This is a genomic window from Trinickia sp., assembly GCF_051954495.1.
In the GTDB taxonomy this organism is placed as follows: Bacteria; Pseudomonadota; Gammaproteobacteria; order Burkholderiales; family Burkholderiaceae; genus Trinickia.
In genome coordinates this window covers 1-57671 of the sequence record NZ_JBQCHR010000060.1, presented here as the reverse complement: position 1 = coordinate 57671, position 57671 = coordinate 1, and the positions used below count along the sequence as shown (strand labels likewise).

At 62.7% G+C, this 57671-nt stretch carries 36 protein-coding genes and 2 pseudogenes; 15 read left to right on the top strand and 23 right to left on the bottom strand.

The window, feature by feature from the left end; all coding sequences use genetic code 11:
- Window positions 1–228 precede the first annotated feature (228 nt).
- The 5 genes from ACTHNR_RS09340 to ACTHNR_RS09320 all read right to left on the bottom strand — a co-directional run bounded on the left by ACTHNR_RS09340 (window position 229) and on the right by ACTHNR_RS09320 (window position 6320).
- Entirely contained in the window at window positions 229–810 is a 582-nt protein-coding gene (locus ACTHNR_RS09340) for a DUF3501 family protein (RefSeq protein ID WP_440547297.1), read from the bottom strand.
- A gap of 36 nt (window positions 811–846) precedes the next feature.
- Entirely contained in the window at window positions 847–2184 is a 1338-nt protein-coding gene (locus ACTHNR_RS09335) for a heterodisulfide reductase-related iron-sulfur binding cluster (protein WP_440547296.1), read from the bottom strand.
- Between the two features lie 193 nt (window positions 2185–2377).
- Window positions 2378–2800 (bottom strand): rubrerythrin family protein, encoded by a 423-nt coding sequence (locus ACTHNR_RS09330; RefSeq protein WP_440547295.1) that lies wholly within the window; start codon window positions 2798–2800, stop codon window positions 2378–2380.
- 174 nt (window positions 2801–2974) lie between these two features.
- Window positions 2975–3880 (bottom strand): hypothetical protein, encoded by a 906-nt coding sequence (locus ACTHNR_RS09325; protein ID WP_440547294.1) that lies wholly within the window; start codon window positions 3878–3880, stop codon window positions 2975–2977.
- 247 nt (window positions 3881–4127) lie between these two features.
- Window positions 4128–6320 carry a beta-glucosidase family protein gene (locus ACTHNR_RS09320; protein WP_440547293.1) on the bottom strand — a complete coding sequence of 731 codons (2193 nt, stop codon included), beginning with the start codon at window positions 6318–6320 and terminating at the stop codon, window positions 4128–4130.
- A gap of 1002 nt (window positions 6321–7322) precedes the next feature.
- Here ACTHNR_RS09320 and ACTHNR_RS09315 point away from each other — a divergent pair.
- The 3 genes and pseudogenes from ACTHNR_RS09315 to ACTHNR_RS09305 all read left to right on the top strand — a co-directional run bounded on the left by ACTHNR_RS09315 (window position 7323) and on the right by ACTHNR_RS09305 (window position 12051).
- On the top strand, window positions 7323–8543 hold the full coding sequence (locus tag ACTHNR_RS09315; protein WP_440547292.1) for a branched-chain amino acid ABC transporter substrate-binding protein: 1221 nt from the start codon (window positions 7323–7325) through the stop codon (window positions 8541–8543).
- 287 nt (window positions 8544–8830) lie between these two features.
- Window positions 8831–10747: pseudogene (gene acs, locus ACTHNR_RS09310) on the top strand (acetate--CoA ligase); the annotation flags it as partial.
- 230 nt (window positions 10748–10977) lie between these two features.
- Window positions 10978–12051 carry a porin gene (locus tag ACTHNR_RS09305; RefSeq protein WP_440547291.1) on the top strand — a complete coding sequence of 358 codons (1074 nt, stop codon included), beginning with the start codon at window positions 10978–10980 and terminating at the stop codon, window positions 12049–12051.
- A gap of 62 nt (window positions 12052–12113) precedes the next feature.
- Here ACTHNR_RS09305 and exaC read toward each other — a convergent pair whose 3' ends face one another.
- The 4 genes from exaC to ACTHNR_RS09285 all read right to left on the bottom strand — a co-directional run bounded on the left by exaC (window position 12114) and on the right by ACTHNR_RS09285 (window position 18426).
- Entirely contained in the window at window positions 12114–13640 is a 1527-nt protein-coding gene (gene exaC, locus ACTHNR_RS09300; RefSeq protein WP_440547290.1) for an acetaldehyde dehydrogenase ExaC, read from the bottom strand.
- 269 nt (window positions 13641–13909) lie between these two features.
- The gene (locus tag ACTHNR_RS09295; RefSeq protein WP_440547289.1) at window positions 13910–15301 is read right to left on the bottom strand and encodes an RNA polymerase sigma factor RpoD/SigA; all 1392 of its coding nucleotides are present in this window, start codon (window positions 15299–15301) and stop codon (window positions 13910–13912) included.
- A gap of 11 nt (window positions 15302–15312) precedes the next feature.
- On the bottom strand, window positions 15313–16602 hold the full coding sequence (locus tag ACTHNR_RS09290; RefSeq protein ID WP_440547288.1) for a c-type cytochrome: 1290 nt from the start codon (window positions 16600–16602) through the stop codon (window positions 15313–15315).
- Between the two features lie 96 nt (window positions 16603–16698).
- Window positions 16699–18426 (bottom strand): methanol/ethanol family PQQ-dependent dehydrogenase, encoded by a 1728-nt coding sequence (locus ACTHNR_RS09285; protein ID WP_440547287.1) that lies wholly within the window; start codon window positions 18424–18426, stop codon window positions 16699–16701.
- Window positions 18427–18936: 510 nt separating this feature from the next.
- Here ACTHNR_RS09285 and ACTHNR_RS09280 point away from each other — a divergent pair.
- The 7 genes from ACTHNR_RS09280 (at window position 18937) to pqqE (ending at window position 27103) form a co-directional block, all read left to right on the top strand.
- Entirely contained in the window at window positions 18937–21282 is a 2346-nt protein-coding gene (locus ACTHNR_RS09280; protein ID WP_440547286.1) for a TonB-dependent receptor, read from the top strand.
- A gap of 223 nt (window positions 21283–21505) precedes the next feature.
- A complete protein-coding gene (locus ACTHNR_RS09275; protein ID WP_440547285.1) occupies window positions 21506–23509 on the top strand; it encodes a sigma-54-dependent Fis family transcriptional regulator in 2004 nt (667 codons plus the stop codon).
- 347 nt (window positions 23510–23856) lie between these two features.
- Window positions 23857–23931 carry a pyrroloquinoline quinone precursor peptide PqqA gene (gene pqqA / locus ACTHNR_RS09270; RefSeq protein ID WP_006410019.1) on the top strand — a complete coding sequence of 25 codons (75 nt, stop codon included), beginning with the start codon at window positions 23857–23859 and terminating at the stop codon, window positions 23929–23931.
- A gap of 68 nt (window positions 23932–23999) precedes the next feature.
- On the top strand, window positions 24000–24929 hold the full coding sequence (pqqB, locus tag ACTHNR_RS09265; protein WP_440547284.1) for a pyrroloquinoline quinone biosynthesis protein PqqB: 930 nt from the start codon (window positions 24000–24002) through the stop codon (window positions 24927–24929).
- Window positions 24930–24961: 32 nt separating this feature from the next.
- Window positions 24962–25675 carry a pyrroloquinoline-quinone synthase PqqC gene (gene pqqC, locus ACTHNR_RS09260; protein ID WP_440547315.1) on the top strand — a complete coding sequence of 238 codons (714 nt, stop codon included), beginning with the start codon at window positions 24962–24964 and terminating at the stop codon, window positions 25673–25675.
- Window positions 25672–25953 (top strand): pyrroloquinoline quinone biosynthesis peptide chaperone PqqD, encoded by a 282-nt coding sequence (gene pqqD, locus ACTHNR_RS09255; protein WP_440547283.1) that lies wholly within the window; start codon window positions 25672–25674, stop codon window positions 25951–25953. The genes pqqC and pqqD overlap by 4 nt, the downstream gene beginning before the upstream one ends.
- Window positions 25925–27103 (top strand): pyrroloquinoline quinone biosynthesis protein PqqE, encoded by a 1179-nt coding sequence (gene pqqE / locus ACTHNR_RS09250; protein WP_440547282.1) that lies wholly within the window; start codon window positions 25925–25927, stop codon window positions 27101–27103. Before pqqD ends, pqqE begins: the two co-directional genes overlap by 29 nt.
- 23 nt (window positions 27104–27126) lie before the next feature.
- Here pqqE and ACTHNR_RS09245 read toward each other — a convergent pair.
- The 3 genes and pseudogenes from ACTHNR_RS09245 to ACTHNR_RS09235 all read right to left on the bottom strand — a co-directional run.
- Window positions 27127–27261 (bottom strand): annotated as a pseudogene (locus tag ACTHNR_RS09245) (type II toxin-antitoxin system RelE/ParE family toxin); the annotation flags it as partial.
- Between the two features lie 237 nt (window positions 27262–27498).
- Window positions 27499–28749 carry a hypothetical protein gene (locus tag ACTHNR_RS09240; protein WP_440547281.1) on the bottom strand — a complete coding sequence of 417 codons (1251 nt, stop codon included), beginning with the start codon at window positions 28747–28749 and terminating at the stop codon, window positions 27499–27501.
- 381 nt (window positions 28750–29130) lie between these two features.
- On the bottom strand, window positions 29131–30129 hold the full coding sequence (locus tag ACTHNR_RS09235) for an RDD family protein (RefSeq protein WP_440547280.1): 999 nt from the start codon (window positions 30127–30129) through the stop codon (window positions 29131–29133).
- 147 nt (window positions 30130–30276) lie between these two features.
- Between ACTHNR_RS09235 and ACTHNR_RS09230 the strand changes: the two genes are divergently transcribed.
- Complete coding sequence (locus ACTHNR_RS09230; protein ID WP_440547279.1) at window positions 30277–30513, top strand: SymE family type I addiction module toxin; 237 nt, start codon at window positions 30277–30279, stop codon at window positions 30511–30513.
- Between the two features lie 466 nt (window positions 30514–30979).
- On the opposite strand, the gene ACTHNR_RS09225 is transcribed toward ACTHNR_RS09230, so the two are convergent.
- The 5 genes from ACTHNR_RS09225 to ACTHNR_RS09205 form a co-directional block, all read right to left on the bottom strand.
- Entirely contained in the window at window positions 30980–31999 is a 1020-nt protein-coding gene (locus ACTHNR_RS09225; RefSeq protein WP_440547278.1) for a hypothetical protein, read from the bottom strand.
- Between the two features lie 170 nt (window positions 32000–32169).
- Window positions 32170–32787, bottom strand: coding sequence for a T6SS immunity protein Tdi1 domain-containing protein (locus tag ACTHNR_RS09220; RefSeq protein ID WP_440547277.1), 618 nt, complete (start codon window positions 32785–32787; stop codon window positions 32170–32172).
- 2 nt (window positions 32788–32789) lie between these two features.
- Window positions 32790–45206, bottom strand: coding sequence for a hemagglutinin repeat-containing protein (locus ACTHNR_RS09215; protein ID WP_440547276.1), 12417 nt, complete (start codon window positions 45204–45206; stop codon window positions 32790–32792).
- 1 nt (window position 45207) lies between these two features.
- Window positions 45208–47088 carry a ShlB/FhaC/HecB family hemolysin secretion/activation protein gene (locus tag ACTHNR_RS09210; protein WP_440547275.1) on the bottom strand — a complete coding sequence of 627 codons (1881 nt, stop codon included), beginning with the start codon at window positions 47086–47088 and terminating at the stop codon, window positions 45208–45210.
- A gap of 921 nt (window positions 47089–48009) precedes the next feature.
- Window positions 48010–48480, bottom strand: coding sequence for a helix-turn-helix domain-containing protein (locus ACTHNR_RS09205; protein WP_440547274.1), 471 nt, complete (start codon window positions 48478–48480; stop codon window positions 48010–48012).
- A 181-nt stretch (window positions 48481–48661) separates the two neighbouring features.
- Between ACTHNR_RS09205 and ACTHNR_RS09200 the strand changes: the two genes are divergently transcribed.
- Entirely contained in the window at window positions 48662–49567 is a 906-nt protein-coding gene (locus ACTHNR_RS09200) for a LysR family transcriptional regulator (protein ID WP_440547273.1), read from the top strand.
- A gap of 57 nt (window positions 49568–49624) precedes the next feature.
- On the opposite strand, the gene ACTHNR_RS09195 is transcribed toward ACTHNR_RS09200, so the two are convergent.
- Entirely contained in the window at window positions 49625–50098 is a 474-nt protein-coding gene (locus tag ACTHNR_RS09195) for a VOC family protein (RefSeq protein ID WP_440547272.1), read from the bottom strand.
- A gap of 499 nt (window positions 50099–50597) precedes the next feature.
- Here ACTHNR_RS09195 and ACTHNR_RS09190 point away from each other — a divergent pair, with 499 nt between their 5' ends.
- Together ACTHNR_RS09190 and ACTHNR_RS09185 are read left to right on the top strand one after the other, a co-directional pair.
- Window positions 50598–51923: an MFS transporter gene (locus ACTHNR_RS09190; RefSeq protein WP_440547314.1), complete on the top strand. Its 1326-nt coding sequence runs from the start codon at window positions 50598–50600 to the stop codon at window positions 51921–51923.
- A gap of 101 nt (window positions 51924–52024) precedes the next feature.
- Window positions 52025–52273, top strand: a complete 249-nt coding sequence (locus tag ACTHNR_RS09185) for a hypothetical protein (RefSeq protein ID WP_440547271.1) — start codon at window positions 52025–52027, stop codon at window positions 52271–52273.
- A gap of 84 nt (window positions 52274–52357) precedes the next feature.
- On the opposite strand, the gene pcaD is transcribed toward ACTHNR_RS09185, so the two are convergent.
- Complete coding sequence (gene pcaD, locus ACTHNR_RS09180; RefSeq protein WP_440547270.1) at window positions 52358–53143, bottom strand: 3-oxoadipate enol-lactonase; 786 nt, start codon at window positions 53141–53143, stop codon at window positions 52358–52360.
- A gap of 178 nt (window positions 53144–53321) precedes the next feature.
- Here pcaD and folE point away from each other — a divergent pair, with 178 nt between their 5' ends.
- Window positions 53322–53996 carry a GTP cyclohydrolase I FolE gene (folE, locus tag ACTHNR_RS09175; protein ID WP_440547269.1) on the top strand — a complete coding sequence of 225 codons (675 nt, stop codon included), beginning with the start codon at window positions 53322–53324 and terminating at the stop codon, window positions 53994–53996.
- On the opposite strand, the gene ACTHNR_RS09170 is transcribed toward folE, so the two are convergent.
- The 4 genes from ACTHNR_RS09170 to ACTHNR_RS09155 all read right to left on the bottom strand — a co-directional run bounded on the left by ACTHNR_RS09170 (window position 53977) and on the right by ACTHNR_RS09155 (window position 57208).
- Window positions 53977–54912, bottom strand: coding sequence for a DMT family transporter (locus ACTHNR_RS09170; protein ID WP_440547268.1), 936 nt, complete (start codon window positions 54910–54912; stop codon window positions 53977–53979). The genes folE and ACTHNR_RS09170 overlap by 20 nt on opposite strands.
- Before the next feature lie 146 nt (window positions 54913–55058).
- Complete coding sequence (locus ACTHNR_RS09165; protein ID WP_440547267.1) at window positions 55059–55895, bottom strand: AraC family transcriptional regulator; 837 nt, start codon at window positions 55893–55895, stop codon at window positions 55059–55061.
- Complete coding sequence (epsC, locus tag ACTHNR_RS09160; protein ID WP_440547265.1) at window positions 55892–56839, bottom strand: serine O-acetyltransferase EpsC; 948 nt, start codon at window positions 56837–56839, stop codon at window positions 55892–55894. Before epsC ends, ACTHNR_RS09165 begins: the two co-directional genes overlap by 4 nt.
- 132 nt (window positions 56840–56971) lie before the next feature.
- A complete protein-coding gene (locus tag ACTHNR_RS09155) occupies window positions 56972–57208 on the bottom strand; it encodes a hypothetical protein (RefSeq protein WP_440547264.1) in 237 nt (78 codons plus the stop codon).
- Window positions 57209–57671 lie beyond the last annotated feature (463 nt).

Here is a 57671-nt window from a genome sequence, read left to right as displayed (position 1 = left end):
ACGCTTAAATGCCGCGCATAACTATCGCTCGAGCGCGGTCACGGGCATGCGTTCCGTTGTGATTTCGTGAGAGGTGTCCATATTAGAATATTTTTCACGGACCGCAATGTCAGCATATGTAACGAAGTGATTCCAAATCGATTTCGGCGCACATAAAGGCTCATCGCCCTCTCATTTCGCGCAAGAAATCGCCCGCGCAATCGTTTGCGCTATGCAAACATTTCAGATTCACTGGAGGTCCTCCAGCAGCGACCGGACTACCCCGCTACCCAAGCGGCATGGGGCTACCGGGTAACCGGGATGGTCACAGCCAAGCACCAAACGGGCGCCGGCGCGAAGATTTTTTTTCATGGAATCGGTCAAATCGAAACGCAAAAAATGCACAGCGGAAGTTTTTTCACTATTTTCCCGCGCTAAGTCTTCATCCGCGATTGCGTACACAGGCGCCTCGTCCCCTACGCGGATGAATATGCGGTCCTCGATACCAATTAGTCGCCCCAGCGCGGCGCGCCGTTCGGTCTCGTTCTCATACTCGATCTGCATCGTCGCCTTGAAATTGCCGCCGTCCGGCACGAGCGGTAAATACGCCTCTAACTCGGCAGCTATTCCCGCCTCGTCGAAAATTTTTTCTATGTGAAGCATTTCCTGTATCTGATACCGGATCGTGGTTTCATCTTCGAACAAAATCGTCAGATGATTGCCGAGTTGCGCGCACCGATTTCTCTTGTGTTCGATAACGCGGGCGCGGGTTTCGTTACGCACTTTCGCGTAGGCCTCGAGCGTCAACAGAGACTCGCGTGAGATGGTCATTTACGTTTCCTCGCAAATGCATAATGCCGAAATGCGTCAAATCCCGTAGGCCTTGCGCAAAAGCGACAGGGGATGGACAAGCGGGGCCGCGGCAAGACCCGCCTCTTCGATGCCTTGCGCAATGTGATGTCCGGCCAGTTGGCAGTCCGAAGCGATATAGGCGGGAGACGGCTCGGCCATCGCTTTGAACACGGGCTTGCCGATGCGCATCGCCGTCTGATGGAACGCTTTCTTCACACCGAAGGTGCCCGCGTGTCCCGAGCAGCGCTCGACGACCTTCAACTCGGTACCGGGTATCAGCGACAGCGTGTCGTAAGTCTTGCGCCCGAGGTTCTGCACGCGCCCGTGACACGGTACGTGGTACGACACGGTCCCGAGCGCATGCTTGAAGTCCGTCTTCAGCAAGCCGTCTCGATGGCGCGACACGAAGTATTCGAACGGGTCCCAAAACGCGTCGGCGACAGCGCGAACGTCGCCGTCGTCGGGGAACATCAGGGGCAACTCCTGTTTGTACATCAGCACGCAGCTCGGGATCGCGGCGAGCAGCGCATAGCCCTCGCGCGCATACCGAAGGAGTGCGGGAACGTTGATCTCCTTCTTCGCGGCCACGCCCGCCAGGTTTCCCTGTTCGAGCAACGGCATGCCGCAGCAGGCTTCCTTCTCGACGAGCACGTAAGGTATTTCGTTGTGTTCGAGGACCGCGAGCAGATCGTGGCCGATGCCCGGCTCGTTGAAATTGACGTAGCAGGTGGCATACACGGCGACTTTGCCCGGCGTGCGCTCGCCGTCGCGCACGGGCGCACCGGACGACGCTTTCGCGTGCGGACGAAACTTGCGCGGTGCGAATGGCGGCAGCCAGGCGTGTCGATCGACACCCAGCGCGCGCTCCATCGCGGCGCGCGCGCCCTTCGTTTCATTCACGGCATTGACCGCCTGCGTGACGATCGGAATACCGGCGAAGTGACCGAGCGCATCGGTGTTCGACAACAGCTTGTCGCGCAGCGCGACCTCGCCGCGTTGATAGCGGGCGGCCTTGGCGCGCAGCATGAGGTGCGGAAAGTCGACGTTCCATGGATGCGGTGGAACGTACGGACACTTCGTCATATAACAGAGGTCGCACAAGTAGCACTGATCGACCACCTTCGAATACGCGCCGCGATCGACGTCGTGCGCTTCGCCGCTATCGGTCTCGTCGACCAGATCGAACAACGTGGGAAACGCGCCGCACAGCGATACGCAACGCCGGCATCCCGCGCAGATGTCGAACACGCGCGAGAGCTCCGTATCGATCTCCGCCTGGTCATAAAAGGTGGGCGTTTGCCAATCGAGCGGGTGACGCGTGGGCGCCTCGAGACTGCCTTCTTTGTGGGGCATGGCATGACGCTCCGTGACAGGCGCGCGTCATGCGTTGCACGGCGCGCTTTGCGCGAATGCGCGTGCAGTGGCACGCGCGCGACGCATGGCCTATGCGCCGAGTGGGCGGCACGCGCCGCCGGCCGAGCGGGCGGCGCGCAATCGCGCGGACGAAACGAGCAATACGAAACGAGCAATACGATCGATCGACCGCTCAATCGGACAGCGATTCCAACGCCTTCGTATATCGGTTGGCGTGGCTGCGTTCGGCCTTGGCGAGGGTCTCGAACCAGTTTGCGATTTCGTCGAAGCCTTCTTCGCGGGCCGTCTTCGCCATGCCGGGGTACATGTCCGTGTATTCGTGCGTCTCGCCGGCGATGGCCGCTTGCAGATTCTGCCGCGACGACCCGAACGGCAAACCGGTGGCGGGGTCGCCCACCGCCTCGAGATATTCGAGGTGTCCGTGCGCGTGCCCGGTTTCGCCTTCCGCCGTCGAGCGGAACAACGCGGCTACATCGTTTTGGCCTTCGACATCGGCTTTGGCGGCGAAGTACAGATACCGGCGGTTGGCTTGCGACTCGCCGGCGAACGCGGCTTTGAGGTTGTCTTCCGTCTTGGAGCCTTTCAACTGAGTCATTGTGAGCCTCCTTCGTGGGCCCGCGCGGTCTATCGCGCGGCCGATATGTCCTGCGATGTGGGGAGTTCGAACGCCGCGCGCCGGCGTATGCGTGCGTACGGTGCGCCGCATTTTTCAATCTAGGACGTCTGGGAACCGTTCCCCAATTGGCAATTTCTATGCACCCGATAGCGGCTACTTGGCCGCATGCGGCGTGGCGCCCCACTTGGTCGCGATCGTTTGGCTTCGCACGTTGGTCACCTCGACCGTCAGCGTTCGCCCGAGGCGGCCCTCCTTCATCAGCTGACGATTAGCCAACACGGTCAGCGTCTCGCCGATCTTCGAGAGACGAAACTCGCGGTCGAGCGGCGCCATCGCATTGGCCCACCGCGTGGCGAGCTTAGCCGTCGCCAGCGCTGCCACGGGGTTCGAGCTTCGCGACCAATCTTCGTCCGTGGACAGCCGGGGACTCGAAGCTCGCGTATCGGCCGAAGTGCGCGCGCCGCCCGCTCGCGACACGCAAAACAAACCGCCGTCGCCCTCGTGATTTCGATTTCTTTCCACCGGATGCGGGTTCTCGCAATCTTCGAGGGGCAGTCCTACCAAGTCCTTGGCGATCATATTGCCGCGCGTACGGTCGTTCCCCATGGTCGGCTGCGTCAGCGGATGCGCAATGACAATCGCGTTCCCACCCCCGCCCCGCTCGCCGTCGAAGATCGCTACGCCGTAGATCACGGAATAACTGCCTGGTACACGGCGTTTGTGCGCTTTGTCCTTCGAATGGACCATGACGAAGACTCGCAGCGCATCATGCGGGCTGCGCACCATCGACTCGTAATCGTCGGCCATTTTCCAAAGATCGATGAGATTCATGCGATTGATCTTGCTCCACTGCGCAGCCTCGGGCAGTGCAAGCATTCGCCGCACGATTTCCGGGTAGCCGAGCAGCGCGTCGGCGACATCGCCGTGATCGATGGCATACGTTTTGGACGGGACCGACACCGCCCGAAAGCCGCCCGCGTGCACGAACTTTCTCCGCCGATCGTCGAAGCGCTTGACGCCGATATCCTTGCGAAAACGAAGGTAGAGTTCCGGCACCATCGGTATTCTCGCGACGACCGGGTAGTACCATGGAACGTGGATATCGAGTTGCGCTCGGAGCCCGGCGCTCTGCTCTGCCCCCGGTGCGCCCGCTTGCGCCCGGGCGCCGCCCCGCGTTACCGACGCACTCGCAAAACGGAAATACCGGCCGACCGAGGGACGCTCGGTTGGCCGGTATTTGCCGCGGCAGCAGCGGGGCGATGATCAGGACTGCTCGCCTATTCGGCTGAGACCGCGGCCTCGGCGGTCATTGCTCCAGCCGGATGTCGCGCGACGACGCGCCGACATAGAACCGGCCACCCTTCGCCACCTTCCAGTCGTTTCGGCTCGTATCCCAAACGCGACGCATTTGCGCCGGAATCGTCAGGCTGACGCGGCGCGCTTGGCCCGGATTCAAGCTGACCTTCTCCCATCCGACGAGACGCTTCGGCGGCTCCACCGGATCGTTCAGATCGCCGAGGTACACCTGCGGCACTTCGGCGCCGGCCACTTGCCCGTCGTTTCGCAGCACGAAGGAGACCGTCGTCGATCCGTCGAAGCATGGGCGCACGCGCAGATCCGAATACGCGAAGTGCGTATACGACAGACCATGGCCGAACGGGAACATCGGCTGGATGTTTTTAGCGTCGTACCAGCGATAGCCGATCTTCAGGCCTTCCGAGTAGACCGGGTTTTGCGCCGGGGTGCCGTTGTTCCAAGTGGGCGTATCCGCATCGCGCAGCGGGAACGTGACCGGCAGCTTGCCTGACGGATTGACCTTGCCGAACAGCACGTTGGCGATTGCATTGCCGCCGCCTTCGCCCGGATACCAAGCCTCGACGATAGCCGACACCTGATCCTTCCACGGCATCAGCACCGGGTTGCCGTTTTCGAGCACCACGACGACATGCGGATTGACCTGCGCGACGGCCTGGACGAGCGCATCCTGATTCGACGGGTTCGACAAGCCAAGACTATAGAGCTCGCCGAAATCCTCGCCGGAAGGTTGCGTCACGACGACGACCGCTACGTCCGATTGCTTGGCGAGGTTGACCGCCGCATCGATCTCCTGCTGTGTGTAGGCCCTGAACGGGTTTTGCATGTCTTCGCTGCCGGCGAACGAAACGGTTGCGTTCGGCGCGAGGTTCTTGATGGCCGCGACGATTGGCGTCGGCACCTTGATCCACGGATTGGGCCACCAGCTGCAACCCGTCGACGTCGGGAACGTCAACCCGCCGCAGCCGGGGAATGCGCCCGTCACCGGATCGCGCGTATCGCCCGAGCCGCCCCCCGTGATCACGCCGACATCCGCATGCCCGCCGATCACGGCGATACGCTTCACGCTGGACGCATCGAGCGGCAACTGACGATCCTGGTTCTTCAGCAGTACGATCGATTGCTCCTCGGCGTGCTGCGCGAAGCGGCGCGCGGCGTCGAAGTCGATCGTCTGCCCGCCCTTCGCGGGATCGTCCATGACGCCCGTGCGAATCATGACGTAGAGCTTGCGCCGAACCATGTCGTCCAGACGCGCCGGCGTGATCTGCTTCGCGTTGAGCGCCTCTTTGACGAGGTCGGGCGTGAGGAACACGGTGGGGCCCACGTCTTCTTCCTCGTCCAAGCCCGCGTTGATCGCCTTCGCCGTGCTGTGGGCGGCGCCCCAGTCGGATTGCACTTGGCCGGGGAAGCGCCAGTCGCCCTTCAACACATCGTTGAGCACGTGTGCGTTTTCGCACGCGTAGTCGCCGTTGATCTTGTTATAGCTGCACATGACGTTGCCCGGCCTACCTTGCTTGACCGCAATCTCGAACGGCAACAAGTACATTTCGCGCAGCGTACGTTCGTCGATCGTATCGTTGCCACCGAATCGATTCGTTTCCTGCTCGTTGCCCACGTAGTGTTTCACGGTCGCGATGACGCGGTGGTCTTGCGTCGCGCGCGTGCGCGCGGCCAGCATTTCGCCGGCCAGAACAGGGTCTTCGCCGAGGTACTCGAACAGCCGGCCGCCGCGCGGGTCGCGCGCGAGATTCGTCCCGCCGCCTAGCCCCATCGAAAAGCCTTGCTGACGCAGCTGATCGGCGATGGTGGCCCCGAAGCGGTACGCGAGGAACCGATCCCAGCTCGCGGCAAGCGCGATCGTCGCCGGGAACGTCGTACTCGGCTGCACGGTGCTGCCCGAGCCCGTGGCCGAATCGACCATGTTGATGTCGGGGATGCCCAAGCGCGGCACGCCTTGAATGTAGCCGGCGCCGCCGCCGGGCACGTCGCTCATTTGGTACTTCGAGTGAATCAGCTGCAGCTTCTCGTCGAGGGTCAGCTGCTTCACGAGCATGTCGGCCCGACGATGCGCCATGTCGTCCATGAACGGGTTGTCCGCGATGGGTCCGGCGGCATGCGACGCCGATTGCGCAAAGACACACAGCGCAGCGGATGCGAGTGCGAGGGATAAACGTTTTGCCTGCATGGGCTTGTCTCCGTGATTGGTGGCTCGGTATTGCACCGCTTAGCAAAGGGGCGCGATACGCCGCGCGAGGGCGAGCGAAAGCGCGGGACCGCGGTCCCGAAAAAAAGCGTCTTACGGATGAAACTCAGTCATGCGGCGCGTGCCACCGCGAAAACTCGACGAACGAAATCGGGTAACTGGGCTGCACGCGGGATGTAGCGAAACTCCGGAGCTAGTAATAGCGCATAAGTAGCCTGACTACAAGTTCCGCGTCGAATTATTTTATGGGATAGCTCAAATCAAACGGGCAATAGGCATTCTTTACTGAAAAGCGCCAACTATGTGGGACGGATGAAATTCGATCGGAAAAATTTATATTCGATGGGAGGAATATCGCGGACGAACCGGCGGAATGTCGCTGTCATGCGTATTTCAGCGCGATGTGATGGCGCCGACTGCGTGTGTTCGTAGGGGGCTAACCTTCGACGCCAGCCCCGGCGGTGCGGCTGGCGAATGATGTAGTTGCTTGATATGGTCGGACTTTATGTTGTTACTGAAAAATACGAGCTCGGGAAATCGACTACATTTTCTTTTCGCCTATTCGTACGTTTAGACGATTTTCAGTCGCTTTCGGCGTTGCGGTGGAATACACCTGAATTCTTATAGTTAAATATTTGTCAATTGATTTAATTGCAATTCAAACCACAGGGTTTCCGGATGGATGACCGCACCGGAATATGGGCTCATGGGCTCCATCCAGTCATCATGGCGGCCAAGCAAGAGAGCACCATCGGACCGATGCGTCGAACCTACGAAAACCTTCGTCCGCGCATCCTTTCGATCGCATCGCCAAGTTTCTTTCCGATGGCTGTCGCCCCTTCGATGCTTGCACGTACCTGGGCCGCGCGATTAGGATTGCGCGATTCGCATGCCTACAATGCAAGCGTCAAACGACACGAACGTTCAAGCGATGAGGCTCGGCGGTGGCGCGCGCGCCGGCGTCGATCGACGAGGAGGCGCGAAATGAGTGACAAGATCGAGTGCGAGCGCGGATGGTTCGCCCTCGCCAAAAATTCGACGCGCGCGGAACGACGTCGTGAACGCTTCGCGGTGAAAATGCCGATCGCATTGCTGTTCGCTGCCGCGGCTTGCCTGGCGCACGCGCAAGACACCATCAAAATCGGCGTCCCCGCACCGTTGTCCGGAAGCTATAAGAGCGCGGGCGCCGATATCGTCGACGGCGCTAAGCTTGCCGCGGCGCACGTCAATGCGGCCGGTGGCGTACTTGGAAAGAAACTCGAGATCGTGCCGCAGGACGACGCTTGCAATCCCGACGAGGCGGCGAATGCGGCAAAACAACTCGTCGCCGCAGGCATCGCGGTAGCCGCCGGCGGCTACTGCTCGAGCGCCGCGTTACCCGAGATCCGCGTCTTGCACGATGAGCGCATCCCTTTCGTGCTCGACGCATCGACCATTCCCCAACTGACCGAGCACGGCTGGCCCGACGTATTCCGTACCATCGGGCGTACGGATGCGCAGGGAAGCCTCGCCGCCGCCCTCATGCAGAGCGTGCTTCATGCGAAGCGCGCGGCAGTCGTCAACGATGGCAGCAGCTATTCGCAAGTGCTCGCACAAAGCACGGTGGCCGCACTCAAGCTGATCGGCCTCGACGTCGTCTATGACAACGCCCTTTCGCCGGGACAGAAAGATTACGGCGACATCGTCAAGGCGGTGGCCGCTTTGAAGCCCGACGTCCTTTACTTCACGGGGTATTACACCGATGCCGCCGTGCTCGCCAGGAACCTGCGGGCGCTCCAATCGCCGATCAAGTATTTCATGGGGAACGGCACGGCCGACCCTTCGCTGATCGAGAAAGGCGGGCCGGCCGTGGAGGGGATGATCGTGACGACATCGCCGCTGCCGCAGTTTCTCGACAGCCCGCGCGCCCGACGATTCGTCAAAGCGTACCGCGATGCGTACGGACGGGAGCCTGGCCCATACTCGGTTTACGAGTACGACGCGATCGGCGTGACGGCGCAGGCGATCAAGAACGCGAAGTCGACAAAGCCCGAGGACATCGCGGCGGCGCTGCACGCGTTGACGAGCTACGACGGCGTAACCGGGCGAATTGCCTTCGACCGGAAGGGAGACCGCGTGAATGCCGCCTTCATGGCGGTGGCGGTTCGCGAGGGAAAATTCGTGCCCTTTGCGCGGGTGGACGCGAGGGGGCGGTGGGGACGGTGATCGTGCCTTGCGCCGTCTCGCCACCGGCTTCGCTGCCGCGGGCAATTGTCGCGGCCTGAAACACGTTATCGTCGCAATCTGAAGCAGTGGTCCGGGCGTTTTCAGCGCTCGCATATCGTGGACTGCGCGCGGACGCGCGCCTAGCGGTCATCGTGGTCATTGGCATGCATGTTGCGTTCGTGGCGCCGCATCGAATCAGCACGTCATGAGCGGAGACACCTGTGACCACCTCGTTGGACATACCCAGCCAGAAGCAGCGATTCACCCCGTCAGCCGAAATTCAATCCGCAGCGAATGTCGCCGGCATGAATGCTTATCGCTCCTTGGCGGCCGACGCCGAGCGCGATTACGAAGGATTCTGGGGGCGCCTCGCGCGCGAAGCGATCCACTGGCGCAAGCCCTTCTCCAAGATACTCGATGAGTCCAACGCGCCCTTCCATGCGTGGTTCGCGGACGGCGAGCTGAACGCCTCGTACAACTGCCTCGATCGCCATGTCGCCTCCGGTAAGGGAGAGCGCGTCGCAATCATTTTCGAAGCCGACGACGGCGCTGTCACGCGCGTGACCTACGCGCAGATGCTGTCGCGCGTCGCGCGCTTCGCCAATGCGCTCAAGCGGCGAGGCATCAAACGTGGCGACCGCGTCGTCATCTACATGCCCATGTCGATCGAGGGCATCGTCGCCATGCAAGCCTGCGCGCGAATCGGCGCGACGCACTCGGTCGTCTTCGGCGGTTTTTCGGCGAAATCGCTGCATGAGCGCATCGTCGACGTGGGCGCGGTGGCGCTCATTACCGCCGATGAACAGATGCGTGGCGGCAAGACCCTCCCGCTGAAGCAAATTGCCGACGATGCGCTCGCCATGGGAGATTGCGACGCCGTGGCAACGGTCATCGTCTATCGCCGTACAGGCGGCGAGATCGCCTGGAACGCCGGCCGCGACGCGTGGATGCACGAGATCGTGCAGGATGAGCCAGATGCCTGCGAGCCCGAGTGGGTAAGCGCGGAGCACCCGCTGTTCATCCTCTACACGTCCGGCTCGACCGGCAAACCCAAAGGCGTGCAGCACAGCACGGGCGGCTATCTGCTTTGGGCCGCGCAAACCATGAAGTGGACATTCGACTGGAAAGCCGAGGACATCTTCTGGTGCACCGCCGATATCGGCTGGATCACGGGACACACGTATATCGCTTATGGGCCGCTCGCACTGGGGGCGACCCAGGTGGTGTTCGAGGGCGTCCCCACGTATCCGAACGCCGGCCGCTTTTGGAAGATGATCGCCGATCACCGGGTTTCACTTTTCTATACCGCCCCCACAGCCATCCGCTCGCTGATCAAGGCGGCCGACGCCGACGAGCGCGTCCATCCCGCGCGCTTCGACCTCGCGAGCCTGCGCATCATCGGCACCGTGGGCGAACCCATCAACCCGGAGGCATGGCTCTGGTATCGCAAGCATGTCGGCGGGGGGCGCTGCCCTGTCGTCGATACCTGGTGGCAAACCGAGACCGGCGGACACATGATCGCGCCGTTACCCGGCGCCACGCCGACAGTCCCCGGCTCGTGCACACTGCCTCTGCCCGGCATCATGGCCGCGGTCGTCGACGAAACGGGCCAGGACGTGCCCGACGGACAAGGCGGGATACTCGTCGTCAAGCGCCCCTGGCCCTCGATGGTCCGGACGATATGGGGCGACCCCGAGCGCTTCAAAGCGAGCTACTACCCGCAAGAACTCGGCGGGACGCTCTACCTTGCCGGCGACGGCGCGGTGCGCGATCCGGAAACGGGCTACTTCACGATCACGGGACGGATCGACGACGTGCTCAATGTGTCGGGCCATCGGCTAGGGACGATGGAAATCGAATCGGCGCTCGTCGCCCACGAACTCGTCGCGGAAGCCGCCGTGGTCGGCCGGCCCGATGCGACGACGGGCGAGGCAGTCGTGGCCTTCGTCACGCTCAAGCGCGCACTGCCCGAAGGCGCCGAAGCGGAACAGCTCGCCAGGGCGCTGCGCGAGTGGGTCGGCAAGGAAATCGGACCGATTGCGAAACCCAAAGAAATCCGCTTCGGCGAAAACCTCCCGAAAACGCGCTCCGGCAAGATCATGCGCCGCCTGCTGCGCTCGCTCGCGAAGGGCGATGCCATCGTTCAGGACATCTCGACGCTCGAAAACCCCGACATCCTCGATCAACTGGGCCGGGCCGTCTAAACCGCCCGCGCCCTGTACCGACGCCCGCCACCCACGGGCGCCGGTTCCGAGCCGCCCCTCGTCCCGAGTGGTCGAGTTCATTTCCGAACGCATCGCTCACGAAGCGTTGCCCTGCCGTACGAAAGCCTGACCTGAACGTACCCGGTCCCGTTAGGTTTTCCGCTTCTTTCAGGCCTCATCGATTCACTTAGTACTCCTATTTATTCCATACAAACCCATGGAGACAAACAATGTGCAGTAAACATATCCTGTGTTCCGCGGCTTTGCTGAGCGCCGTCGCCAGCGTACCTAGCTTTGCGCAGAGCAGCGTTACGCTCTACGGCGACCTGGACGCGGGCCTGATCTATACGAACCGCACGCCGGGCGCCACCGCCGGGCAGAACGCGGGCCATCAGTTTTCGTTCATGGATACGGGACTCACGCCATCGGCCTTCGGGCTCATGGGCAGCGAGGATCTAGGCGGCGGCCTGAAGGCGAAATTCCAGCTCGAGAGCGGAATCAGCGTAGCCAACGGTGCGCTGAGCCATTCGAACGGCAACTACTTCGGCCGGCAGGCCTGGGTCGCGCTCGACGGCGCATTCGGCGAAGCGAAGGCGGGCGTGCAGTTCTCGCCCTTCCTGCTGGCGATCGACAACGCCGATCCGCGCAACTTCGCGCACTTCGGCAGCGGGCTCATCACCTATGTCGACAACGTGCTCGCCACGGGCCTTTTCAATTCGAACGCGATCTCTTACACGAGCCCGACCATCGCCGGCCTGACCGGCAGCGCCATGCTCGCGCTGGGCGGGCAAGCGGGCAATTTTCAGGCGGGGCGGCAGTACTCGGGCAGCCTCGGCTATCAGAACGGCGGCTTGATGCTCGATGTGGCGTTCTACGACGGCAACAGCGGCGGTACCGCCATCACGCCGCTGTCGAGCACGGTTGCGTTCGTCGGCCGCACGCTAGGCGCCGCGTACCAGTTCGGCGCAGTGACGGCGAAAGCCTCGTTCACGAGCTACAAAGTGGCGGGATCGTTCAGCAACAACGTGTATAGCGGCGGATTGGACTACCAAGCCAGCCCGGCGCTAGACCTCAACGGCGGCGTGTGGTTCACGAGCGACCGCAACGATACGAAGAACCATTCGATCCTTGCCGCGCTCGGCGCCGTCTATAGCTTGTCCAAAGAGACGCAACTGTACGCGCAAGCGGGCGTGGTCAACAACCACGGTGCGATGAATACCGGGTTCGGTCTGAGCGACAACACGTTGTATGGGTTGTCGGGTACGACGGTAGGCGTCGATCTCGGCGTGCGCCACACGTTCTAAACGCAGGTTTCGTTCGAGCGCCGCACTGCAGCCGCGGCGCTCGAACGAATACGGCTAGCCGATCAGAAGAACCCGAGCGCTTCTGCCTGGTAGCTGACCAGCAAGCACTTCGTCTGCTGGTAGTTCTCAAGCGCCTTCTTATGGGTTTCGCGGCCGATGCCCGACTGCTTGTAGCCGCCGAACGCAGCATGCGCGGGGTACAAGTGATAGCAGTTGGTCCAGACGCGCCCCGCTTCGATTTCGCGGCCCATGCGATACGCGCGCGTCCCGTTGCGCGTCCACACGCCCGCGCCCAAGCCGTAGAACGTATCGTTGGCCAGTTCGATCGCCTCTTGCTCGTCCTTGAACGTCATCACCGAGGCAACCGGCCCGAAGATCTCTTCTTGGAAGACGCGCATCTTGTTGTTGCCGAGCAGCATCGTCGGTTGCACGTAGAAGCCGTCGCCCAGTTCGGCCAGCGGCGCCGTACGCGCACCGCCCGTGAGGCACTGTGCGCCCTCCCCGCGGCCAATGTCGATATACGACAGGATCTTGTCGAGCTGTTGCTGCGAGGCCTGCGCCCCGATCATCGTCTGCATGTCGAGCGGGTGACCGGCCTTGATCTTGCCGACGCGCGCGATCGCCTTCTCGATGAAGCGCTCGTAGATCGACTCTTGCACCAGAACCCGCGACGGGCAGGTGCAGACTTCCCCCTGGTTCAGCGCGAACATCGCGAGGCCTTCGAGCGCCTTGTCGAGGAACGCGTCGTCCTGATCGAGCACGTCGGCGAAGAAGATATTCGGGCTCTTGCCCCCGAGTTCGACCGTGGAGGGGATCAGGTTTTCGGCCGCCGAGCGCAAGATGTGCTTGCCGACCGGCGTCGAGCCCGTGAACGCGATCTTCGCGATGCGCTTGCTCGTGGCCAGCGCTTCCCCGGCTTCCTTGCCGAAGCCGTTGACGATGTTGATCACGCCGGCGGGGAACAAATCGCCGATGAGTTCCATCAACACCAGCACGGACGCCGGCGTCTGCTCGGCCGGTTTCATCACGACGCAGCACCCGGCCGCAAGCGCGGGAGCCAGCTTCCAGGCCGCCATCAGCAGCGGGAAATTCCACGGAATGATTTGGCCGACGACGCCCATCGGCTCGTGGAAATGATAGGCCACCGTGTTGTCGTCGATTTCGGAGATCCCGCCCTCTTGCGCGCGAATGCAGCCCGCGAAATAGCGGAAATGATCCACGGCCAGCGGCAGATCGGCGGCCATCGTCTCGCGCAGCGGCTTGCCGTTGTCGATCGTCTCTGCCACGGCGAGCAGCTTCAGGTTCTTCTCCATCCGGTCCGCCACCGCGAGCAGAAGGTTGCCGCGTTCGGTCGTGGAGGTTTTCGCCCATTTGCGGCGGGCCGCGTGAGCGGCATCGATCGCGAGTTCGATATCCTCCGCGCTCGAGCGCGGAATCCGACAGAACGGCTTGCCGTTGATGGGCGATACGTTTTCGAAATAGTCTCCGCCGACAGGGGCTACCCACTTGCCGCCGATGTAGTTGTCGTACTGCTTGCGGAACGGGTATTCGACGTCCAGGCCGAGTTGCTTGAGGTCAAACAGGTCCATCGCATGTCTCCTTTCGAATGCGCTTCTCTGAAGTAGGAAATCACAGCGCCAGTCGGCTGTCGGCAGGATTAGGCAACAAGCATGCCAAACGCGAAGCATTGAAAACCGGCAACCCGCGATCCGCCGGCCGCGTACCGGTGTCTCAATTCGACACAACTACGATAGTCGCGCGTGAGACGTGTTTCAAATTTGGACAGCGCCGGATCGACATAAGCGTGGGCGCAACAGCGGACGCGCACTCGCGCTTTATGCTTCGCGCCTAGGCTCGTTCAATGCCCGCACGCGCTCACGTATGCCTTCAGATGCGCGAAGCCGGGCTCGGCTCTTAGCCGCTCGAAAGCCTTCACTTCGATTTGGCGTACGCGCTCGGCGGACAGGTTCAACTGCCGCCCGACTTCGCGCAGCGAATGCTCATCCGCGACGCCAATGCCGAACCTCAGCCTCAATACGTCCGCCTCGCGCGCCGGCAGTCGATCGATCGCGGCCGTCACCGCGCGCCGCATGCGGTAGGCCGTCACCACTTCCTCGGGGGATGGCGTCGCCTCGTCCGCGATGAAATCGCCGATCGTCGCATCGCTCCCCGGCGCGGCGAGCGACTCCGTCGAAACGGGATCGCGCACGATGTTCGTGAGCTCTCGCACCTTGTCGAGCGGTATCTTCATCTTCTTCGCCAATGCCGCGTGCGAGGGCACGCCGCCCACACGGTGCACATGGTCGAGCGTCACGCGGCTCAGCTTGCTTAGCGAATCGGCGGTATGGACCGGAACGCGAATCATCCGGGCTTGATCGCCGAGCGCGTGCAGCACCCCTTGGCGTATCCACCAGGTCGCATACGTCGAAAATTTGAAGCCGCGTGCGGGATCGTATCGTTCGATCGCTTTCATGAGGCCGATGTTGCCCTCCTGCACGAGGTCAGCGAGCGCTAGTCCGCGTTCCGTATAGCGCCGAGCAATCGATACGACTAGACGCAAATTGCCCTTGAGCAAGCGTACGCGTGCATGCTGCGCGCCTCGATCGATCGCCGCCAGTCGATCGCCGAGGCGATGGGCCGACTTGGAGAGGATAGCCGCGGTACCGGCTTGCGCCGGCGCCGATTCGCCGTCCCGCGCGCGCGCTCCAGGCCCACCGCCGTAACGATGCGAGAACGCCCGAGCCATGCGCTCGATGGCCCGGCCCGTGAAGCGCAGGGCCGTAAGCTGCGTTCGCAGTTCACGGCGTGCGCGCCGGTAAAGCGCCGAACCGTATCCGGCGCTCGACATCGCCTCTCTTAAGACGTCGGCGCATTGCTCGATGCGCACGAGCTGGGCGACGAGCGCCGACTGCCGCTCGGGCGAGTCTTCCGCTTCGAAGACGGCGCCGCTCGCCGTGCCGTCGCTCATCGCCGTATCCGGATCCTCGCGACAGAAGCCGAACACATAGCTGCCCAACGGCGTTCTGCCGTCCACGACTTCTCGCCTGATCGACGCTAGTTCGTCGAGCGCCGCAGGATGGCCGGCGAACTGCATCATGCTCGCCACCCGCGCCGAGGCGATGCACCGCGCGAAGGCAAGCTCTTCGTCGCGCGTGAGCAGCGGCGTCGCCGCCATCTCGCGCAGGTAGAGTGCGACGGTGTCGTTCGGCGTCGAGCGCCCCGCTTCCGGCTCCTTACCTCGGATACCCATCGATCACGCGCTCACTTCGCCGCTGCCGTGGACGTGCCCGCCGCCGCGTGACCCACGCCGAGCGGCCCCGCGTTGAGCAGTGTGGTGGAAGCGCGCGCGGTATCGGCCGTCATCTTGGCGCCGCCCGGGGCATAGCCGTTCGCGCTCAGCAAGTACGCCATGATGTCGGCGTAGTCGGCATCCTTGAGCTTGCCGGGGCGGTCCGCCGGCATGTTCGTCGACATATAGGTATAAATGCCGCCGATCGTCAGATGCGAACCCGTCGCCGGTGCGAACGCCGCGCCGCTCAGCGCCGGAGCCGTGATGCCCTGCATGTTCGCGCCGTGGCACTTCGCACACGCGCTGCCGTAAAGGCTCTTGCCATGCGCGACCTGCGCGCGATCGAACGACGGCGCGCTCGACGCCGATGCGGCGGTCTCGTCCGCCGATATCTTGATGTAACGTCCGGCATTTTGTGCGGCGTAACCCGCGTTGCGAAGCATGCCGGCACGTCCCGCGGCGACTGGCCCGTCGCGGTACGCGAACGTCGCCTCCCTCGCCTGCGCGGCCTCGCTCGACTCCGGCAGCATCCACGCTTGCGTGAGCGAGCTTAGGCGCCCGTCGGCCGCCATCGCATCGAGCGCACCGTCCAGCTTGCGCTGCAATGCCGCGGCATGGGGGCCCAAGGCAAAGACCAGTTGCCAGTCGGAATAGGGCGAATGCGTCTTGCGAACATCGAACTGTTGCGCGCCATGCGCTTGCTGATACGCGACGACCGCCGGGTACCAGACGATGGCCCGCATCGCGCGGCCGCTCGCGACGGCGTCGACGGTCGATTCAGGCGTGTTCTCGAGATCGAAGTGTACGTGCTGCTCTTGCACGGCAATCAACTGCGAGGGGCTGCCGTAGGTTGCCGCAACCACCTGATCGGCCTTGTCCTGCGTTCGCTTGCTCGCTTCGACACTGACGTAGTTTGCCCGCAAGTAGCCGCGGGAGAACCGCATCTCACTGCCCGAGCCGTCGGCCACGGACGAACGCGGGAAGCCCGCGATGACGTCGCAGTCGTGACCGAGCGTGCGGCGCAGTTCCTTCAAGGAGACGCCGTCGTCATCGCCGCCGCCGATGCCGTTATCGACCAGCGTGGCGGCGATGCCCGCCGCTTTGAACGCATCTTTCGCGACGGTTCTATCGAGCGCGGCCGAGGGACTACCCGGAAACGTGCAGATGCGAATCGGCGTGGCGGCGAGCGCCGACGACGAACCGATCGCGAGGCCGGCGACGGCGATCGCCGCCGCCGCAAATTGATGAAGGTGCGTATTCATGATCGTACTTCCGATGAGTGCCGAGTCGCGGCCGCCGAGCGGGCGGCCGCGACATCCGGCGCTTTGGATGAGGCTAGCTAACCGAGACCCGACGAATCAGCCGTGGTGCAATGCGAAGACATACAGCGTGCCGCCGCGCGGCACCTTCTCGGCGGTCTTCGCCATCGGGCCGCCCCAGATCGGGTTCGCGCCACCGTAGCCGGCGAGCACCGCAACGTACTCTTGCCCGTCCACTTCGAACACCGACGGCTGCGCGATGATGCCGCTCGCGAGCTTCGGGCTCTGCCACAACACCTTGCCCGTCGTTTCGTCGAAGGCATAGAGACGCCCGTCGAGCGAACCGCTGAATGCGAGCCCGCCGGCCGTGCTGGCCACGCCGCCGTTCCACGGCATCTTGCTCCAATGGCTCCACACCTTCTTGCCGGTATTCACGTCGATAGCTTGCAGTTCGCCGTAACCTTTGCTGCCTGGTTCGGGCTTGATCTCGAAGCCTTCGCCGAGATACGGCAGACCTTCCATGTAGCTCACCGATTTACCCGACAGACTCATGCAGGCGTGCAGCGAAGGCACGAACGCCAAGTGCTTCTCCGGATCGTAAGAGACCGACCACCAGTTCTTGCCGCCCAGAAAACTCGGACACGTATCGATCGTCGTGCCGACATTGGGGAACTTCGAGCGATCCTCGATCGGCTCGCCATCGGCCGTATAGCCGGTGACCGAGGTCGCTTTCACGAACGCGCTGGCGTAGATCAGCTTGCCCGTGGAGCGATCGATCGCATGGAAGAAGCCGTTACGGTCGGCGTGGATGATCGCGTCGTAGTCCTTGCCGTCGTGCTGGATCTTCGCGAGGATCGGCGTGTTGACGCCGTCGTAGTCCCACGTATCGTTACGCGTGTATTGGTAATGCCACTTGATGTCGCCGGTTTTCGGATCGAGGGCGAGCAGCGAATCGCTGTACAAGTTGCTGCCAGGACGCAGGGTCGCGAGCCACGGCCCCGGGTTGCCGACGCCCCAGAACAACGTCTTCGTCGCAGGATCGAACGTGCCCGTCAGCCAGGAAGCGCCGCCGCCATGCGCCTGCATGCCGTCCGGCCAGGTGTCCCCGCCTTTTTCCTTGGCGTCGGGAATCGTCGTGCGCTTCCACAGCAAGTTGCCGTTCTCGGGGTCGAGCGCGGCGATAAAGCCGCGCGCGCCGTATTCGCCGCCCGAATTGCCGACGACGATCGCGCCGTCGATTGCAAGCGGCGCGAGCGAGAAGGCGTAGCCCGTGCCCGGGTCGAACATCCGCTTCTTCCATGCGACGGCGCCCGACTGCGCATCGAGCGCGACGATCTCGCCGTTGAGCATTGCGATATACGCGTTCTTGCCATACAGCGCCACGCCTCGGTTCACGACATCGCAGCACGCGTTCTTGAACGCTTCGGGGCCGAGGTTCGGCTCGTATTTCCAGAGCGCCTTGCCCGTGATGGCGTCGAATGCGTAGACGTTGTCCTTAGGGGTGCTGACGAATAGATAGCGGCCGTTGACGATCGGCGTGGCCTCGAACCCTTGCTGCAAATCGGCCGGAAACTTGTAGCTCCATGCGAGCCCGAGTTTCTTGACGTTGGTCGTGTCGATTTGCTTTGCGGGGGAATGGGACTGCCCGTCATAGGTGCGGTAGTACGTGAGCCAGCCCGGGTCGCTCTGCGCGTTGGTCAAGCGGTCGAAGGTGACCGGGGGATAGTCGCCAGCCGCGCTCGAGAGTTGCGGGGCGAGGCCGATGGCGGTGAGGGCGCACGCTGCGAGCGCCTTCCGCCAAGTGGCCGAAGCGGAACTTCGATTCATGTGTGTCTCCTGTGTCGGCCGGCAGTGTGGGCCGTGGCGCCCACTGCCGGTCCCATGCCAAGCGAGGTTCGTCGATTTATCGCGGCGCGGCGGCGTCGAGTTCGAGGCTCGACGCGCGACGGATGGCCGCGGGCGACGCTGAATGCAAAGGGTGTGCCATCGCCGCGCGTAGACCGTGCGAAGCGCCGGTAGGCCTTCGCGGCCAGCATGGGTCGCGCAACGGCGTCGACGTGTCCATCCACGCTCGCCGTCAAAAACTGAAACACCTGGCGCGCACCGAGTGTCGCGAAACGAGACACCGGCCGTTCGATGAGACACCTCCGGCAAGAGGCATCGGCTCGCGGACGTCACGCCGCTCATCCAGGTGCGCCGACGCGCGCCATGCGCGGTCGCCATTGGCATGGTTCTCGCCTTAAAGAGCCGGCAGAAGTCAAACGACAAGGGCGAAGTATGCGGAGGAGACCATGAGACAGAACAAGACGGCGGCCGAGTCCGTGCGGCGGTGGCCGAATGATTAGGAGGACTACCCATGTTCATCGAACGAGACGCTATCGCCCCCGTGCAACGAAGCACCACGCGCGCTTCTCGCGCGGCGTCATCGCGGGCGCGCTTACGGGGCTTGCGCTTCCGGCCCACGCGCAAACCCCTCCAGAGCGGCCGTTGCCCGCTGCGTCCTCTAGCGCCGCTACCGTCGTCGCGACGCTCGAGCCGGTTGTCGTGATCGGCACGACGCCGCTCCTCGGTATCGGATTGCCCATCAGGCAAGTGGCGGCCAACGTACAAGTCGTCCATGCTCGGCAAATCGAGCAGCAGCATCGCGAAACGTTGACGGATTACTTCGGCAAGAACCTGCCGAGCGTCGACGTCAGCGACGCTCAGGGCAATCCCTTCCAAGCCAATGTGAACTATCGCGGCTTCACGGCCTCGCCGTTGCTCGGAACGCCCGAAGGCCTCTCGGTCTTCATGGACGGCGTACGCATCAATGAGCCGTTCGGCAATGTCGTGAACTGGGATTCCGTCCCGCAGCAGGCCATCGATACGATCGAGCTCGTCCCCGGCTCCAGCCCGATGTTCGGTCTGAATACGCTTGGCGGGGCCCTTGCAATTTCCACGAAGGACGGCAAGACGCACCCGGGTGGCGGCATCGAAATCACCGGCGGCTCATGGGGCCGCAAGACGGCGCAAGTGGAACAAGGCGGCACGATCGGGCAGAACCTGGACTACTACGTCACCGGCAACGCAGCGAACGACGACGGCTGGGCCGCGCACAATGCAAGCCGCGTGCGTCAGGCTTTCGGCAAGCTGCGCTATACGGACGCGGACACTACACTCGCCTTCTCGGCCGGCGGCGCCGACAACGACCTGCAAGGCACGCAGACGATTCCGCGCTCGTTCCTGAACGACTTTCGACAGGCCTATACCTACCCTGATCGGAACTTGAACAGCGTCGGCTACGCCACGCTTTCCGGTCAGCACTATTTCAACGACGGCGTCGAATTGAGCGGCAATGTCTACTTTCGCCGGTTCGTGAACAGAAACGTTAGCAGCAACAACAACACCGATTACGGCTCGCTTCGGCCTGACGGGTCTATCGACACGCTGCAAGGCAGCAACGTGAAATCGATGATCGGCACCGACAGCTACGGCGGTAGCCTGCAGTTGACCTTGCTGGGCAAACTCGGGGCGATGCAAAACCAGTTCGTGGCCGGGGTGGCGGCCGATTTCGCGAACACCCATTACACCGAATCGACTCAGGACGCCTCCTTCACGGATTCGCGAGCGGCGGTCGGCATCGGCGACTTCGCGCAGAAGGTGAATGCGCGCACGCGCGACGCCAATCTTGCCGCCTATGTGCAGGACACGCTCTCGCTCGCGAAGCAATGGACGTTGACGCTCTCGGGCCGCTATGACTGGGCGAAAGCCAAGATCGGCGACGCAAGCGGCGTGCAGCCGCAACTCGACGGAAGCCATGTGTTCTCGCGCCTGAACCCGGCGATTGGGCTTACCTGGAACCCCACGCCGGCCTTCACCGCCTACGCCGGCTATAACGAAGGCATGCGCACGCCCACCGCGATCGAACTCACGTGCGCGGATCCGGCCGCACCCTGCTCGCTGCCCAACGATTTCGTGTCCGATCCAGCGCTGGCCCCTGTCGTCTCGAAGACGATCGAAGCCGGGGCGCGTGGACGAATCGGCGCTCATACGACGTGGAGCGCGGCCGTCTATCGCACGACGCTTTTCGACGACATCCAGTTCATCAGCGCGCCCACGTCGGCTCAAGGCTTTTTTCGGAACGTAGGGAAGACACGCCACCAAGGTATCGAGCTTTCGGGCCGCACGAAACTGAGCAAGCTCGGTGTGGCGGCGAGTTACAGCTATACCGACGCGACCTATCGCTCGAACTGGACCGCCAGCAGCCCCAGCAATTCGAGCGCGGATGCGAGCGGCAACATCGCCGTTCACCCAGGCAATCGGCTGCCCGGCATTCCCGCCAATACCGTGAAGCTGCGGCTCGACTACGCGGCTACGGCGAAATGGACGGTCGGAACGAACCTCACGTATCGTGATGGCGTCTATGCGCAGGGGGACCAAAACAACGAAGATGTGAACGGCAAGATTTCGGGCTATGTCCTGGTCGATCTCGATACGGCGTATGACCTGACAAAGCGCTTGCGCGTATTCGCGACGGTGACCAATGTGCTGAACAAGCGCTATGCAAGCTACGGCGTACTCGGCCAGAACTTCTTCAATGGACCGAACCATACGTTCGACGGCCAGGCGCCGGTCAACGAGCAATTCGTCGGACCTGGCGCCCCGAGAGGCGCGTGGATCGGGCTGCGATACGCGTGGGATTAGCGGCGCCGAGCGGTCGCCCGGTTGATGCAGCGCAAGCCCGGTGGCGGAATCGGGATATTCCCGATATTCCTTCGAGCATTCAGACGTCATCGTAGTGGGTCGATACCGAAGCATGGCGCTTCGACGCTGCGGTATCGCCCGCGGTTGCAAGCTGGCGCAATTTTTGCTCTCCTGGGAGTCAAAAGCGTTTCGGCGACAGCCGACGCTCGATCAGGAGGAGACAATGCGCAACGTCGTTCATCGCCCCGGGCGCGCCGTGGCGGGTGGCGAGTCGAGCTGGCCCACGCCATGTATCCAGAAGGCACATGAACGCTCCGAAGGCTACGGGCTTTTGACGGGCGCACGCCCCGACTACGACATCCTGCCGACTTCCGAGCTCGCGCTCAAAGTCGAGCAGAACCGCATCCTCTGCGCGCATGCCATGCCTGTCATGGAGACGCTGCGCGACCAAATCGTCAACACCGAAAGCATGGTCGTGCTGACCGACGCCCAGGGCTTGATCTTGCATTCGATCGGCGACGACGATTTCCTCGCGCGTGCCGAGAAAGTCGCCCTCAGGCCCGGCGCGCAATGGTCGGAGGAGCGGCAAGGCACGAACGCGATCGGCACGGCGCTGGCCGAGCGCAGCGCGACCGTCGTGCATGGCGACCAGCATTTTCTCGAGGCGAACCGCTTTTTGACATGCTCGAGCGTGCCGATCTTCGACCCTTACGGCGACGTGATCGGCGTGCTCGACGTGACGGGCGACTACCGCAGCTACCACCAGCACACGATGGCGCTCGCCAAGATGTCGGTTCAGATGATCGAGAATCATCTGTTTTCCTCGACGTTTCGCGACACGCTGCAAGTGGGCTTTCACCCCCGTCCCGAGTTTTTGGGCACGCTGATGGAGGGGATCGCCGCGTTCACCGGAGACGGCCGCTTCCTTTCCGCGAATCGCAGCGCACAGTTTCAACTGGGCTTGCCGCTGGCCGCGTTGCGCGCGCATACGCTGTCGTCGCTGTTCGGCATGACGAGCGCCGAGCTGATCGATCGCCTACGCGCGAGCCGCGAGCCGATCCTTTCCCTGAACCTGTACAACGGCGCGACCGTTTGCGCGAGCGTCACCTTCCGCCGCGGCTCGCTGACGCCCAGCGCTTGGCAGCCGGAAGGCCGCCGCGAAACGGGTGGCCAGACACAGACGGTGGCGTCGCCGACCGTGCGTACGACCTTGCGCACCCTGAGACTCGATCAACTCGACACCGGCGATCCGCAAGTCACGAACGTCATTGCGAAGGTGCGCAAGGTCATCGGCAAAGACATCCCGCTTCTGATCACTGGGGAAACCGGCACCGGCAAAGAGTTGCTTGCCCAGGCGATCCACAACGAATCGCCGCGGCGCTCGGGCCCCTTCGTGGCCGTCAATTGCGCGTCGATTCCCGAGACGCTGATCGAATCCGAACTGTTCGGGTACGAAGAAGGCGCATTTACAGGCGCGCGCCGCAAGGGCGCCGTCGGCAAAATCGTACAAGCGCACGGCGGCACGCTGTTCCTCGATGAAATCGGCGACATGCCCTATCCCTTGCAGGTGCGCCTGCTGCGTGTCCTGCAAGAGCGCGTCGTGAACCCGCTCGGCTCGACGAAGTCGATTCCCGTGGACATCGCCATCGTCTGCGCCACGCACCGCGATCTGCGCGAGATGATTGCGCAAAACCGCTTTCGAGAAGACTTGTATTACCGGCTGAACGGCCTCGTCGTCAAACTACCGCCGCTGCGCGAACGCAAGGATCTTGCAGTCGTCATCGGCAAAATGCTCGAGCGCGAAGCGCTCACCGGCGGCGCAGGGCAGCATCTGTCCGTTGCCCCCGAGGTCATGACGCTGTTCGAGCGCTGCACGTGGCCCGGCAACTTCAGGCAGCTCGGCAATTTGCTGCGCACCGCGGCTGCCATGGTGGAAGACGACGGCGAAATACGCCGTGAACACCTGCCCGACGACTTCTTCGACGATCTGCGAACGATCGAACCGGCGACTCAGGCTGCCGACGCGTCCGCCCCGAGCGAGCCTGCCGTCCAGGCAGGCACGGGCACGCGGCTGCAGGACGTCGAGGCGCAAGCGATCGCGGCGACGCTCGCGCTGCATGGGGGCAACGTCTCGGCCGCCGCCCGTGCACTCGGCGTTTCGCGCGCTACTCTCTACCGCAAAATGCCCGGGATCGCTCCCACGAAGAGCGGCGACAACGAGGATTGAGTTTTTCAGGCCGCCTTCCGCACCTTCCACCTTTTGTCCTGGCGCCGCTGTCGCATTTTGCAACAGCGGTGTCGCCGAATAAGACACCCGTTGTCGCATCGTGCTGTGCCCCGGACGCATCCTCACTGCATTGTTCCCGTTTTTGCGACCGAATCGCGTGCCCGATCGCTCGTGGGCTCGTTGGCTCGCCCCCCTCCTCTGGTGTATTTCCCCTACTTTCGTCGCCGACAAGCGAACGCACCCTGCGCGCTGTCATCGGCATAGCCCTTGCTTTAACGAATGGACCGCGTATCGAACCATGCGGTTACGCAGCTTCATCGATGTTCCACTCAATCAAGGAGACAGCCATGCAATGGACCACGCCCGCCTACACCGATCTGCGCTTCGGTTTCGAAATCACGATGTACATCGCCAACCGTTAAAGGGTAGGTGAGCACGCCGTGCGCGAGGACGACTTCCCTCGTGCGCGGCCGCTACTTAGGGCATTGCCATGCTGATCAAAGTTCTCGGCTCCGGCGCGGGCGGCGGCCTGCCGCAATGGAACTGCAATTGCGCGAACTGCACGCGAACGCGTGCATGGACGAATGGGTTCAAGCCCCGCACACAATCATCGATCGCGGTGAGCGAGAACGGCGAAGATTGGGTGCTCATCAACGCATCGCCCGATTTGCTGACGCAACTGCGCGCTCATCCCGAACTACAGCCCGCCCGCGCGCTGCGCGATAGCGGCATCGCCGCGGTCATGCTTTGCGATGCGCAGATCGATCATGTGACCGGCTTGCTGATGCTGCGCGAACGGACGAGCCCTTTGCCGCTCTATGCCACGCGCCCCGTGCTCGACGATCTGTCGAGTGCTTTTCCGCTGATTCCTTTGCTCAGCCATTACTGCGGAATCGAGCAGCATCCGATTGCGCTGAGCGAACCCTTTTCGATCGAGCGCCTGACAGGTATCCGCTTCACGGCGATTGCCATCGAAAGCGCCGCGCCGCCCTATTCGCCGCATCGCAACGCGCCGGTTCCGGGCGACAACATCGCACTCGTTATCGAAAGCGTGAAGACGGGCGCACGCGCGTTCTACGCACCGGGCCTTGCCCACGCTTCGGATGCTGTCGTATCGGCGATGCGCACGGCGCAACTCGTGCTCGTCGACGGCACGTTCTGGACCGATACCGAGATGATCGACCTCGGCCTGTCGAGCAAACGTGCGGCCGACATGGGGCACTTGGCGCAATGCCCCGCGAACGGCAACGCCGGCATGATCGCATTGCTCGATACGTTGCCGAGCACCACGCGCAAAGTCTTGATTCATATCAACAACACGAACCCGATCCTCGATCCTTGCTCCGACGCGCATGCGAGCTTGCGCGAACATGACATTGAGATCGCGGAAGACGGGATGCAATTACAGGTGCAGCCTTGAGCGCGATTGCCACAGAAACCACACGGGCCACGCTGGCGGAGCCTTCGGCGCGGGTAGACGATACGCCATGGACGCGCGAGCAGTTCGAGACGCAACTGCGTGCGCTCGGCGTGCGCTATCACATTCATCATCCGTTCAATATCCGGCTCAACAGCGGCCAGTGCTCGCCCGAGGAGATACGCGGGTGGGTGGCGAACCGCTTCTACTATCAAATCAATATCCCGCTGAAGGATGCGGCGATCTTGTCGAATTGCGACGATCGAGAGACGCGGCGCCTATGGGTGCAGCGCATTCTCGATCACGACGGGTACGGCGACGATCCGGGCGGCATTGAAGCGTGGGCTTGTTTGGCCGACGCAGTGGGCTTGTCGCGGGACGAACTCTGGTCGCTGGAGCATGTCGTGCCGGGCGTGCGGTTCGCCGTGGATGCCTACGTCAACTTCGCGCGCCGCGTGCCCTGGCAAGAGGCCGTGTGTTCCTCGCTCACCGAGATGTTCGCGCCGCAAATCCATAAGGATCGGCTCTCGGGATGGCCTTCGCTTTATCCGTGGATCGATCCGCAAGGATTGGGATATTTTCGGAGCCGCATTCCACTCGCCACGCGCGACGTGGAGCATGGACTCGCCGTCACGCTCGATTATTTCCGGACTAGCGCGATGCAACAGCGCGCGCTCGATATCCTCAAGTTCAAGCTCGACATTTTGTGGTCGATGCTCGATGCCGTTGAAAAGGCGTACTCGCAATGAACTATGCCAACGCCAAAAACGGGGCGCCGCTGCGTCCTCGCCTTTTGCCGATGTTCCGGCTGCAGTGGGAAACCGAGCAGGACGCCTATGTGCTGCTTTATCCGGAGGGCATGGTGAAGCTCAATCCCAGTGCGGGGCAAATACTCGTGCGGTGCGATGGGACGCGTGAACTCGACGAAATCATCGGCGAGCTCGAAGCGTTGTTCAACGCGCAGGATTTGGCGGCCGACGTTTACCGGTTTTTAGACCATGCGCGTCAGCGCGGCTGGGTGGACTGAGATGGATGCTCGCGCTCACGGTGCCGGATCGGCTTGCGAATCGAGTTCGGGATCGGGATCGGGGTCGCCCCCGCTTTGGCTGCTTGCCGAACTCACGTATCGGTGTCCGCTTCATTGCGCGTTTTGCTACAACCCGGTGGACTTGGACCGTCATAAGCACGAACTCGGTACCGAAGACTGGCTGCGGGTCATCAGCGAAGCGCGCGCATTGGGCGCGGTGCAGATCGGGTTTTCCGGCGGCGAGCCGCTCGTGCGCGATGATTTGGAAGTGCTGGTCGCCCATGCTCGTGGGCTCGGGTTCTATACGAATCTGATTACGTCCGGCGTGGGGCTGACCGAAACGCGTATCGCCGCGTTGAAGCTGGCGGGGCTCGATCACATTCAACTGTCGTTTCAAGATTCGTCGCGCGAGTTGAACGACTTTCTCTCCAGTACGAGAACGTTCGAACTCAAGCGCAAGGTCGCGCGGTTGATCAAGGCGCATGGGTATCCGATGGTGCTCAACTGCGTACTGCATCGCTATAACCTGCCTCACGTCGGGCAGATCATCGAGATGGCGCTCGATATCGGCGCGGAGTATCTCGAGTTGGCGAACACGCAGTACTACGGGTGGGCGATGCTCAACCGCGAGCAGTTGATGCCGACGCAAGAGGCGCTGCGCGAGGCCGAGGATACGGTCAATCGGTATCGTGCGATGGTGGGAGAGCGGTGCCGGATTTTGTTCGTCGTGCCGGACTACTTCGAAACACGGCCCAAAGCTTGTATGAACGGGTGGGGGTCGGTGTTTCTCGGCGTGGCGCCGGACGGGGCCGCGTTGCCGTGTCACGCGGCGGGATCGCTGCCGGGGCTCGTATTGCCGAACGTGCGGGAGATGTCGCTTTCCGAGGTGTGGTACGAGAGCGAGGCGTTCAACGCGTTTCGCGGCGAAGCTTGGATGCAGGAGCCTTGCCGAAGCTGTGACGAAAGGGCGAAGGATCATGGCGGGTGCCGATGTCAGGCTTATGCGCTGACCGGCGACGCTAGGGCCGCCGACCCGGTTTGTGCGAAGTCGCCGCAGCACGGCGAAGTGGAGAAGGTCGTGGCGTTTGCGCGGGAGGCTCGGCCCAAGGACGAGCGGCCGCTGATTTTTCGGAGTATGGGGCGGGGGTGAGGGGCGGGTTGGGGTGGGTTGCGTTACTCACGCCCCGTGCGGAATAGATAGGTATGCTCGGCTAGCGGCAGCAATGCATCCTCAATGAGGCTCTTGATACGACGCGCGGCGGAAGGATTGTGTTCGGCGATGAAGGCAATGATCGTCGCAAGATTGCGGCGTGCGGCGGGAACCGCACTTCACCAACATCATCCGCGTATGTTGGCTGCTTTTTGGTGGCACCTGCCGATTTTGCTTGCTAAATAGGATCAAATAACGCTGATAGCGCTCCGGCTTAACCGCTGCAGTCCTACGTTACTGATTGCGTGCGGAATACGCTGACGGCGCTGCTCTGGCGACGGTAGCTGTTGCCATAGGCGCCCGCCGCTCGGCGGGCGCATTTTCGAGGCGATTCTTTAGTCGAGGACCCGTCTACCGTAAATCCATTCAACGCTTCCGTACGGGGCCAGGTGATCGAGATCCTTCAGCCCCGATCGAGCGACGTCAGGATGACCGTCTACGAACTTGGCGTAGGCCGCGGTATAGAACAATTCCTCTGCGCGTGCGTCTTGCCTGTCGGTACCAGACAGGCCGCCGATGACCGCATCCATCTCGGTCGACGCCTGCGTCGCCGTTTCAGTGCCCTGCCACATGCGCAACAACGCACCGTAATGGGTCCTGTCGTGCTCCGCGTAGTACGTCGCATCGTGCTCGAGCCGCGGGTTCGCCAAAGACGGGTCATGCGCCCGCGACATGATGTAGCGATAGACCAAACCCCGGTAGGCGTAGAAGCTCGGCCCTTCGAGCGGCGATTCCGCGTCGGCCAACGTACCGATCGCATCTTGCCACTGCTGCAGTTGCATATGCGCGAACGTGGCCGTCATGAATCCCTCGGTGTAGGTAGCCAGCGCACTGGCCCGTTCCGCCGGAGCTTTGCTATCGGCGAATGTGCGGGTCTTCTCCAATTCCGGGGTCAGCAGCATCAATGCGGCCTCTGGCCGATTCAGCGAAAAGAGGATGCCTGCTTTCGTCGCAATCAGGTCCTTGCTTTTCGAAGGCTCGATTAGTTTGAGCGCCTGATCGATCTTGGTCAGCGCCTCGTCAGACCGCCCGAGCGAATCCAGAGCCGATGCCTCGTGTTGCATGGCGAAAGCCTTCTCCGAATCCGATTGCGTGGCTTCCTCCTTCTTTCGGGAGTCATCGAGCACTTGCTCATGGAACGACTTCAAGAAGTTCTCATCGCCACGACGCAAGTCGGCGATTCGCAACGGCCGTTTGCAGGTCACTGCCTGTCCGACCCGGATCGGATCGCCTGGGTCCGTGACGTCGGTGATTCGTTGCGAACAGCTTCGCGTGCCTTGATAGTCGAAGTCCACTAAATAGCTATGTCCCTTCTCCGGGGTAAGCGCTGTTACGATCGGCCCGCACGAATAGTCGCCTACTTGTGGTTCCTCGGAGCCGGACAGACCTTTCACCTGAATCGTCATGCCAGGCTTCACGTAGCGCGTACGCGAAATTTCCGCATGAGCGGCCACCTTGTTCACACGTTCGGTTAGGCGAGCGATTCCGGGCAAGAGAATCCCCCTTCCACTGTCGAATACCCGCCCGACGGGTTCGAATCCTTCGCATGCCCGCGGGGCAGCGCTCATCCAGTACATCATCACCATCGGCATTCCGCTGCTTTTGAAAACGACTTTGGCGTCGTCACTGTTCGCGGGGCTGGCGACTGTTGTTGCGGGCCTCGTTCGGCGTGCCTTGACTCGTTTGGTGACGGCGTCACCCTCCGACGGCTGTCTATGTGCGCAAGCTGCGAGGCCTAGAACGGAAGCCAGCGTTAGTGTGAGCGTTAGCGTTGTGATTTTGTTTGTATGCATATTTTTGTTTTTAAAACAAGGAATTCAAATTCAATCTCAACTCCAAGGAGCGCTTGTCGCGCGAATATCCGGAGCGCGAGATAAAGCGTTGCATAGGCCGATTGAGAAATGCCGGCTAACATTCGACTTCAGTTGCTGCGCCAAGGAGCGCGCGTATTAGTCGATGAACATCGTTCAGGAGCGGCGGTGGGCCTTTAGTCGCGCCAACCACTCGCCACCCGGCCGGCTCTCCGCGGTCTGAACCCGCCATGTGGCAATGCCCAGATCAACGCCGCGCACGACGACCACCGTGACTTCGCCGTTTGTCGGTGACGGCATTGCGGTGAATGCAGCTCGTGCGATTTCGAGAACACCGGCCTGTGTTTGCAATGCCGGCGTGCCGACCACGGCGGTGACGATCAAGCTTGTGTCAGGCGACGTGGTGGAGCCCACCCGATGCATGCTTGAAACCGAGCTTTGCCGCACATCCGGAACGCTGGCCACCGCCTGCTGTATTCCCCACAAACCGGCGAACGCTTCTTGAACTCGGTGCCGCACGAGCAGGCCGCCCACGGTCACCAGCATGCAGATCAGACCCATCACGAACCAATGGATAGAACGCACCGGCCCTTGTCGACAAGAATATGCTTCGACACGCACTACTGCCGAGGAAACGACCAGGTCGTGTAAAGATCGTCGGCTCGGCCGATTGAAGATCACAAGGTAGACGATCGCCACCCCCCAAACAAAAACGGCTTCCGAATTGGCAATCGCCGGCCATGACGCCAGGTTTCGCATGATGGGTACATCCACGAATCCAACGCCGCCGAGGACGAAAGGCACCGCGACGATCGCATAGCGCACCCACGCTTGAGACGCGCTAAGCGGTATGAAGCCGTCTGGCGTGATCCTCACCACTTTAATCTTCAACGCTTGTTTGCCGAATGACTGAAAGCGGCCGTTGGTCCCTTCCATCAATACGAAATATAGGGAGTCCAGCGCAAAACCGATCAACCGGCCCCACGCGCCAATGCGGGCCAACCATTCGAAGCCAAGCGCAATGACGGCCATTCCGATAAGACCGAGCACGACACCGTCGATCGCGAATGCGGCCGTTCTACGCCAGAAACCCGCTGTCTGTATGTGATCGGCGCGCGGTACGGTCACCGTTTCGCTATTCGTTTCTTGGACCATTTCTTGACCTAAATCTCTCTTCTTCCGGGCTCGTCACCGACGCACGACCCGCATGGGACTTGGCGATGACTTCCCCAAACGCGGGGGTAGCCGCCTGAACGCCTAGTCGCTCGACACGCCACCACCCACTCACCCGAAAAATTGTTCATGGCGGACGCCGATGTTCAACCACCCACCCAGCTCGCCGAACGCTGCCTTACCGTGCAGCAATCGCGGCGCTATCAACCGCTCTCCCGGTTCAAGCCCGCCGCCCGTCGCAACGCCCCGCCGCTCGTGCCTTGGTTCAAGCTCTCAGGCCGATGGCTCGAACACGCCGGATTCGATCCGGGCCAGCGACTGAAGGTCGAAGTCCAGCTCGGCAGGCTTGTCATCACACACGCTTAAACAACTTCACAAACAACGAGCCCGGTCAGAGAGCCGGACTTGCACCGCCTAGGAGCAGGGTTAGCTAAAACCCAGGGGCATTCCTCCAACTAACGTAGCTCGGGAATTCCCCGCCATTTAAAAAAGCAACGAATAGGTCGGCCACTTGATCTGACATGAACCACTCGTCTGACCGCATGGGGATATTCCCGGCACGAAACGAAAGTATCGTGCCATCCGGGCGGATCGGGCTAGGCTTATCATGGAATGCCCGCAAGCGCTTCTGACCGACAGTGTCATAACGCTCAACCATGCACGTCACCCCACCGCCGGCTACCTGCACATAGTTCCCATCGGCATCTGTCAACGATGCATAGGACGAAGGCCCATAGCTCCTGAGCGATTTAATTGCCTTTACGACCTGCGGCTTCGTTGGCCCCTGAATCGTAGCCTTCCCTTCAACTTCCAATCTCATTTCTCAGCACCCTCATGGAACGTACACAGTCGTAGCACTTCCAACCGTTTTCCCAGAGAACCGACCTGCGCCTGTTGCTCCAAATTGATTAACAAATTGATCTGTGAACTGCTGATACGTGTTTCGAGTCGCATTTCCACTTTTCACCTCGATTCCATGCAAGATCCCATCCGCATCCTGCGTAACGATGTCATAACGCCGCAGGCCTAGGGGGCCATCGACCACTACCTCTTCGCCAACGACGTTGACACCATTGCTCCGAAGGAAATCCGCAAATTGTGTCGACGCCGTTGTGCCTGGCGCAGGGTTGCCCGAAACACTCGCAAACTTCCCGTCCGGTGTTCTAAGACTTCCGTCAGGATACAGCCTGACATTGCTCCCGAGATCTTGAGGGCTGCCAGACGGGCTTGAGGCGCCATTCGAGGAAGAATTCGCACCACTATTATCGTCACCATTCGACACCGTCGCCGTCGGCGGCACGTACCCAGGACTACCCGGAATTGCCACGCTGGGACCAACAGGAATCGGCCCTTCAGGTGTCATCAGAGGCATCGGCGGCGTCACCACCGCCGTCGCCGTCGGCCCCCCCGAACCACCATTATTGTTGGCGTTAGTCAGATCGTCGGTAGGTGCTTGCGCGCCCAACCCTTGCCTGATCTTCGTCAGGAACTGATCACCAAAGTTCGTCGCCCCACGTACTAGCCCCGGCCCCGTCCAATCCCATGCCGCGCCAAGCTTATCGAGCCCTCCATCGACGATTGGGTCGTATTTGAACAACCCCGTCGACGCCAATTGCCCCTGCTCCGCTGTATCGCTAGCCCCTCGTTGTTGCGAAGCCAGCGCAGCCGCTTTCGCAGGATTGTCATCCGACATCTGGTCAGCGCAATGGACCATATAACAGCCAGCGTCCTCGTATCGCTGCTTCTCGTCCGCGCTCTTCCCCTCCTCCAGTGCGTCAAGCGTTTTGCGCTCGTCCTTCTTCGGATCCTTATCGGGGTGAAACTGCCGATTGTAAAGATCCCTGCACCCCACACGACCGCCGTTGTCGATCCCTCTCGCTCACTGATGCAGCAAGGCTGTGCACGCCGACCACCTCCGACGTGCCGTCCTCCTCACTGCTTTTTTCCTAGACGCGGTTTTCCGCCCTAAAACGAAAAACGAAGGTGTAAATCCTCAATAATGACTAACCGCCGTCGCTACGCTTACTGCATCCTTCCCCCAAAGATGTTCACCTTGGAGCCAACGGCGGCACCGCGCAATTTCGAAATAAGTTGCGCAGAAATTGTCCAATAAACGTCGAGGTCGATCAGCTCCAAATTTTCGACCGTGTCGCTTCCTCCAAGGAACAGTGGGCGCTTATAGCCGACACACTGACGAAAAGATGGCCGCCCCCCGCCAATCTGAAGCCATCTTTTGTAAAAGTCGTCAGCAAGTGCCGCATCTGCGTAGTTGCAGAGTTCCTCATCATGAAAAGACCGCAGATCGCACGGTATTTCTAGCGCTTGCCCGCTACCGGGCTCAAACATCACGACGGCAGGTTCGTACCCGACCAGTCGCTGACCATCGAGCGCAAACACTCGACCGAGCCAGTCAAAAGCAAAGCAATGAACGCGCCCTTTGAACTCCGGAAACGCCGCCTCCATCGCATGATTCCACGTTCGCACGTCGCTTGCGCCCAGTACCCGGTATAGGCCTCCATTGAAAGATTGGCCTCCAAAACGTTGGACAACCTCGGAGACGTACCGATCATCAGAAGAGGTGCGAGCTTTTTCGTTCATCGGCGTGTCTGACCGGAACGAGGCTTCAAATTGCTCAAACATTGCTAGCGGTCCCTGATAGTGACACCATTGATAGGAGTACCTGGTGGCAAGCCTTTAATCTGCTGCTGGACCTGAGCCCCGAGGCTACGATTCACGCTTGAGTCCAACGGTGCCATGTTGGACAAATTGTCCGCACCGCCCAATTGTAAGTCGACAGTATGGTCTACGTCGCTGCCTTGCGGTACGGTTCCGCCAGCGGCCTTATACCGGCTGGATGCTGAAGTTCCAGACCGCTGAGGAGGAGTGACCGTCAGATCCGCATTGTTCAGCGCTTGGACCTTTGCGTCGGCAGCAGCACGTTGCGCGTCGGTCCAACCATCCTTGTATCGAAGCGACACATCGACGCCATTACCACCTTGCGAATTACCGCCCACGTTTGCGTTCGATGACGTACTGTCATCCCCGCTGTTGCCTCCGTTCGACAAGATCGGCGCGCCAGGCGAAATAACAGGCGTCACAATCATCCCACATGCGCCCGGACCCACCGGGCACGGCGCCGGCGTGACCACTGCCGTGGCCGTCGGGGGGGTTCCATTACCCCCGTTCGTCACATCGACCAGCGGATTCGCATCGCCTTGAGCGTGGTTCGGATACTGCGGAACCTGGTGCACGAAATCGTGCGGCAAGTTCCGCACATCCTGCCCGAACTGCTGCACGCCCCGCGAGAACTGATCCCACTGGCTAAGACCGATATCCGTTGCCCGCTGCCCAAGCGTGTAATCGAACTGCCCGCCTGGTACCCGCTGGCTATCGACCCACGACAACTCCGATGTCAAACCAGCCGCATCTTGCGGGCTTACGTAGTTCTGCAACCATTCATTGCTGTTCGGCGAGTATTGCGCCCAGCACTGCACCCGATAGCAGGCCGCTTCCGTCAGCTTCTTTTCTTCCGCCGCGTCGCCATTTGCATGCTCATGAATCTTCGCCTTCTCATCCGGATGTAACTGCCGATTGTAAAGATCCGCCCCCAACGCCCCGTTGGCCCCGCTCATCGCGCCGGCGGTGCCGTCGAGCGCACCGCCCACCGCCGCACCGGCCAGGCCCGACACCAGATTCGTCAACAGCGTCCCACCCAGCGTACCGCTCAGCGCCGGGCTCACGGCCGCACTCGCTAAATCACCGGCAAGCGTGCCGCCCAGCGCTCCCGGGACGCTCCCGCCCCCCAACGCCGCACCTACGACTCCAACGATCGCATGCAGGCCCATCCGCCCAGCCCCGCCGTTGTCGCTCCAAAGCTTAGCATCGGCATTGGCCGCATCGAGGTCCGCTTGCGCTTGTTGCGCAGCTGCATCGTCGCCAGCATCCTTGGCCTTCTGAAGACGATCGCCCGCGGCCTTCGCCTTATCAAGCGCTTCGTCTTCGAGATGCTGCGCAATATCCCCCGCCACGTGCATCCCAACCTGCGCCGTCTGCGACTGAATCGCCAAATCGTCCTGCACCTTCTGCGCATCGAACGTATTGGCCACCGACCCGTTCGCATCCTTCGTATCGCGGCTTAAGCCTTGCGTGCTGTCGCGCCCCGTCCCTGCGTCACCGCGCACGGTAATCGTGCCGGGGCTAACCGCCGCGTACGTCGTACCCGACGAGTTCTTGCTCACGCCTGCCCCGCCGAATCCGGTCGGCCCCAATCCCAACGAATTAGACGGCCCGCCCGACGCGTTGCCCGTTTGCACCGGGTTCGTAAACGACACCGTCCCATCTGAAGAGGTCTTACCCCCAGCCACGCTCGCACTGAACCCCATGCTCGAGCCCGAATAGCTCGCCTCGTTGTGCAGATTCGAGTAGTCCAAGGTCTGCGTCGACAGGCTGTTCTTGTCCGCGCTCGCCGTGCTGGCTATCACGCCGCCGTCCAACTGTGTGTGATTGCCCACGTTGATATTGAATCCGCCGTTGCCCGCGTAGATCCCCGATTGCTGATTGACCGACTGGTAGTTGTCCTTGATCGTTTGGTCGCTCACGCTCGCACTGCCGCTCACCGTTTGCCCCCAGCAAAACGGTGGAATGCAGATACTCGCCTGGAACCCGGCGCTCGTTTGCTTGCTGTCGTATTTGCTCGTGTCCTGCGGGCTCTGTACATTCAAATCGCGGCCCACATTCGCGTCGACCGTATTGCCAGCCACCTCCGCACCGCGCAGGTTCGCGTCTCGCCCGCTCGTCATCGTCAGCGTATTGCTCGCGGCTATCTGCGTGTCCCGGTTCGTCACGCTGTTGCCGTTCGCGTTGCCCTTCGCCATGTTCGCGGCCAGCTCGATCGTGAAACCGTTTTGCTGTCCGCCCAAACTAAGGCCGACGCCGATGCTGCCGCCGCTGCTGCTGTTGCTGCTCTTCTGTTCGCTCGTATCCTTCGCGCTCTCCAAGTTGATGTCGCGTGCGGCGTTCAACGTCACGTCCTGCCCGGAAATCTGCGTGCCTCGCGCCGTGATGTCTCCGTCGGTTGCAAAGCCGCTCGCATCTTTCGCGCCGCTGCCCGTCGCCACGATGTCGACCGTGCCGCCAGCATGCAACGTGCTCCCGTCGTTCGCCACCGTACCGCTTTGCGATTCGCTATGGCTCGTGCCGCCGCCAATGCTGACGGTCGCCTTGACGAGCGGCTGCCCCGACATGCCTTTCGAAGCGTATTGATCCGCGACCTTGACGGCGTTCTCCACCGCCAACCCCGCCTGTGCCACGTCAAGCGCAGCCAGCCGCTTGTCCTTCGTATGGCTGGCCTGATCCATCGCTTGATTTACCGCGGCAATCGCGTTGCCGGCCGCACCGCCAAGCGCCAGGGTCACGCCGAATTGGCTCGAGCTTTGGCTCATGCTCGTTTGCATCGCGTCCGTGCCCGGATCCAGAATGACGTTTTTGCCGATCAGCGTCAGATCCTTGCCGGCGCTCACATCAGCGCCCGCCACGGTCAGGTCTTGCTTGGCGTCGAGCGTCACGCTGCCGCTACCGCTCACGATCTGGCTGCGAATGTTGCTCTGCGTCTGCTGCGCCGCATCCTGCACGCTGTGGCTGCTCGCCACGCCCACGCTGAAACCCGTCGCCGTCCCATTGCTGCCCAAGCTGCCGATCGTGCGGCTACTCGACTCCTGATGGCTCGTATTCGTGTCGAGCCCCGCGGATACGTTGATCGCGCCCTGGGTTGCGACCAGATCGACGCCTTGCGTCCCGCTGATTCCCGAGCCGATGACGTTGATATTGCCCGTCTTGCTTTGCACCACGACGCTGTTGCCCGTTACCACCGTCGACGTTTGCACCGTCTGCGCTTCGTTGCCGTTCGAACTGCTGCGGCTGGCGTTGTACGGTGATGGACTTGTCCCGCCGCTGTTCGCCGTACCGGCCATCCACCGAGCGAAATCGCCAGGGCTCGGGGTCGCGAGCGAGAAGCCCGTGCTAGAACTGCTCGACTGCATGCTCTGCTGCAGCTGATCCGTCGACGCCTGCAACGTCACGTCGCGATTGGCAGCCAACGTCGTCGTACCGCCGGCGGTAATCGTCGATCCGACGACGGTCAGGTCGCCGTCCACCGGTGCACCTTGAGCATCTTTGATCGCACCGCCCGTTGCGGTGATCGACACGTTGCCGGCGCCGCGAATCGCGCTGCCCGAGTTGGCCAAGCTCGACCTATCGGTCGTGCTCGAACTGCTGCTGCTTCCGTACGAAACGGAGACCGACGGGATGTCCCCCGCGCTCGCCCCGATCTCGTTCAGCACGCCCTGCGTACGGTGGAATGCATTTCCGGACGACGCATCGGCCCTAAGGTTGCGCACGGTATCGAGCGGCGTGCCCGTGACCGCCACGGAGATTCCGCTCGAATGCGTCGATTGCTCGTCGTGCATGTGATCCGTGTCCCGGCCCGGATCGATCGTGACGTTTTGTCCTTGAATCGCGATGTTGCCGGTGAGGCCCGTCGTATCGTCCTGCGCCTTGCCGGCGACGACATCGCTGCCGCCGATGTGCACGTCCTTGCCGGATGCAATCGTGACATTGCCTGCAACGCTGCCGATCGTGCTGCGCGACTGGCTCTGCGTCACGCTGGTTTCAGCGTAGTTATCCTTCGTCTCGCTCGAGCCGTAACTGATGCCGATTCCGCCCGTCCCCGAAAACCCCGAATGCTTGACGTCGTGGAATTCGGTGTCCTGATACGTGCTCGTGGCGGCAGTGATATTGACGTTGCCCTTTGCGTTCAAGGCGACATCGCTCGTCGCGACGATGCTGCTGCCCGTCACGTTCAGGTCTTTTCCGCTGTACACGCTCACGGCATCGGCGGAGATCGCACTGCCGTCGGCAAGCGTCGTCGTTTCATGAACGTGATCCGTCTTCTTCGTGCTGCTCGCAAAACCGCTGTGCGACGAGTTTTGATCGGCGTTGATGCTGTGCGTTTCCGTCACCGCGCCGATATTGACGTCGCCGGTCGCCGCCATCTGCAGCTTGCCCTTATCGAGGTCGATCGTGCTGCCCGTCACGTTGATGTCCTTGCCGGACACGATGTTCAGGTTGCCGCCGCCGCTCAACGTAGTGCCGGTCACTGCGTCGTCGGAGGTGTGCAATGTCTCGTTGTAGCTTCCGTGATGGTCGCTGCCAGCGCTGTTGCTGTCGATCGTCGACGTCGCAACCGCGGCCTGCAACGTCACGTCGCCGCCCGCGGCGAGCGTACCGCCGCCGCCGAGCTTCATCGTGGCGGCCGTCGCGGTCAGATCGCCGCCCACCGCGATCGTCGATACGCCGCCCACCTTCACGCTGCTGCCCGTATCGTTGACGAAATGCGTGTTGGATACGCCGTTCGCGCGCTCGACCGACTTCGTTTCGCCCGTCTGTTGGACGCCAAGATTCCAGTTGCCGCCGATGCTCATGCCCAGCGTACCGCCCACGTTCAGCACGCCAGCGTGTTGCTCGAAGTTTCCGCCGGTAACGATCGCGGCGTTGCCCTGCACGTCGATGCTGGCCGTAGGCCCAAGCGTACCCGTCACGCGTGTGGCGCCGGTGTCGCTCACCTGCGAGAGCGTCTTCACCGCCGTATCGAGCGTCAGGTTCCCGCCCGCATTCACCGCAAGGCTTCCGGCTTTTATCGTGCCGGAGGTCAAGTTGATGTCGCCCACCGTGGCAAGCGTCGTTTGACCGCCGCTTTGCAATGCCCCGAATGAACTGTCGATGCTCTGGCCCGTCAGCGTCAAGCTGTTGGCCGCGCGAATCGTCCCGCTGTTCGCGATGCCCTGCGTATTCTCGAGATCGATGTCGGTCGCCGCGATCACGGGACCGTTGCCCATGTTTTCCTGGCTGGCCTTCGCGAGGTACACGACAGGCACGAGCACCGACTTCCCGTCGACGACCGCCGTCTGCATGATGACGACGTTGCCGGTGAGGCTCGCCACCTGCTGCGCCGACAAGCCCATGCCCGGCGCTAGGTTCAGTTGTTTCGCCAGCGCCGCGCCCGAAGCCATGAGCGCTTGGAATTCGCTTTGCGTATCGGCGTAATTCGTCAGCACGCTCCTGCCCGTCAGCGACATGATTTGGCTTTGCACGAGATGCTGCTCGTAAAAGCCATCGCCCAGACGCATTTGGATCATCCCCGGATCCATGCCCATTTGCTGGAAGTAGTAGTCGCTCGACAACCACTGATGCAAATTCGTGAACGCCGGATTCGTTTCGACGAGATACGGCGCACTGGGCGCGGTGTCCGGCTTGAACAATCCGCCTTGCGGCACGGTCAGGTTCGTCAGGACGGGCAAAGCCGTTGCATTGCCGAGCGCCGGGTCCGGCGCGGCGATGCTGCCGCGCACGGTCGATGCGGCGTTCGCGGCGTTCGATACCCCGCCATGCCCGGCCGCCCCGCTCACGGAAGACGCGCCGCCGCTCGTCGACGACAGATGCATCGGGTCGCCGGGGGCCCCGTGAATGATCGCCTGGAACGACGATCCATCGGCGACGGAGCCGCCGCCCGCGACGATACCGCTGGCCGAGTTCGCGTTCGTCGTGGCCAATGTCTGGCCCGGAGTCAGGCCAAGCGGCGTCACGCCTGCATTGCCGCCGGTGTTGTTGATCGTCCCGCCTGCACCGCTGATTGCGCCGTTAGCGACCCAGGTCGATTCATAGCCGGGCAATGCGTACGTACGAACGTCGGCCGGCGCCTTTTGCGCGTAGTTGCTACCAGGAATGCCGGTGACGAAGCCTGCGTCGCCGAACGGCAATTGCCAATCGTGCTCGGTATCGTCGTAGTTGTTGTAGTGGTACTCGCCAGAGTAGGTGACCTGCACCTGCGGTCCCGTCTGGCCGTGCCAGCTCTGCTGGTCGATATTGACCGGCTTCGCAATATTGCCCGCGGCGGCCACTTGGCTCCAGTAGTTCTGGAAGTTGTCGACCGACGAGGCATACAGATTGCCTCCCGAAATGAGCTGCGACTTCGGGCTGACGGCCGTCACGGTGTTGGCCATGGCCACGCCCGTGTATGTCGTGAACTCGTAAGTGCTGTTCCACTGCCCGCCGTGCGGCGGATCGACATAGACGCCGCCGATGCTGTTCGGATCGGCCACCCCCACCTGGCCAGTCCGGCCCGACAGGCTGATGCCCATGCTCGCCAGCAGATTCGGATCGACCTGCGACGTGAAGCCGGACGTGCTCATCTGGCGCCGCGTGTTATTGACCAGACTGGCGGCAAGCAGCATGTCGCCGTCCGATTGGATCAGCGCCGACTGGTTTGTGATGAGATTGGCCTTCGTGTAATTGCCGTTCGCATCCTTGCCGCCCGCGAGCGCGACGCGGCCCAGGCCGTAAATCATGGTTTGCGCCTGCGTATCGGCCGCCGTGGTGTCGTCGCGATTCTCGATGTCCGGCGCCAGCACTTCGAGCAAGCCGGCGCTGTCGGTCGCGCCGATCAAGGCGGTCGTACCCAGGTTGGCAACGCTCTGCCACGCGTTCAGCGAAACGCTTCCCCCGACCATCGCACCCGTGTTCGTCAGCGTGGCGGAACTCGTTTTCAGCAGGCCCCCCGCGGTAATCGAACCGGAATTGCCGATGTTGCCTGCGTTGATCGTCAGATTGTTGAACGTGACGAGGGTGCCGCTATTGGAGAACCAACCGGGCAGATTGAACGTCAGGCTGTTTCCGGCGTTGAACTGATAGCCGGGCGCATTGGCAAAGTTGCCTTGCAGGTTCAGCGTCACGTCGCCCGCGGCGTTGTATGCGCCGCCGCCGGATACGGTGTTCGCCGTCAACGACAGATTTCGTGCGGCGCTGATTTGCCCCGAGCCGTTGTAGACCACGCCGGACGTCGAGATGCCGATATCGCCGCTCGTGTTCGCGATGTTGCCGATCAAGCCGCCGGTGTTGTTCAGCGTGCCCGCGTTGATCTGCACATTGGCGCCGCTCAATTGGCCGCCCTGCGTGTTGGTGAGCGCGGCGCTCGTCAATGTCACGCCACCGTTCCCGCCGATGCTCCCCATACCCGACGCCCCGCCGGCATTGCTGTTGACGATCTGGTTCGTGCCCGAGATCGTCGTCGCGCCGGATCCGACATTGAGCATGGAGCCATTCGTATTGTCGATGGAAGCGGCCGTGACGCTCAGCGTGCTTGCGCTGCTCGCGCCGGCAGGCGTACCCACGTTGATCCGGCCGCCCACGTTCGACAGCGCGGAACCGCTCGTCGCAACGAGGCTCGTGTCGGAGTGCAGAAGAGCACCGGAGTTGTTGGTCAGCGCACCCGCGATGGCAACCGACATCGCGCCGCGGGCCGCGATCGTCCCCGCGGTGTCGTCCAGCGAGCCCGCTGTGACGTTCGCCGCACCGTTGCCGATGATCTTGCCCGACACGTTGGTTAGCGCACCCGTGCCGTTCGCAGCATGGATGGTGAGGGTGCCCGTGCCGGCGTGCGCGATCGTGCCGCCGTTGTTGTTCAAGCTCGCCGGCGTCAGCGTCAGGTCCTGGCTGTTGGTCTGGATCAACCCGCCGTTCGAGTTGTCGATGGCGTTGCTCACCGCCACCGACATCGGCCCCGTGCCGAGTTGCGTCAGCGTGCCGTGCTCGTTCGTGAAGTTCGTGCTGCCGACCGTCAGCTGATTGGCCGCGATTTGCCCGCCGCTGTTGTCCAGTTGCGCAATGGTCAGCGACACGGTCGAGCCGCTGATTGCCCCGCCGTTCGCGTTCTTGAGGGAGCCCGCATTGGCCGTGACCGCGGCGCCGCTCATCGACCCGGCGCTGTTATCGAGCAAGCCCGTGACGGCCGCATTGAATGTTTGGGCTGCCGTTACCGTGCCGCTGTTCGTGAGCGACGACGAGTGGACGGTGACGTTGCCGTTGCCGCCGATCACGCCGCCCGCCGTACCCTGCGCCGTGGTGCCCGACGTATTGCCGATCGCGCCGCTCGCGTCGAGCGTCAGCCCGTCGCTATCGAGCGAAACGATGCGTCCCGCCGCGTTCGTCACGTTGGCTGCCGTCAGCGAAGCCGCACCGCCCGCTTGGATCGTGCCTCGCGTGTTGTCGACGTCTCCGCTCGTCGTTACCGTCAATCCCTTACCGGATGCGATGGCGCCTCCAGCGTTTTGAACGCCCGCCGCCTCGACATCGATCGCGCCATTGCTGCTGATTGTGCCGCCGGCGTTGGCGAACGATCCCGTGCCGCTTCCCGCATCGATGGTCAACGTCCCCGTGCCCGCGTGCGTGATCGTGCCGCCGTTGTTGTTCAAGCTCGCTGGCGTCAGCGTCAAGTCCTGACTGTTGGTCTGGATCACCCCGCCGTTCGAATTGTCGATGGCGTTGCTCACTGCCATCGACATCGGCCCCGTACCGAGTTGCGTCAGCGTGCCGTGCTCGTTCGCGAAGTTCGTGCTGCCGACCGTCAGCTGATCGGCCGTGATCTGGCCGCCGCTGTTGTCCAGTTGCGGAATGGTCAACGACACCGTCGAGCCGCTGATCGCCCCGCCGTTCGCGTTCTTGAGCGAGCCCGCATTGGCCGTGACCGCCGTTCCGTTCATTGTCCCGGCGCTGTTGTCGAGCAAGCCGGTGACGGTCGCATTGAGTGCTTGGCCTGCCGTTACCGTGCCGCTGTTCGTGAGCGACGACGAGTGGACGGTGACGTTGCCGTTGCCGCCGATCACGCCGCCTGCCGTGCCCTGCGCCGTCGTGCCCGACGTATTGCCGATTGCGCCGCTCGCATCGAGCGTCAGCCCGTCGCTATTGAGCGAAACGATGCGTCCTGCCGCATTCGTCACGTTAGCGGCCGTCAGCGAAGCCGCACCGCCCGCTTGGATCGTGCCTCGCGTGTTGTCGATGTCTCCGCCCGTCGTTACGGTCAACGCCTTCGCCGATACAACGGTGCCGTCGCCGTTCTCCACACCGGCCGCCGTCATCTCGATCGCGCCATTGCTGGTCACCGCGCCGCCAACGTTCGTCAGCGTCCCCGCCCCGTTCCCAGCGTCGATCGTCAACGTACCGGTCCCGGCGTGCGTGATCGTGCCGCCGTTGTTGTTCAAGCTCGCCGGCGTCAGCGTCAAGTCCTGACTGTTGGTCTGGATCACCCCGCCGTTCGAATTGTCGATGGCGTTGCTCACCGCCATCGACATCGGCCCCGTGCCCAGTTGCGTGAGTGTGCCGTGCTCGTTCGCGAAGTTCGTGCTGCCGATCGTCAGCTGATCGGCCGTGATCTGACCGCCGCTGTTGTCCAGTTGCGGGATCGTCAACGACACCGTCGAGCCGCTGATCGCCCCGCCGTTCGCGTTCTTGAGCGAGCCCGCATTGGCCGTGACCGCCGTGCCGTTCATCGTCCCGGCGCTGTTGTCGAGCAAGCCGGTGACGGTCGCATTGAGTGTTTGTGCGGCCGTTACCGTTGCGCTGTTCGTCAGCGACGACGAGTGGACCGTCACGTTGCCGTTGCCGCCGATCATGCCGCCCGCCGTGCCCTGTGCCGTGGTGCCCGACGTATTGCCGATCGTGCCGCTCGCATTCAGCGTCAGCCCGTCGCTGTTGAGCGAAACGATGCGCCCAGCCGCGTTCGTCACGTTGGCGGCCGTCAGCGACGCTGCACCGCCCGCCTGGATCGTGCCTCGCGTGTTGTCGACATCGCCGCCCGTCGTCACCGTCAATGCCGCGCCGGTCGTAATCGATCCGCCCGCATTGGCGAGCATTCCAACGGCTACGCTCGCTTGGCCGTTGCTCGCGATCGTGCCCGAAACGTTGCTCAACGCACCCGTGCCGTTCGCAGCATCGATGGTGAGCGTTCCCGTGCCCGCGTGGGTGATCGTGCCGCCGTTGTTGTTCAGGCTGGCCGGCGTCAGCGTCAAGTCTTGGCTGTTCGTCTGGATCAGCCCGCCGTTCGAGTTGTCGATCTCGTTGCCGACCGCCATCGACATCGGCCCTGCACCCAGTTGCGTCAGTGTGCCGTGCTCGTTCGTAAGATTCGTGCTGCCGATCGTCAGCTGATTGGCCGTGATCTGACCGCTGCTGTTGTCGAGCTGCGGGATCGTCAACGACACCGTCGAGCCGCTGATCGCTCCGCTTGCATTCTTGAGCGAGCCCGCATTGGCCGTGACCGCCGTGCCGTTCATCGTCCCGGCGCTGTTGTCGAGCAAGCCCGTGACGGTCGCATCGAGCGCTTGGCCCGCGGTTACCGTCCCGCTGTTCGTCAGCGACGACGAGTGCACCGTCACGTCGCCGTTGCCGCCGATCACGCCGCCCGCCGTGCCCTGCGCCGTCGTGCCCGACGTATTGCCGATCGCACCGCTCGCATCGAGCGTGAGCCCGTCGCTGTCGAGCGAAACGATGCGCCCGGCAGCGTTCGTTATGTTGTTCGCCGTCAACGACGCGGCGCCGGCAACCTGAATCGTTCCTTGCGTATTGTCGACGTCTCCCGCTACCGCAACCGTGGCTTTGCCGGCGCCCGTCTGTTGCAGTTGTCCCGCGCGATTGGACAAACTGCCCGCCGTCACCGCGAGCTGCCCCGCGCTCACCTGCGCTTGATCGGTCGTCAACGCGCCCGCGGCGTTGACATCGAGCGCCCCGGCCGCGCTGACGCTCGCGTGCGTCTGGTCGACGTTGCCGGTATCGCCGCCCGCGCCCGTTGCAGTCAAACTTGCCGAGCCGTTGACGAGCGTTTGCGAGCCCGTCAAGTTGACGCTGCTGCCCTTGACCTCCAGATTGCCGCCCGCGAGGTTCTGTCCCGTCGAGGCGAGCGCGCCCGAGGCCTCGACCGCGAGGCTGCCCGTTCCCCCTACATGGCCGCTCGAATCGACGCCCGCGCCCAACGCACCCGTGGATACAATGCCCGCGCCGCTGATCGACGTATTGCCAAGCGCGGCGATCGTGCCGCTATTGGACACGCGCGCTTGGCTGCTGACGCTAGCGGTTTGCGAAGCATAGATCTCGCCGCTGTTCGATACGTCGCCCGCCGCTTGAATATGGGCGTTGCCGCTCGCACTCGTGCTGCCTGCAAGCGTGACCTTGCCCGCGTTGCTCAGTTGAACGTCGCCGGCTTGCGCCTGAATCGTGCCCAAGCTGTTCACGCCAACGCCCGCCTCCGTGCCGACGAGCGTGATCTTCCCCGCGTACATGCCGCCGAGTTGCGACACGTCGATGGCGACAGCCGGCGAATTGCCGTCCGACGCCAGTGCTTTGGCGCCGAGATCGCCGTACGCGACGTCGTTCGCACCGGTGACGACGTTGAGCTGCTTGCCGGCCCACAGCTTGCCGTTGATCTGCACGCTGCGCGCAATCAGGTCGACTTGATCGATGTTGCTCCCATTGAAGCCCGCGCTGCCGACTTGAATTTGGCCGCCCGTCACATGGAAAGCATCGAGGCTGCCCGATCCGCCGAAGACCGGCATGCCGGTCGTCAAGACGGTCCGCGTCGCATTGATGAACCCGCACCCGTTACAGTAGATGCCGCTCGGATTGGCGATGACGACTTCGGCACGCGCCCCCGCGACCTCCGTGTAGCCCAGTAGCTGAGACGGATTGCCGCCGACGACCTGGTTCACGATGACGTGAGCGCTGCCATTGGCGAGGTAGGGATTGCCGGCAACGTAACCGCCAAGCTGCGTCTGCGTCGTGCCTGGCGAGTTGTTGAGGATCAAGCCGTTCTGGCCGACGTTGTACTGCGAAAAGACGTTGTTCGACACCCCGGCCGCATTGGGTGTCGTGATCTGCACGAGCGGCACGCCGTTGGGCGCTTGACCGACTGCGGGGCGATTGGCGGCCGGTGCGGTCGGCGCAGCGCTTACCTGCGCGAACGAGACCACAGGCTGAATCGCCCACGCGCCTATGACGGCCGCGACGACGCCGCGAACGAGCGATCGCAATGCCGCGCGCACCGGTACATCGGCAATGCCATCGGAACGCCCCGCACGCCCGGCTGCACGACCTTTGCCGAAGCTCGTCGCGGTTTCCTGAACGGCCATCCACAGTCCACGGGCCGCATTGAAAATGACGTGATAACGAAGTCGGTTCATGTCAGATTTGGAAGCTCAGGCTGAAGCCCGCGACGGGCCAGTGATTGGGGAAACGAGCGGGCTGATAGAGCGGGCCGCCGATGAAGACGTCGTAGAAGACGTTTTTGAATGGGCTGCCGCGCAAACCGATCACGGCGCCGGCCAAGCGTCGGCCAAGCAGGTTCTGCGCTTCGGGGCCGAAGACCTCGCCGCCGTCCACGCCGAGATACAGCGTCTGCCCCGTGTGGAACAGCGGCGCCTCCAGATCGTTGCGCACGAACGCGCCCTTTTCCGCGGACAGCATGGTGTTTCCGTCGAAGCCGCGAACGGTGTAGCGGCTGCCGATCGAAAAGTATTCGGTCGGATACAAGACGCTGGACGAGTTCTGCGCCCTCACCGTCATGGAATAGCGCAACGGCACGCCGGCGAATTGAAACGGCGCGCTCAACGTCGCATCGAGCGTTTCGATGTGGTAGTAGAAGGTCGGAGCGGCCGAAGGCGTCGTACTGACAGGATCGCATTGCGCGCCGAACCAAGGCGTTCCCCACCGGTACGCCAGCGTGCTGTCGAACTGCGCCGCGCCGAAAAAGTGTTTGTGCTCCCAGCCCACTTCCGCGTAGCTGTTGTCGCGATGCTGCACGTCGATCGGCGAACCGTCGATGAACGATTGGCTGAAGTACTTGCCCGTTCTGAACGAGAGCGAGTTCTTCTGCACCTGATTGCGGTACACCAGATACTCGGCCTTCAAGTCGAATGTTTTCGACAAGCCGCTCGAGACGAAATCGGCGAACGCGCCCGCGATTTGCTGGTGATAGTGGTACTGGCTCGCGGTGGCCGTGAAAGTCCAGTTGCCCCAGGGGATCGCATAAAACGCACTGTCTCCGCGCGTACCGTATTGTCCAGGGTGCCCGTCGAGATCGTGGTTGTAGCTGATATTGAAGATGTCGGACAGCCCGAGCGGGTTGTAGATTGCTAAGTTGGCGCTCGCTTGAAACTGACCGGTCGACTTCAGCCCGCTGTCGTCCACGCTCACAGACAGCGTCCATGGCTTCAGACGTTTCACGGAGATCACGACATCGCTTTCTCCCGTCGATTCGCCGGGCACGATTTGCATATCGACGTCTTGGTTCGATACGCGCTTCATTTGCTCGAGCCCTTGCTCGATATCGCGCAAATTCAGCAAGTCGCCGTCGTGCGTGGGGAACGCGTTGCGCCATGTCCCGTAAGTGCCCGCGTCCTTGAAGCGAATGTGGCCGATCGTTCCCGGGACGAGCTCCAGCGTCAGCTTTCCGTTCGACAAGTCCTGCGGCGCAATCAGCACGCGCGTGGTCGTGTAGCCCTTTTGGAGCAGCAACGCCGACAGGCGATGCACGATCAGGTTCAATCCGTCGCGGCCGATGCACTGACCGCGATAGCGCTGGAGGTAAGCGGAGGCGAACGAGAGCTTCCCCGGAAAGAGCGGGTCCGGCGATAACGCGCGCTCGCCGGCTTGTTCGACCGCTTTGCCGAGGCCTTTCGGCATCGCGAGCTTGATTTCGTCGACCTTGAAGCAAGGACTTTCGGTGGGGACGAGCCCATCGTCCACAGGCTCTTTGTCGCCGGGCCCTTGCAGATCGACCTTCGGCGCGTTCGCTTGCCGCTCTCGCTCGGTCGCTTGCTGCTGCGCGCGACGATGCTGTTCTTCGAGGTCGAGCAGTCTGGCGGATTGATTGGAAATCCGATCCGGCACCTGCGGCGATGCTTGCGCTTGCGCGCGTGCGCATGCCGGCGCCATCGCGCCGAGCAGCCCGGCTAACACCATCACGCACGCGAGCGCGCGCGACCTTGCATGTATGACGTCATGCCGCTCGGCCCCCGCATTCGCTGGCTCTCTCGATCCGACCTGGTCCTGGTCGTTATGCATTCGTATCGACTTCATTTTTCTGTAGAGCGTGCGAATCGCCAACCACGCCGACGATCACGCATCGGCATGCCGTCCGCGGCTCGACCTGAACGGGCAAGCAGCGCCATTACGCGAAGGGCGATTCGGAAAACTAACTAGCGTTCGATGGTTCTACCGCGCGAATGCGCGAAAGACAGAGCTCCATTCGCGACTAACGCGATTGAGCTCAGGCGTGGCCACTGGTCAAAGCATGACGCAGGTGTTGGCTGGGTCTCGACGGTCTCGTCCGTGAACCCCGCACGGTGTATCCGCAGTTGCATTGGTCTTTTTCGCCGATGCGTCTTGACCGCTTCAATGGCGGTCTTCGCGCTCGGCGCTCTCGTTGATTATTTAAATTCGCTCCGCCACGGAATACGGCACGTTAGCGGCACCCTCGGAATAGCGAAGCGGATCGTATCAAGATTTAACCGATAAATCGAATTGAAAAAGCTATCGGGCGCTGCCCGAGGAGGGACTCGGATGCCGGGCTGGCGGTGTGCTCGATCGCGTTGAAAGGAAGCGCCGGCCCTCGATGCAACCTCGGTGCACCGTTGTCAGTGCTAGAGACGCCGGCAAAGATGTCGATACTCGGTGAAAGAATATTACTTTCATGTCACAATCTTTTGCCTTTCCTTTTCCTTTCAATTCAGATGCAGTCTCTGTTGTCAATAACTGTTGTAAAAGTTCATCGGTTTTGCCGGGCAACAGGTGCAAACGTTTGCGCTTTAGCAAGCTTTCCTTGCGTCGATGACGATCGACGTCATCAAGACGGGGGTGAAACGGTTTCAAAGCCGGGCATGATCGATTAAAGCGCTGATTGGTGCCGAACGGCATGGCGGATGCGGGGAAGCGAGAGGCACACAAAAGCGACGCGCCCTCGCTTCGTCGAGCGGAAGGGGAAAGCTAACCGAAGGCGATAATGCCCAGCATGAGCGCCTTGACGGCGGCGTGGGTCTTGTTCGATGCGTTGAGCTTGGAGATCGCACTGGCCACATGAAAATTGATGGTTCGTTCGGTCACCCCGAGAATCATGCCGATTTCACACGACGTCTTGCCCGCCGCGGCCCACCTCAACACTTCGCATTCGCGCTCGCTCAGCGGCGATACTCCCCTCGCATCGCCGCGCAACGGCAGAGGCGGCACGGACGCCTCGCGCTTCATCAGTTGCTCCATTTTCTGCTCCGCTAAGAAAGCAAACATCCCAACGTCACCTGCACCATGCACCGATGCCGATCGCTTGACAGCAACGGCGATGCACGCCGCATCCGAGAGAAGCGGGACGGCGTATTCGAAGAAAAAGCCCCCCGCTCCTTCGATGAGGGGCAAAGAAAAAACAGGATCAGCGATACGTTGGAGGCATGAGCCGTTCAGCATATGCGGTTTCGGAACCGCACCTCGCAAGGCCGTGGAGTGGTGGAAAAAGGCATGAACACCTGTACCGCTTTTTATATATCGGAGTTCAGCATAATCTCAATTGCGGCACTGCGGAAGATGCGTAAAGCGCACTATATTCATGAGTACAACGCCATGAATGGCGCTTTCGTCGGCGGCCGCCATGACTTCGATCGATCTGAATATGCTTGTCGTGCTCGATGTGCTGCTCACCGAGCAAAGCGTCGTGCGCGCCGCCCAGCGGCTCGAGCTCAGTCCCTCCGCCATGAGCCGCGCGCTGGCGCGTTTGCGCATCGTCATGGGCGATCAGCTGCTCGTGCGCGCGGGCCATACCCTCGTGCCTACTCCGCTCGCGCTCGAATTGCGCGGCAAGGTGAGCGCCGTCGTCGCCGATGCGCAAAACGTTTTGCGTCCGTCGATACGTCTCGATCTCGCTTCACTCGAACGTACGTTTACGATTCGAGCGAACGACGGCTTCATCGAACGGTACGGTGCGCGTATCGCCGCGCTCGTCGAGGAGCAAGCGCCGCTCGTCATGCTGCGCTTTGCCGCGAAGCCCGATACGAACGGGTCGATGCTGCGCGACGGCATCGCCGATCTGGAAGTCGGCGCCGTGAGCAACATGGCGCCCGAGCTGCGCGTACAAGCGCTGTTTCGCGACACGTTCGTGGGCGTCGTGCGTCTCGGGCATCCGCTTGCAGAACACGACGTGACCGCGCAACGCTACAGCGCCTATCGGCACGTCAGCGTATCGCGTCGGGGCCATCCGTTCGGGCCGATCGACGATGCGCTGCGCGAGATGGGAACCAAACGCATCGTCAGCGTGATCGTCCCGAGCTTTCCCGATGCGCTCGCGTTGGCGCGCACATCCGATCTGGTCGCCAACGTGCCGGAACGGCAAACGGAAGCGGCGCGCCAAGGAATGCATACGTTCCGCCTGCCGGTGAAGACGCCGGGGGTCACGGTCTCGCAGATCTGGCACCCGCGCTTGGACGGCGACTGTGCGCATCGCTGGTTGCGAACGTGTCTGCGCCGCGTGTGCAGCGATGCCCCGGACGGGCTTCAGTAGCCGGGCGGCGGCCCCGGTCCCGCCGCCGCCCGGGGGCGCAGTCAACCGGCCCAGCGCTTACGCTTTGTTGCCCGGCATCTCGGCCATGGCCCGCTGCATCTCTTCCATGCTCGGCTCGCGCTTGCGCGACGCGATGTGCCAAAGATGGCCGAACGGGTCTTCGACATATCCCCAGCGATCGCCCCAGAACATGTCGGCGAGCGGCATCATGACTTTCGCGCCGGCGGATACCACGCGATCGAATGCCTTGTCGGCATCTTCGAAGTAGAGGTAGAGGCTGACGGGCGAGCCTTTCAGCGTCTTCGGGCCGGCCGAGCCGCAGTCCGGGCTTTCTTCCGTCAGCATGACGACCGAATCGCCGATCTTGATTTGCGCATGCGCGATCCCGCCGCCCGGGCCGGTCATTCGAAACAGTTCGATGGCGCCGAACGCCTTCGTATAGAACGTGATCGCCTCGGCGGCGTTCGCGCAGACGAGCTGCGGCGTGACGGTGTGCATACCTTCCGGAATCGGTTTGACGGCTGAGGTCATTTTGGGGCGCTCCATTGTCAGTACATGGTTAATGAATGGGCCTCGCGGGCGGGGACGTCAAGCGGCGCGTTCGCCCGCGCTTGTTTTCGCGTGTTCCGAGAGGCTCCATTCCCACGACGTGCGAGCGCGCGCGTTTTCGACACCGGCGATCAGATCTTTTTGCTTTCCGCCGCGCGCTCGGCTTGCGCTCTTAATTTAGGTCATATTCGGTGCGAATTCGGTGCATTACGAATCCCCCTCCCCGCTCCGCGGTCCGTATTCCCACCCATTGTTAAGTAGTTGACGACATGAGAGAGTCGTGCGGCGGGGCGCCCGCCCCGGTTGCCGTATCGGTTCGCCTATGCCTTCGCGTATGCCGATAGAAAGGCATTCGAAGGCATTTCAAGGCACTCGACAGCAAAACGGAAAAGAACGGAAAGAGGCGCAGATGACCAATCAGCAATCCCTAGCAATCGCGGCGCGGTTCGACCGCCTGCCGCCGTCGCGCACCGTCTGGACGATGGTGATGCTCATTTCGCTCGGCGGCGTATTCGAGTTTTACGATTTATTCTTCACGGGCTATGTGGCGCCGGGGATGGTGCAGTCCGGCTTATTCAAACCCGAATCGCTCGGCATTTTCGCGGCGCTCGCGCCGATCGCCGTCGCGGGCTTCGGCACCTTCGTTTTTGCGACCTTCGCCGGCCTGTGGCTCGGCACGCTCGTGTTCGGCTTCGTCGCCGATCGTTTCGGCCGGCGGTTCATTTTCACCTGGTCGTTGGTTTGGTACGTCGTTTGCACCGCCATCATGGCGTTTCAGCATTCGGGGCAAGCCATCAACCTGTGGCGGCTCGTGGCCGGTATCGGCATCGGCGTCGAACTCGTGACGATCGATTCCTATATCTCCGAACTGATTCCGAGCGGCGAACGCGGCCGGGCCTATGCGGTCAATCAGTTCATCACGTTCTGCGTCGTACCGATCGTGGCGTTTCTCGCTTTCATCCTGAAGGACACGCACCCCTTCGGCCTCGACTATTGGCGCGTGGTCATTCTGATCGGCACCCTCGGCGCCGTCTTCGTTTGGATCATCCGCCGCAACGTTCCCGAAAGCCCGCGCTGGCTCGCGCGCCAAGGACGCATGGACGAAGCGGAGCGCATCGTCGCCGACATCGAGCGACGCGTCGAAGCCGAGAAAGGCATCAAGCTTGCGGCGCCGCAGCCGATCGGCAACGAAATGGAAGGACGCGGGTCGTTCGGCGAGATTTTCGGGCCGCTCTACATCAAGCGCACGATCATCCTCTCGATCTTCAACATGGCGCAGGCGATCGGCTTCTACGGCTTCGCCGCCTGGGTCCCCACGCTGCTCATCAGCCGCGGCGTCCATGTCACGACGAGCCTGCAATACGCGTTCATCATCGCGATCGCCAATCCGTTCGGCCCGCTGCTCGGCACGCTGTTCGCCGACAAGATCGAACGCAAGACGCAGATCTGCGGCGGCCTCTTGATCATGGGCATCGTGATCGCGCTGTTCTCGCAAGCGTCTGCGCCCGGGCTGCTCATCTTGCTCGGCGTGCTGTTCACGCTCGCGGCCAATGTCATGTCGTATGCGTATCACGGCTATCAAGCCGAACTGTTCCCGACCCGCGTCCGCGCGCGCGCCGTGGGCTTCGTCTATTCGTGGAGCCGGCTCGCCGTGGCATTCGCGGGCCTGGCGATCGGCGTGCTCTTGCACAAGTACGGCGTACCGGGCGTGGCTGTGTTCATCGGCGCGTCGATGGTCGTCGGCATCTGCATGATCCTGCTCGGACCGTCCACGAAAGGCCGCTCGCTCGAGGCGATCAGTCACTAAGACTAAGCGCGCGCCTGCGGTCACTTCCCGCGTGCGCCCGGTGCGAGAGTGGCGTACCCTTGTTTCGTTGGCGCTGACGCCATTCGCGACAGGAGGCTCCGATGACCGCACCGGTTCGCACAGGCGCCCATATCGAAGGCATACATTGGGTGGCCGAATATCTGGAAAGCGCGCATGAAATTCGCGTGCTGCGAGAAGGATTCGAAGTAGGCCTGTACGACGCCCCGCCGAGCCTGTTCGGCCAGGAGGCGGAGGCCGGCGCGAAGAGCGTCGCCGATCACCGCGCGCTCGAAGCGGCATTGCGCGCCTACCTGCTGCGCTTCGTGGCGGAACACGACGCCGAGGAGTAGCACGCTGGCCGCGGCGGGCGCGCACCGCCGCCAGCCGCCCCGCCGACGGTCGGCCCGCGCCGGCCTACACCGCTGGGCCGGTGGCTACGCGCCCAGAAATTCGAGCACCGTGCGCGTGAATTCGTCTGCCCGTTCGATGTTCGACAAATGTTGCGCCTCCAATTGCACGAAGCGCGCGCCGGCAATGGCTTGCGCCAGCGCATGACTGAGCTCGGGCGCAACCGACGGATCGGCGTTGCCCGTCATGACGAGCGTCGGCGCCCGAATGCCGGCCGCCTGGACGTTCAGATCCGCCGCCCCGATGGCCTCGCAGTTGGCGGCATATCCTTCGCTGTCCATATGGACGAACGCATCGCGAATAGCCGCTACGACAATGGGCTGACGCGCCGCGAACGCGGGACTGAACCAGCGCTGCAGCGTGGCATCGGCAAGCGAGCCCGCCCCTTGCTCGCGGGCTTGACGCGCGCGTTGAGCCCACACGTCGGGCGTGCCGATTCGGGCGGCCGTGTGCGCGAGCACGAGATGGTCCACCCGCTCGGGCCGGCGCGCCGCAAGCGCAATGCCCAACAATCCGCCCATCGAGAGCCCGCAGAAGTGGGCGCGCTCGATCGACATGGCGTCGAACAAGCCAATTGCATCGTCGGTCAACTGCTCGATCGTGTAAGGCCCCGGGGGAGCGTCGGAGCAGCCGAGACCACGCGTATCGAAACGCAAGACGCGAAACCGCGAGGAAAAATCGGCAATCTGCGGCGCCCACATCGTCAGGTCCGCGCCGAGCGCGTTCGCGAGCACGAGCCATGGCGCATCGCCACGCCCCGCCGCATCGACGCGGTAATGAAGGGCAATTCCGTTGATGGTGGCGAAAGGCATGACGGATTTCCTCGGCGAGGTGGAACGAGTTGAGGCCGGCGCACCGTATTGTGCTACGGCAAGCGAAGACGCGCACAAGCGCTGACGCCGACACCCCCAGCGCCGCCGAAATCGTGGAACAATGGCCCCATTTCGAAGTACCGAGTATCGCGCAGGCGAAGCAAACGAGGAGCGAACGATGAAGGAAGGATCCCGAGCGAAGAAAGGCGACCAAGCCCAGGCAAGCAAGCGAACCAAGCGCGCGCAAGCGTCGGTGGCCGTGCGCCCGACGCGCGGCGAGGCGGAAGACGCCGTGCGCGTCCTGCTGCGCTGGGCCGGCGACGACCCGACGCGCGAAGGCTTGCTCGATACGCCGGCCCGTGTCGTTCGCGCCTACGAGGAATTCTTCAAAGGCTACTCGTACGACCCGCGTGAAATTCTCGCCCGAACGTTCTCCGAGGTGGATGGCTACGACGAAATGGTCGTGCTCAAGGACATTCGCTTCGAAAGCTATTGCGAGCATCACATGGTGCCGATCATCGGCCGGGCGCACGTCGCGTACCTACCGGATCACCGCGTCGTCGGCATCTCCAAGCTTGCGCGCCTCGTCGACGCATTTGCGAAACGGCTGCAGATTCAAGAGAAGATGACGGTGCAAATCGCCGATGCGCTCAACGAAATCCTGCAGCCCAAAGGCGTCGGCGTGATTCTCGAAGCCGCGCATCAATGCATCACGACTCGCGGCGTCCACAAGCCCGGGGTGCAGATGGTGACCTCGCGCATGCTCGGCTCGTTCCGCGACGATCCGTCGACACGGCGTGAATTTTTGGCCATCGTGGGCAATCCCGGCGGCCTCAGCGTGCCCAATACTTGACGAGCGAAACGCGCGCCCGCTTGCCAAGGTGCGCTCCGTCGCATGCGATCAGCAACACCGCGGCGAGCACGCACGCCATCGCCCCCCATTGCGCCGCCGTGACGCGCTCGTGGAGCACGACGGCCGCAAACACAGCGGCCGACATCGGAACGAAAGCCGTCAGCGCGCTGGCCTGCGCACCGGCGATGCGAGCGGCGCCCGCGAACCACAGCAGAAAGCCGGCGACGGTCGGCACGAGCGCGTAATACACCACGCCCGCAACCGCCGGCCCGTCGTATCCGAACGTCCATGGACGCTCGATCAGCGCGGGGACCAGCGACAGCGCGAGGCCGATACCGGACATCAACGTCGACATCTGCAACGGCGTCACGCTCGTGCGTAGGCGCTTGTTGAGCAGAATAAAAAGCGCTTCGCACAGCACGGCCGCGACGATGCAAACGTTGCCGAGCCAGGTCGTCGCAGCGCTGGCCGTTGGGGCCGAATCGTCTGCCCGCACGGTGCAGATGAGCACGCCTGCGGTGGCCAATGCAACGGCGCCGATCGTCAAGGCGCCGGGCCGCTCGCGCAGCGCGACGACCGCGACCAGCGCCGCCACGGCGGGCAGCGTGCCGGCGATCACACCGGCGTCGGTGGCCGACGTCAGCCGCATGCCGATCAACAGCAGCACCGTATAGCCCACGCTGCCCGAAGCCGATTGCACGACCAGCAACACCGCTTCGCCGCGGCTCACGCGCGGCCATCGCTGATGCGTCAGCTTCATCAGCAGCACGAACAGCGGCAAGGCGATCGCGAAGCGCAACGCCGTCGCCGTGAACGGCGGCAGACCATGCGCGATCATCTTGCTCGCCACCACGGTACTGCCCACCCCGATCATCGCGAGCGCGCAATAGAAATAGCCGGTCAAACGCGAGCCCATCGCATCGCTCCTATATGCAAAAGATGCGATGCAGCTTAGGCGGGCATATCGGCCCGGTCTTGAACGAAATTGCAACGAGAAAGCGTGCATGCGGGGCCACGCTCGATCGACGATTGACGCGACCGCTGCAGGCTTCGACGCATCGCCTAGCGAACGGCCCCGGCGTATTGCGCCGGCGTGACGCCGAAGGCGCGCATGAACGCGCGCGTCATATGGCTTTGGTCGGCAAAGCCGGCGCCGGCCGCGGCGTCGGCGAGCGGCATGCCCTGCTCGATCAAGCGGCGCGCGAGCGCAAGTCGACGCTGAATCAAATAGGCATGAGGCGGCAAGCCCATCTCGCGCGCAAAGCCGCGCAAGAGTTGAAAGCGGCTCATGCCCGCCTCCGCGGCGAGTCCCTCGAGGGTCACCGGCTCGCACGGATCGTCGTCGATACGCTCTTTCGCGCGCCGGATCGATGCGCTGGCGTCTCCCGCCGGCCCAGCCGCGGGTATGCGCACCCGTGCGGTCGTATGGCCGCGCACGAACCGTGTCGTCAGGGCGTAAAGCGCGGCATCGCGCGCGAGCGCTTCATCGAAGACGTCGGGCGCGCCGGCCACCGCGGCGAAGGCATACTCGAAGTCGCTGAAAAAGGCAGCATCGTGCAGCACGGGCCGCACGGATTCGATCGCAGTCGGCGCCGCGACGCCCAATTCGCGCGCGACGTCGTACACCAATGCGGGATCGAAATAGAGCATGCGCCAAGCACGGCCGCGCTCGTCGAACGCTGTGCCGTCGTGCACTTCGCCCGGATTGGCCGTGATGACGTCGCCGGCGCGCGCTTCGACGGGGCCGCGGCCGCTGGCCGAGCGCTGCGCGCCGCGCCACACCACACCCACGCCGAACGCATCGTGCGAATGGCGGCCAAACGATTGCGCCGTATCGGCCGTCGTCGCCTGCACGCCGGCGACGGCGCTGCGATGCATGACGACGCGCCCGCGGTTCATCGGCGCACGCGAGCGCGCGGCTGGGCGGGATCGTCGGCGCGGCCGCCCTCGCGCACGTTGCCTTGCGATACGTTCGTCCCGGGCGCCACGCTGTGTGTGAGCCACACGTTGCCCCCGATCACCGCACCGCGTCCGATCGTCACGCGGCCGAGAATGGTCGCGCCCGCATAGATCACGACATCGTCCTCGACGATCGGGTGCCGGGCATGGCCCTTGACGAGCGCGCCGTCGGCATCGGCCGGAAAGCTCTTCGCACCGAGCGTCACGGCCTGATACACGCGAACCCGCTCGCCGATGATCGCCGTCTCGCCGATCACGACGCCGGTGCCGTGGTCGATGAAGAAGCTGCGGCCGATCTGCGCGCCGGGGTGGATGTCGATACCCGTGGCGGAGTGCGCGATCTCATTGATGAAGCGCGCAAGCAGCGGCACGCCGAGCTGGTGCAGCGCATGCGCGAGCCGATGATGCATGATCGCGAGGACGCCGGGGTAGCACAGCAAAATTTCCGTGATGTGCTGAGCCGCCGGATCGCCCGCGTGAGCGGCCTGGATATCGGAGACGAGCATCGCGCGAATGTTCGGCAGCTGTGTGCCGAACGAGCGCGTGATCTCGAAGGCGAGCGTTTCGAGCTCGGGCCGCGGCGTATCGACGTGCTCGGGCAGAAACCGAAGCGCACGCAGCACCTGCTCGCACAGCAGACGCAATGTGTTTTCGAGCGTCTGGCCCACATAGTAGTCGACGCTTTCGTCGGTTAGATCGGGCGTGCCGTAGTGCGTGGGAAACATGACCGCACGCAAGTTTTCGACGATGCCGACGATGGCCGTGCGCGACGGCAATTCGCGAATGCCTCGGGGATGGCGCGTGCGATGCAACGCTTCGCGCGATGCGCGCAGATCGGCCACGATTTGGTCTAGACCCCAGTGGCGGGAAGGCGAGTTCGGCATGATGATGAAAACGGCGACGATGCGGCTTCGTAATGGATGGATGCGAAGAGATTACCGCGTTTTATGCGTCATTGCGCAAACGGTCGTTTCGTATGCATAGGAGGGTGCGCCGGCGGCGCGCTCCTGCGCGCGTCAAACGGTCATGCTGCTCGCGTCGATCCAGCGAACGGCCCAGTCGCGCGCGTGGGCGATAGCCGCGCCTTCGTCGCTGAAACGCAGTTCGTTGGGGAAGAAACGGTTCGCGACGAGCTCACCGTCGCTCGAACGCGATATCACGACGTAAGGCTGATAAGTGCCGTCTCCCGCCCTCGCGGGCGCGCAATTGAGCAAATATCCGCGATGTGTGAATGCGGCGTCGGGGTGATGCATGGGTCACCTGCCTCCCTGAATGCGCTCGCCGCCACGACGTGCGATGCGTCGCGCGGCCGCAAAAGCAAGCGCTTGACTGCGTTTTCACCACGGGCGCCGGCCTGCAGGATTCGAATCATACTCTGTAGGAAACGCCGGTTCTATTGAAATTAATTGACGTTTTTCGCGCGCACGGACACGGCGGGCCGCCTAGCCATGCCGCACCGAGCCCGGAACGGGTTTTGCAGCCGTAAAGCGTTGCCCGCGCGTGAATGTCAGCGCGGCTCGGTCGTACGCTGGCCCACGCACCACGCTTGAAGTTGCTTCAGGCTGCGCTACGATGGAGCAACTGTCCACAACCGGCCTTCAGGCCGGTTTGGCTGAACACTTTTGGAAGGGGTTTGCACCCCTCCCAAAGAATCGCTGAAACCCCGGCCTTCAGGCCGGGGTCCCAGCTCACCGCCCTGAAGGGCGGGGTTTCAAA

Excerpts from the sequence above, each read along its gene's own strand:
- pqqB (WP_440547284.1), top strand. The coding sequence starts at position 24,000 with ATGCTGATCAAAGTTCTCGGCTCCGGCGCGGGCGGCGGCCTGCCGCAA.
- ACTHNR_RS09210 (WP_440547275.1), bottom strand. The coding sequence starts at position 47,088 with ATGCATAACGACCAGGACCAGGTCGGATCGAGAGAGCCAGCGAATGCG.
- ACTHNR_RS09305 (WP_440547291.1), top strand. The coding sequence starts at position 10,978 with ATGTGCAGTAAACATATCCTGTGTTCCGCGGCTTTGCTGAGCGCCGTC.
- ACTHNR_RS09340 (WP_440547297.1), bottom strand. The coding sequence starts at position 810 with ATGACCATCTCACGCGAGTCTCTGTTGACGCTCGAGGCCTACGCGAAA.
- ACTHNR_RS09215 (WP_440547276.1), bottom strand. The coding sequence starts at position 45,206 with ATGAACCGACTTCGTTATCACGTCATTTTCAATGCGGCCCGTGGACTG.
- pqqE (WP_440547282.1), top strand. The coding sequence starts at position 25,925 with ATGCGCGTCAGCGCGGCTGGGTGGACTGAGATGGATGCTCGCGCTCAC.
- ACTHNR_RS09170 (WP_440547268.1), bottom strand. The coding sequence starts at position 54,912 with ATGGGCTCGCGTTTGACCGGCTATTTCTATTGCGCGCTCGCGATGATC.
- ACTHNR_RS09285 (WP_440547287.1), bottom strand. The coding sequence starts at position 18,426 with ATGAATCGAAGTTCCGCTTCGGCCACTTGGCGGAAGGCGCTCGCAGCG.
- ACTHNR_RS09280 (WP_440547286.1), top strand. The coding sequence starts at position 18,937 with ATGATTAGGAGGACTACCCATGTTCATCGAACGAGACGCTATCGCCCC.
- ACTHNR_RS09185 (WP_440547271.1), top strand. The coding sequence starts at position 52,025 with ATGACCGCACCGGTTCGCACAGGCGCCCATATCGAAGGCATACATTGG.
- pcaD (WP_440547270.1), bottom strand. The coding sequence starts at position 53,143 with ATGCCTTTCGCCACCATCAACGGAATTGCCCTTCATTACCGCGTCGAT.
- pqqD (WP_440547283.1), top strand. The coding sequence starts at position 25,672 with ATGAACTATGCCAACGCCAAAAACGGGGCGCCGCTGCGTCCTCGCCTT.
- ACTHNR_RS09235 (WP_440547280.1), bottom strand. The coding sequence starts at position 30,129 with ATGGTCCAAGAAACGAATAGCGAAACGGTGACCGTACCGCGCGCCGAT.
- ACTHNR_RS09190 (WP_440547314.1), top strand. The coding sequence starts at position 50,598 with ATGGTGATGCTCATTTCGCTCGGCGGCGTATTCGAGTTTTACGATTTA.
- ACTHNR_RS09295 (WP_440547289.1), bottom strand. The coding sequence starts at position 15,301 with ATGGGTATCCGAGGTAAGGAGCCGGAAGCGGGGCGCTCGACGCCGAAC.
- ACTHNR_RS09330 (WP_440547295.1), bottom strand. The coding sequence starts at position 2,800 with ATGACTCAGTTGAAAGGCTCCAAGACGGAAGACAACCTCAAAGCCGCG.
- ACTHNR_RS09275 (WP_440547285.1), top strand. The coding sequence starts at position 21,506 with ATGCGCAACGTCGTTCATCGCCCCGGGCGCGCCGTGGCGGGTGGCGAG.
- ACTHNR_RS09205 (WP_440547274.1), bottom strand. The coding sequence starts at position 48,480 with ATGCTGAACGGCTCATGCCTCCAACGTATCGCTGATCCTGTTTTTTCT.
- ACTHNR_RS09155 (WP_440547264.1), bottom strand. The coding sequence starts at position 57,208 with ATGCATCACCCCGACGCCGCATTCACACATCGCGGATATTTGCTCAAT.
- ACTHNR_RS09320 (WP_440547293.1), bottom strand. The coding sequence starts at position 6,320 with ATGCAGGCAAAACGTTTATCCCTCGCACTCGCATCCGCTGCGCTGTGT.
- ACTHNR_RS09335 (WP_440547296.1), bottom strand. The coding sequence starts at position 2,184 with ATGCCCCACAAAGAAGGCAGTCTCGAGGCGCCCACGCGTCACCCGCTC.
- ACTHNR_RS09315 (WP_440547292.1), top strand. The coding sequence starts at position 7,323 with ATGAGTGACAAGATCGAGTGCGAGCGCGGATGGTTCGCCCTCGCCAAA.
- ACTHNR_RS09165 (WP_440547267.1), bottom strand. The coding sequence starts at position 55,895 with ATGAACCGCGGGCGCGTCGTCATGCATCGCAGCGCCGTCGCCGGCGTG.
- ACTHNR_RS09240 (WP_440547281.1), bottom strand. The coding sequence starts at position 28,749 with ATGGTGATGATGTACTGGATGAGCGCTGCCCCGCGGGCATGCGAAGGA.
- ACTHNR_RS09195 (WP_440547272.1), bottom strand. The coding sequence starts at position 50,098 with ATGACCTCAGCCGTCAAACCGATTCCGGAAGGTATGCACACCGTCACG.
- epsC (WP_440547265.1), bottom strand. The coding sequence starts at position 56,839 with ATGCCGAACTCGCCTTCCCGCCACTGGGGTCTAGACCAAATCGTGGCC.
- folE (WP_440547269.1), top strand. The coding sequence starts at position 53,322 with ATGAAGGAAGGATCCCGAGCGAAGAAAGGCGACCAAGCCCAGGCAAGC.
- ACTHNR_RS09200 (WP_440547273.1), top strand. The coding sequence starts at position 48,662 with ATGACTTCGATCGATCTGAATATGCTTGTCGTGCTCGATGTGCTGCTC.
- ACTHNR_RS09290 (WP_440547288.1), bottom strand. The coding sequence starts at position 16,602 with ATGAATACGCACCTTCATCAATTTGCGGCGGCGGCGATCGCCGTCGCC.
- ACTHNR_RS09325 (WP_440547294.1), bottom strand. The coding sequence starts at position 3,880 with ATGGTGCCGGAACTCTACCTTCGTTTTCGCAAGGATATCGGCGTCAAG.
- ACTHNR_RS09230 (WP_440547279.1), top strand. The coding sequence starts at position 30,277 with ATGGCGGACGCCGATGTTCAACCACCCACCCAGCTCGCCGAACGCTGC.
- ACTHNR_RS09220 (WP_440547277.1), bottom strand. The coding sequence starts at position 32,787 with ATGTTTGAGCAATTTGAAGCCTCGTTCCGGTCAGACACGCCGATGAAC.
- exaC (WP_440547290.1), bottom strand. The coding sequence starts at position 13,640 with ATGGACCTGTTTGACCTCAAGCAACTCGGCCTGGACGTCGAATACCCG.